Raw genomic sequence first — 56583 nt, forward strand, 5'->3', positions numbered from 1 at the left:
CATTCGCATACGCGAGATTGCAGCGCTTCACCGTGCCGCGAATCCCAGCATGATACAGCAGCGGCCGTCGCGCAGTCAGGCACGCCTCGATGTCGCGCAGGCTCTCGCGGTACGTGAGCTGCGCGAAGACCATCGTCGCAAAATGATCGTAGGCCGACAGTGCCGGCGTGTCGCGATCCAGCGGATACCGACTGGCGCAGCGCGAGAATTCTTTTCCACCCAGTCCAGCGAGCACCTGTGCGAGAACAGTCTTTCCGGAATTCACAAACCCAAATTTCGGAGAAACGCCCGGGAATCATCTCCAAAAAATTCAAATCGATGACATGCCTTCAGCGGCGCTAATTGCTGATGCGACGTAAATTGCGAATCCGCGCACGTTCCTTAATCAGACAGCCGTGGGGTCATCCCTTACCTTTTACCTTGATAAGGAGAAGACAGAGTGGCACGGAGAGCAGGCATGGCGCGCAAATGGCGAGTGGAGTACCCCGGGGCGGTGTACCACGTGATCAATCGCGGGAACTATCGGGCGTGGGTGTTCCGGGAGGAGGGGGCGCGGGACGCGTTCGAGGCGTGCCTGCGGGAAGCGGCGGAGCGGTATGGGTGGGTGCTGCATGCGTGGGTGGTCATGAGCAATCACTTCCATCTGGCGCTCGAAACGCCGGCGGGGAACCTGGTGGCGGGCATGCAGTGGCTGCAAAGCGTGTACGCGAATCGGTTCAACCGATACCGGGGAGAGAACGGGCAGTTGTTCCAGGGACGATACAAGGCGCTGTTGGTGGAGAAGGGGACCGCCCTGGGACAGGTGTGTGACTATATTCACCTGAATCCCGTGCGCGCCCGCATGATCACGGTGGAGGCGCTCGGGAACTACGGCCACGGGAGCTATCGCTTTCTGGCCCGACCGAAGGCTCGTCCGGCCTATCTGGATGTAGCGGATTTCTTGATGCAGGCTGGAGGTTTGGCGGACACGCCGGCCGGTTGGCGATGCTACGCCGACTACATGGCGTGGCAGGCGGCGGAAGGACCGGCTGGACGCAACCAGGCCTACGTGAATCTGACGCGGGGTTGGGCGTTGGGGACCGAGGAGTTCAAGGCAACCGCCCTGCGCGAGCAGTTGGTGCCGAAAGACCATCATGCGTGGACGGCGGCCGACTGCCGGGAGGAGCGGAGCCTGCGCTGGCGGGTCGTGCTGGATCAGTGTCTCAGCTCGCTCGGATGCCAATGTGCGCCCGGCGATTCGAAGTCAGCGGCGTGGAAGGTCGCGATCGCGACGCATCTGCGGCAGACTATGGGCGTGCCGAACGGTTGGCTGGCCGAGCACCTCGAAATGGGGTCGGCGTTCTACGTCAGCAAGCACGTCGGGCTTGCGCGAAACGCCGATCACCCCGCCGCCGAACTCCTGCTCCAGCTCAGAAAGGTAAAAGGTAAGGGATGACCCCTTATGATCCCCGCGCCGCCGAACTCCTGCTCCAGCTCAGAAAGGTAAAAGGTAAGGGATGACCCCTTATGATCCCCGCACAATCTGGGAGATGAAAGGGACTGAGTCGGACATTGAGTATGTTATCAGCGAGATGAAGAAGAACGGCTGTACGCTCGAATGAGGCGGTTTGTGTACATAGTATGCGCGTGGATCGTTATGATTACGACGATTGGCGTTGGTATTTGGGTGATTGCGGTTGCCCGTGGTGAGCGGCTTCAAGTCGCATTGCTCTTCGCGGGGATCGTTGCGATAATGGGCGGTTATCTGAGGCGCATTTTGATTGCCGCAGACGTGATCGGCGGCTTCGCACCCAAAAGAGACAGGAAGATAAAATGAAGGTACTATTGATTGCTTTCGCGATGCTTTCGGCGACGGGTGCGGCGGCGGGAGTTCCCACTACGCATGCCACGCCGGCGGAATGTCCTCCATCTACATTGATCGAGAAGCAATTCGGTTTGCGCCTTGAAGGGCAGCCGCGGGTTATCATCTATGCGGAGCTTGCGGACACGGACTCGTACGCGATCGGAATTGGGGCCGACGGACGCATCAGTGGGTTCCGGCGCAAGCTTTCGGTCGAGGGCGACCATGGTGTCGAGAGGTTTCCGGTTGAGCGACTAAAGAGTTATGACATTCCAACGAGAGCGGCGGCGCGTATCGAACAGGTGTTCACGAGCGCACTGAAGGAAGTGAGGTTCTCTGAAGAGGTGGAAATCACTACCGGTAAGCCTAATATATACATCATCGGCACCGGCCGGTTCTTTGGTGAGGTTCGCGACTCGTATCGAGGCAGTGCCGAGCCCGCGCTGTATCTTTGCGGTCTGCTTGTGACGTCGATGGCGAATGAACGAGAGCGAGATGCTGCAGTGAACGCCCTGCTTGAGCGAGTCTCTCCGTCCAAGTGACCTCCTGTGCTGGGTTCGTGGCATACGGGACAGAAGAACAGATGGGCGCAAATGAAGAGCGGCGACCGAAACGATAAGTCCAACGTAGTCTCTCTCTGGGTTGAACGTACGCTCCTGCTGGTTGCCGCGATTACCGTGACACAATGGGTGGTGCAGTATGCAACAACTGGCCACACCAGTTTCACTGCTGCGACCTATGTCATCATATCCTTGGTGTTGGTGGCTTCATTTCGTAAGGCACGCAAAATCCGGGAGCGACGAGATAAAGGAGATCAGGATTAGCCGCTGGCGATGTGTTTGTCCGGCCGATTCAGTCATCGGTGACACTGCTGTCCAAAACAGCCGATAAACTGGCGGTTCTGGGTCTGAGCTGCCTCGGGCGTCCCGGATTATCGGAAACGAGGTTGGGGTTCATGTGTAAGCGTTCAACTTGGGCGTGGTGACGGGGCGATTCGTACCGGCTAGACTCGGGGGATGGCATCTATCCGGAGGAACCAGCGCTACACGCCGCAGCAGCGGCAGGAGTACGTGGATCGATTCGCGCGCAGCGGGACGACGCAGGCGGAGTTCTGCCGGGAGGCGAAGCTGCACCCGATGACGTTTTCAAATTTCGCAAGGCACGCAGAACCCGGGAGCGGCGAGATAAAGAAGGTCGGGATTAGCCGCTGGCGATGTGTTTGTCCGGCTGATTCATTCAGCGGAGCTGTCTTGAGGTGCCGACTGCGATGGCACGTTCCTGGCAAGATGATACCTCGATTTGCCCGGGCATGGCGTTTTGCCGGCTCTTGCGGCTGGGCACGAATTGGTCGAGGTTTCCGGGGTGGCGGCGACCCATGTGGCGAACATGTCCTTCTCCTTTTGTGGGCTTCCCCGAAATCGATAACCGGCAATGAGGAAGGCGAAGATCATTATAATCTCGGCTGGCTTCGTTGCGGCGATCGCCATTTGGGCGACTTTCGGTCGCCGCGGTGACTCTGGCGCTGACACGCTGCCGCCGGCTACGACTGGGGCGGCATCGACGAACAGGATGCCGACTGGAATGCGACCGGCTGCGGCCGAGGCGAGCACCGGTTCGGCCGTTCTGACCGAGGACGCTTTCGCGAACCGATTCGGACTCGGATCGCTCGAAATGGGGTACGTCCGGAAAGCGAGTGAATTGCTGTGGGCCTATCTGGTCGACCTCCGCGGCCAGCAGGCGCAGATCACAAGTCTCGGAGCCAAGACCGTGACTATCGTGCTTCCCGTGTTGCAGGTCGACGAGCGCGACGTCACGGCTCGACTCACAAAGGAACTCGTATCGTCCCTCGGTGCGGACGCCACGACGCGTATCCTCTCAGACCCAGAGGCGGTCGCCTGGTTGAACCGGCAGATGCGCCTGAGCGGGTTCAGCAGTCCGCTGACAGTTGCGATCGCGCGAGTGAAGGAACCAGCCGCGGTCGACTCGGGCGAGGATCCCACGGCGCTCTTTTCCGTGAAATGCTACTGGAACGGTGAGTTGACGATCGATAGCCCGGCGATGGATCTCACGGACAAATACCTGATTGGCTTGGGAGATGTCGCGGCGTCCAAGGTGTCCGATGATTTCTTTGCCGGCGTCGGCGCTGACCCGCGGATTGTAACGGGAACCGCCACGCGAGTGATCGGTGACCTTGATACCGGCGTGGTGCACGTCACCGACGGCACAGGCAAAACGACGACCATCGTAGTCCCGCCGACGACGAAGTAGGGGGCGACGCGGCTGGCGGTCGCGCCGCCGCGACGGAAGCAGCGGTTCGCTCCGTGAGAGGTCGCTGATCCCGTTCCCGGCCCGCTGCAATTCGAGCGAGCGCGCCGGGTACGACGCGCGTGCGGCGGGCGGCGGCGGCACGTGCGACGGCTGCGGGCTGGGGTTTGCCTAGTCGGCGCGGCTCGTGGCGAACGGGGTGACGCGAGCCAAATCCGGTGAGGAACGCGTGGCGGAGGGGGGCGACGCCGGCGGACTAATCCGAGATAACCAGCCAGATCTGGCGAGTTAGCCTTGGTAACACGCCAAATCTGGCGAGTTATCTCGAAAGGTCGCGGCGCGCGGGGTTCGGGCAGGAACCGGACAGGGGCGGTTTCGGAGCGGGACACGGAGGCCAAGGAGGGGGCACAGAGGTAACCGGGAGACGGACACAGGAATGTCCGTCCCCGGGGGGCGTCTTGACGCGCGGCTTGGACCCGACGTTGGGCAAGCGGCGCCGACCGAAGCGCGACGAGCGCGGGAAAATTCTGGCGGAAGCGCGCTAGCAGCTTCCAATGTCCGAAATCAAGTGGACCAACCAGCGGTCCCCGCGCAGCCTCGCATCTAACATGTCCGTCCCCTTTAGTTCATCCATCGCCGAGGTGAATGCCTCCGACGCGCTGCAACGGACGTATGTTTGGGGGCTGGACCTGGCGAGTTCGCTGAATGCGACGGGTGGGATCGGAGCGCTGGTGCAGATGGTCGATCACACCGGGACCGCGACGGCGTATCTGCCGGCGTATGACGGCGGCGGCAACGTGGCGGCGTTGATGAGCAGCGACGGCAACCCGGCGGCGGTCTATGAATACGGCCCGTTTGGCGAGCGGATGCGCGCGGAGGGGACCTACGCGACGACCAATCCGTTCCGGCACGCGACGAAGTTCACGGACGAGGAGTCGGGCTTGGTGTATTACGGCCGGCGGTATTATTCGCCGAGCCTGGGCCGGTTCATCAGCCGCGACCCCATCGGCGCCGCCGGCGGACCGAATCTGTACGGGTTTGTGGCCAACGATCCGGTCAACCGCTCGGACTATTTGGGTATGGCCCAAGACGATCCGCCGTCGGATCCTGGCCCGAATGTATATAGAAGGCCGCCGTATGATGAGCTAGGGAACACAGACTACGGGGTATACGGCCCGGGTGAGCCTCCGCCTTTGGGGCCGAGTGCTCCGGTAGCTCCAAACAAGGGTGTCCAAAACAAAGCAGACTGTGACAAGCTGCGCGCTCGTCTGCGCCAGGCCCAGCAGATTGGAGCAGTAAACGCCGCGCGAGTACTTCCCGGCGGCATGTACTCTGGTGGCATTGCGCTATCTAGCGATGATGCTACTTCGCTCTCCGCCGGCTTAATCGGTGCGCTTGCTGCTGGTGCGGTTCAGTTCTATGAAACGCGCCCAGTCGTCAACGGACCCAATGGGATGCAATACCTGACGAACGGAGGCCAAGCAGCGGAAATGTTTAGAACGACAGGATACGTCGTCGGCGGTATTTCCCTAGTAGTGGATGGAAAAGCGATGGTCACGGCCAACAATGGCACCGACCGGGCATTTGCGGGCGCAAATCTAGCCACCGATGCTTTTCTACTCGGAGGGAAAGGTGCGATCACTGCCTGGACAGGTTCAGCGCCGTCTTGGCTTGGGCCGTGGGGTATCGCCCTCGCGGGCGCGCAGTTTAGCATCAATGCTGGAACTGCATACAAACTGAGCGCCGATGCGAATGAGATACTGCGTGACAATGCGAAAGCCGCTATGGAAACCGCGAGCCGGGCGAATGCGACAGCGGCAGACATCCAGAAGCAGATGACAGATGGAGGGTGCGCGCCATGAGCAGAAAACTGCTCGCGATTCTGCCGTACATCATCGCAGCACTAGGGTTTGGGGCCGGCGTTGTGTTCGGCATCCGCAGTGCTTATCACAGTGCTCAAGCTGGGGATTGGCGGTGGGCCTGTTTCAGCCTGATTGCAGCATCTGCCGGAACAGTTTTAACAATGCTGATTGTTCGGCGGTGTATCTCGATCCTACAGGCGCGAAGTTGATGGAACGCACCCAAGGCGTCACGAAGGAGAAGATTTCCGACACCGTGAATCAGATGCAAAAACAGGGCTGTAAATGAGTGCGAACGGGCGGCGAATCTTCTTCATCTGCTGTGCGCTAGTATGCGTCATTAACTGCATTGTCGCTTTGCTGGCAGCTTATTGGGCCTTCAAAGCCGAAACACGGTGGTTTGCCACCGTGATCGGGATGATTGGGCTCGCGCAATTAGGGATCGCCAGACTGTGCGTGGAACGGGCGAATGCGTGTCAGAAGCTGGGCTCTTCAAAGTAGGCCGACGCTATTCCGCTGGTTGGCAATCGACCATTTTGGGAAATCGAACGTGTAACCGCGTAGGCTCAATCCGGAGGAACCGAGGAACCAGCGCTACACGCCGCAGCAGCGGCAGGAGTACGTGGATCGATTCGAGCGCAGCGGGACGACGCAGGCGGAGTTCTGCCGGCAGGCGAAGCTGCACCCGATGACGTTTTCAAATCGGCGACGGCAGCGGCAGGTATCCGCGTCGGCGATCTTCGCCGAGGTGCAGATGAATGCGCCGGCGCCGAACGGAGCCGGTCACGTGCCGGTTCTCGGCGGCGGGGCGGTCCTGCACCTGCTCAATGGCAGTCGATTGGAGCTGGCACTCGGGGATCCTGCCGCGTCGACGGGTCTGGGGCTCATGCTCAAAACGCTCCAAGCCTGACCGCCATGATCAGCTTGGACGGAGCAGCGGCGGCCGCGGTGGACGCGTGAACCCAGCGACGGGCGAGGCGTCGGCCGGCGGAGATAACTAGCCAGATCTGGCTAGTTAGCGTCGGTAACACGCCAAATCTGGCGAGTTATCTCGAAAGGTCGCGGCGCGCGGGGTTCGGGCAGGAACCGGACAGGGGAGGTTACGGAGCGGGACACGGAGCCCACCGAGGAGGCACAGAGCCCACCGAGGAGGCACAGAGCCCACGGAGTGGCGGGGCCGGACACAGGCAGGCGGTGGGTGCGACGAGCCGGGACACGGAGTTTCGGACTGGGACACGGAGGCCACGGAGGGGCGCAGAGGTCGCGGAGACGGACGCCGGAGATTCCGTCCCTGGGGGGAGCGGGGAAGCGCTGCTGTGGCGGAGAGACGGGGCCGCCCGTTTAGTTCTGGGGCGGGACGTCGTTGGCCGGGCGGGGCTGGGCTGCGGGTTCCGATTGGTGGTGCGGCGGCGACTCGGGGCGGCGGGGGAGGGCGACCTGGCCGGCGGCGGCGGTCGCCACGGCGATCGCGGTGGCGGCGGGCATCACGCGGCGGAGCGACGAGAACTCGCCGCGGGCGGCGTGCGCGGCCTGCGCGGCGGCGACGGTGCGGTGGTGGTCGGCGTGGGCCGCCTCCTCGAGGATCGACTGCGGCACGGGCTTCAGGCCCCAGATGAACCGCGTCAGCGAGAGCGCCTTCAGGCCGTAGTAGGTGGGATCGAATTCCCACCAGAAGAACCCGTTGCGCGTGGCGGACTGATACCGGTGGTGGTTGTTGTGCCAGCCTTCGCCGAGCGTGATGAACGCCAGGATCCAGCTGTTGCGCGAGTCGTCGTCCGTCTTGAACCGGCGCCGGCCCATCAGGTGCGCCATCGAATTGATGCAGGACGTGCCGTGGAAGAGCACGGTCGTGCTGATGAAGAACGCCCAGACCAGCATCTGCCAGCCGTTGGTGCCCAGGCCCGGCGCGACGCGCTCGAGCAGCACGCCGACGCCGAAGATCGCGATCGCGAAAAGGAACGGCACCACGGTGTCGAAGCGGTTGAGCCAGACGAGCTCGGGGTACTTCGCGAGGTCCTTCACCTTGGAGTAGTCGGTCGGGAAATTGCGCCGGCTGGTGATCCAGCCGATATGCGACCACCAGAACCCGTGCACGTGCGGCGAGTGGGCGTCCTCGGGGTCGTCGGAGTGCTGGTGATGGTGCCGGTGGTGAAACGCCCACCAGAGCGGGCCGCGCTGCACGGTCGTGCCGCCCCAGAGCGCCAGCAGGAACTGGCCAACGCGGGTCGTGCTGTAGGTCTTGTGAGAGAAGTAGCGGTGGTAGATGCCGGTGACGGCGAACATCCGCAGGAAGTAGAGGGCGATCGCGGCCCAGACCGCGACGGGGCTCCAGCCCACCCAGATCACGCCGAGACAGCCGGCGTGAAGGATGATGAAGGGAATGCAGCGCACCCAATCGACCCGGTCGGGCTCGGCGCGCATCTTGTCGGCGCCGTCGGGCGCATAGTCGGCATCAAACCACTGGACGCAGGCCGACGCGGCGCGACGCAGGAACGGGGAACGGACGGAGGACATATGGGAAAGCGGGCACGGAAGGCAGGGCGGCGTCCGCCGCAAGGCTGGCAGAGTGAAAATGGAAGTGAAAGTGAGAGTGAGGAGGGGAGTGAAAGTGAAGGTGAGAGTGAAAGTGGTGGGGCGGAGTGCAGGAGTGGGCTGGGAGGCCGGAGGAAGGATGGGTCACAGAGGCCACCGAGGGGGGGCGGGTGGAGGTCACGGAGGAGGGCGACGCCGTTGGGAGGGCAGAGGAGGGTGGGTCACAGAGGCCGCGGAGGGGGGAGATTGGACACAGAGGTCACGCAGGAGGTGGGAGAGGTCACAGAGTAGCCCTCGGCCGCTGGCGAGGCGCACTCCCGCCATGTCTCCGCAACGACAATCCTCCTCCGTGGCCTCTCCCTCAATCCTCCGTGACCTCAGTGTCCCGCAGTGATTCGGCCTCGGTGACCTGCGTACCCGGCGGCGGCAGACCTCTACCCGTTCTTCCAGCCTTCGAGCCCCTAGGGGAGGCCGTCGGCCGGAACAGCGCCCTGCCGGAGTGTTAAGATCAGGTGGCAACGAAACGTGCGTGTACGCACGTTTCGTTAAGTAAGAAGCTGTTGATTAAGATATTAGGATGCGGATTCCCGTTTTTTCAGTTTTCGCGCCAGCGAAAACTGAGGTGAATCCCTGTTTGACGCGGCGGCATAGGTCCTGCTTTCTCCGCCCTGTTCTTTGACTGCGTCTGCCGGTGCTTTCCGGTGGGGCGCAATGAATCCCGTGCTGGTTACGAGTTCCTGCGCGGCAGAGTCCCCAAGACTGAAGCTTTGGTTGCAGCGCGGACCTCCGCGGTGCGGCCAATCACCGAGGCCGATGGGTTGGCAACAGCCTGACGACCAAGGTGTTCCTCATAACACACAAAGAAACTAAACTCTCCGCGCGAACCGCGGGGTTTATCCGATGAAAGCAATCAGCAAACTCGTTCTGTTCAGCCTTGGCATCTTCAGTGCCGTCGCCGCTTCGGCCTCGGTTCCGGAAGCCGCCTACTTGGCCAACTGCCGCAAGGATCCGGGCGTTCCCGTGCCGATTTCCGTGGTCACTCCCACGGTCGGTCGCGAGTTCTCGGGCCTGAGCGTCGAGGTCGAGTTCACGGTTGATCAGAAAGGCAAGCCGGCCGACTTGGTCATCGCCCCCACTGTGGACGATGAGCTCGCCGAAGCCGTCTCGACCGCCGTCAAGAAGTGGAAGTTCAAGCCTGCCGAGCGCAATGGCCAGCCGGTGGCGACGCGAGTCGTCCTCCCGGTCAAGGTTGTTGACCCGATCTCGGAGCGCGCGACTTTCGCTTCCAACTAAGTAAATCAACCAGGGGCGCCCCCTTCACCGGGGGCGCCCCTGTGTCTTTTCCGGGGCCTTCAGCCCTACCTCTTTCTCGTTCTCGTACTCTTTCTCTTTCTCAAGCGGCCGCTGCGCGGCCGCTTACGTGGGGGGTGGAGGAAGACGCACGAAAAAAGCCGGGCTGCTGAGCCCGGCTTTTTTGTGTTACGGAAATCGAAGCCGCCGTGAAGCGGCGGCTTGAGAGTAAGGGAAAGAGGAAGAGTAACAGAAAGAGGTTGAGGAGCCATGTCCCCAGAGCCACGGGCGAGTGTCAGGGTGTAGTCGGTCCTGAAACTCGCAGGCTGCCCTAGGGAGGAGCGCCCACGGCACTAGCTGCCGTCGCCGCCTCCTCGAGGCGAGGAAGGCTCGGTGGCGACGAGCGCGGTTAACAGCAGAAGGACAATGACAACTGGGATCATTTGCTTGGTGTTGGTCGAAGAATGGGAAACACAACCGATCGGATTGTTTCCCCACAATTCGAATACGGAATTCGCAGGAGAGGAGTTACAGATTTCATCCTGGCTCAGGCGGGGTATAAGGCACCTCGGCCGAGAAGTCGGTTAGGTCACTTACAATCAGTAGGATAGGGATGGCGGGAGGGTATGCCGGAGAGGGCGGGAGGTTTCGTAATGGTCCACCTGACAGCAGCTTCTGAGGAGCCGCGCACGGGTTTGGCGCGGTCCCGTCCTGCAACCGCGTGTCGGGAGGTGCGATGCAAGCAGGGCAAAAACAAGAAAGCCGGCGGTGCGGGACCGCCGGCTCGGAAGGAGGGAATGGCAGGCCGGCTTACTTTTGCTCGAGTTTCCGGACGGTCACGTCGCCGTTCATCGTGGTGACGCTGATCTCGGGGCCGCCGCCGTTCAGCACGCCGGTCACGAGTTTGCCTCCCGTCACCACCGGGATGGGCGGCATCGGCGGCACCGGTGGCACGGGCGGGACCACGGTGGCGTCGTCGTCGACGGCCTCGCCGGTGGCTTCCTTGATGCCATGGCGGGCAGCCTCGGCGGCCTCGCGCACTGCCTCCGCGGCGCGGCGCCCTGCTTCGGCGCTGGCGCGGCCGGCCTGACGGATCGCCTCGCGCGTCTCGTCGTTGAGCGCGCCGTAGCGGCCGCGGCGGCTGGCGGCCGTCGCCTCAACCTTGGTGACGAGGGCCTTTTCGTCGAAATCGGTCAGGATGCTGCCGTTGTGGGTGCGGAGCCGGACGTTGGCCTTGGCATCGGCGGGTACGCGGAGGACGACCGGGCCGTTGGTGGAGACGAAGGAGACGGACTTGCCGGGCTTGATCTCACGGAGGTTGGCCGTGATCTCACCATTCATCGTTTCGACCAGCACGGCGCCGCGGACATCGTCCAGGTTGATCTCACCGTGCATGGTCTTGATCTCGATGTCGCCGGTGACGCCGCGGCAGTCGATGTCGCCGCCGAGGCCACTACTGACGACCACGTTGGTGCCGCGCGGCACTGTGACGTCGAAGTCGGAAGGGCTGCCCATCCAGCCGTCGGAGGCGGCGTCGAGCGTGATGACGTTATTGCTTTCCTTGAGGTTGAAGCCGGCGGCGGCGGTGAGGACGCGGAGCCCGTCCTTGCGGGTCTGCTGCTGGGGGGTGGCGTCGGAGTTGACGACGACCTCGGGCGTATCCGCGCCGCGGATCTTGAGATCGCCGCGGGCGAGCTTGATGCGGAGGGTGCCGGGCTTGGCGGGGTCCGAGAACTTGACGGTGGTGGCGTTGTTGTCGTCGGCACGGGCGCCAACCACGGCAAGCGCGAGGAGTGCGCTGGTGCCGAGGAGGCGGGGAAGGGAGCTGAGTTTCATGCGGGAGGTGAGTTGAGAATTTGGAGGGACGGACGGGTATCGGGTCCGTGGTGCGTAAAGGATCAGAGCTGGGTGAGCGCGCGGCGGGCGGCTTCGCGCACGTCGGTGTGCGTGAGCTCGTTGACGGCGAGTTTTTCGAGGGTGGGCTTGGCCTCGCGATCGCGGGCCGACGCGAGGAAATCGATCATGGAAACCTGGACGACCGGGTTGGGCTCGCGGGTGAGGGAGGCGAGGACGCCGGCGCGGACGACCTCCTGGTTGGCGTAGGGGAAGAGCGCCTCGAGGGCGCGGAGCCGGACGTTGACGCTGGAGTCGAGCGCGAGGGAGGTGATGAGCTCGTCGACGACGCGGTCCTGCGGCTCGCGGGTGCTGGTCGAGGTGAGGACGCCGTGGAAGCGTTCGCTGGCGGGCCGCTGCTGCTGCTGGAAGGAGGCGGCGACGAGCTGGTTCATCGATTCCATGCGGTCGACCTTGGCACGGAGGTCCTGGAGTTCGCGCCGGGTGGCGGCGTCAGCCACGAGCGTGGCCGGAGCCTGGGCCGGGGGGGCGACGCGGGTGCCGGCGATGAACCCGATGGCAAGGAAGGCGGCGGCGCCGAGGGGCGCGAGGACGAGGCGCCAGAGGGCGGCGCGGTGCTGGCGTTTCTCGCGATCGGCGGAGGCGCGGATGCTGGCGGCGGAGTTTTTCTCCTCCTCCAGCAGGGCGTAAAAATCGCGGCGCAACTGGGACGAGGGGGCGGGAGTGGGCAGGGCGTCGAGGGCGGCGAGGGTCTGCGACAGCGAGGCGAACTCGCGCTGGCAGTCGGGGCAGTTGGCCAGGTGGGCGCGGACGGCGTCGATCTCGGCGGCGGACTCCGCATCGCGGGGGGCGGCGGGGCGCGAATCGAGGAGCTCGGCGAAGCTCTGGCGGGCGCGTTGGCAGTTCATGGCGAAAAGGGAGGGAGCGGGATGGCCCGGCGGCTCATTCGAGGGAGGAGGCCCGGGACGGGTTTTGGAGGCGGAAGTAGATGTCGCGGAGCGCGTGGAGGGCGCGGTGGGCGCGGACCTTGGCGGCACCGACGGAACAGCCGAGGATGTCGGCGACTTCGGCAAAGGAGAGCTCCTGGAAGCGTGCGAGCAGGAGAACCTCGCGATCGTCGTGTTCGAGCCGGCTCAAGGCGGTGCGCAGGAGGGCGTGGTCGTCGCGGGAGGCTGCGTGCTGGCCGGCGTGGGGACGGTCGTCGGCGTGCTCGGCGAGGCCGGCGGGGTCGGTGGCGTGCGGGGCCTGGCTGCTGCGGCGGAAGTGGTCGGCGGCGCAGCGGCGCGCGAGGTGGTACATCCAGGCGGTGAAGCTGCCGTCGTCGCGGTACGTGTGCCGGTACTTCAGCATGCGCTGGAAGACGACCTGGGTGATGTCCTCGGCGGCGGAGCGGTCGGACGTGAGTTTGTACAGGAAGCCGAAGAGCGGGCGGTGATGCCGCTCGAAGAGTTCGCCGAGCGCGTCGAGTTCGCCGTCGCGAACCGCGAGCATGAGGGCATGATCTGAGCGTAGTTCTGACGCGGCAGCCACGGTGGGAGGAGTGGCGCGATTAACCATGGCGGCAGGCATGGGGGCGAGGCGATTCACGGACCCGGCGGCGGACTCAGAACGCGCCACGGCGGAGCGCGGCGGAGGAGCGGGATTGGCGAGTTCGGCGAGCACGGCGGGAAGGGAACATGGGACGGTGTTGTCGGGGAGAACCGGCCGCCGGCAGAAAGGTTACCCAGAAAGTGAAAGTGAGGGTGAAAGTGAGAGTGGCCTTCGGAGTGAAAGTGAGAGTGAGGGTGAAAGTGGCCCGGAGTGAACGGAGGGCTAAGGGTGACCTGTGCGGAGTGAGGGTGAAGATGGGCCGCGCGTGGGCCGCGGAGTGTGGGTGACCTGCGGAGTAAAAGGGAAAGTGGGAGGCGGGAGCGATGTGGGTAGGTCGCGAATATAGTCCAAGGCATTTTACAGGAGGAAAGGGAGGCAACGGAGACTGATATTTAGGGGGCTGTTGCTCCCTGTATGAAACCTCCCTTGCCTCTGTTTCCTCCTGTGAGACGGATCGGGGCATTGTGCTCTGCTGATCGGGATCTTTCTTTTGCTCCTACTCTTCCTCTTTCTCCCGATGGGCGCGGCCGCGGCGCAGCGAAAACGGAGGAGGTGCGATTCCTCGGTGGACGCACGGGGTGAATGGGTTACGGTCCGCGGCATGAATCGCCGCGATTTTCTCCGGAACGCTTCGATGCTAGCCGCCGCGGGGCTCGTTGCCCGCTCGAGTCTGTTGGGCCAGTCCAGCAACCCGGCCGCGGCTCCGGCCGCTCCGGCCACGCCGGCGGCTCCCGCCGCGGGGTTCACGGCCTTCCGGCCGTTGCGGCGCAACGTCGGCGTGTTCACCGGGCGCGGCGGCACGATTGCCTGGCTCGCGGGGAAGGATGCGCTCGCGGTGGTGGATACGCAGTTTCCGGATACGGCGGCGCTCTGTATCGCGGGCCTACCCGGGCGGGGCGACCGCCAGATCGATGTCGTGCTCAACACGCATCATCATGCGGACCACACCGGCGGCAACCGGGCCTTCAAGGCCGTCTCGCGCACGATCGTGGCGCACAAGAACGTGCCGAAGCTGCAGTTCGAGGCGGCGCAACGCGCGGAGAAGGACCAGAAGGCCGGCAGCACGAACCGGCTTGAGCAGCAGGTGTACGCCGACACGACCTTCGGCGACTTCTGGCGGCGCGACCTCGGCGACGAGGTCGTCAGCGCGCAGTACCATGGCGCGGCGCATACCAGCGGCGACGCGATCGTGATGTTTGAGAAGGCCAACGTCGTCCACATGGGCGACTTGGTCTTCAACCGCATGTACCCGGTCATCGATCCCGCGGCGGGCGCGAGTGCGCGCCACTGGATCACGGTGCTGGAGGAGGCGGTGCGGACCTATCCGGCGGACGCGATCTACGTCTTCGGTCACGGCAACGCGAAGTTCGACATCGTCGGCAAGCGCGACGACCTGCTCGTCATGCGCGATTACTGGACTGCGGTGCTCGCCCACGTCGAAAAGGAGATCGCGGCCGGCAAGTCGCGCGCCGACATCATCGCGCTGCCGGCGCTCCCCGGTTTCACCGACTTCGACGGCGCGCGGCGCTTCGGCACCAATCTCGCCGCCGCCTACGACGAACTCACCAAGAAGAGCTGAGTTCTGCGACATACTGAGATTCCGCGCTCTTTAATCATTTAATTCCAGCCACTTAGGTTTTCGCGCCAGCGAAAACCTCTGGATTGCATTTGCCGGAGGCGGGGGCGCCGATTACGCCCTCCGCCCTCAACCAGCCACTTTCATGCTCAAGGTCGTACTCAAGACGTTCGCCATTCTCGCGATCCTTTTCGCCATGCTCTACGTGGGCATGAACAACACGCACCTGATCGACTTCAACTTCCCGGTCGCGACGAAGACGAAGCCCGTGCACGCCTCGGCGGCGCTGCTCTTTTTCGGCATGTTCGCCATCGGCCTGCTCGGCGGCGCGATCCTGACCGCGGGCGGCGGCAAGGGCGGCCGGCGCAGCAGCGGTGGCAAGGACAAGTAAGCCGCCGGTCGGCGCCTCCGGCCTCGGCTCGCCGCTCGCGCGCCGTCCCGTCCAGCCGGGCCATCCTTCTTCCCCATGAAATTCGCCCCACTTTCACTCGTCGCGGCCTCCGGGCTCGTGCTCGCGCTCGCGGGTTGCGGCCATCTTGAGCACGCGCGGGAGGGCGATCCAAACCGGGTTGTGACCGGCACCGTGAACGTGCGCATGGACCTCATGCCGCCTGCCGATGCGAAGCTCACCGTGCGCCTCGTGGCGCCGGCCAACGTCACCGCCGCGCCCGCGCAGGCTGCGCCCGATCTCGTGATCGGCGAGCGCGGCAGCCGCGCGCAGCCCGAGCAGATCGTCGCCGAGCAGGACATCCCGGTGCCGACGAGCATGCCGGCGCCGTTCCGCCTCGAGTTTCGCGCGAGCGACGCCGAGCTGCGTCATGGGTTGAACATCGAGGCGCGGCTTTCCTGGGGCGGCCGCATGCGTTTCCGCACTTTCGAATCACAGGTCGTCACGCTGGAGACCGTCGCCCGGCCGCAGACGGTCTGGATCGAAGCCGTGCGCTGAGGGAATTTGAGGGCGGGCGCGTAAGGGCCTGCTTCTTTCTCTTACTCCTACTCTTCCTCTTTCTCCCCCGGAGGCCGGTCGCTGCCGGCGACCGGCCGAGAACGAGAACGAGAACGAGAACGAGAACGAGAACGAGAACGAGAACGAGAACGAGAACGATGCCGGCGGATATGAAAAGGGCGCCATTCCCTCAATCCCTCAACGCGGGGAGAAAGAGTAGGAGTAAGCGAAAGAGGATGACGGCGACACCCCAAGGGGGTGGGTGAAGGGATTCGGTTCGTGGCGGGGTTAAGGGCGGTGAACCGAATTTCACCATGAAAAGCCCAATCCCCACCCTGAGCCTCCTTGCCCTGGCGCTCGCCGTTCTTCCGGTGTCGGCGCAGGTCCCGGCGTCCGCCCCCAACTTTGTTCCCCTGCGCGTCACGAGCACCGAGCTGCCGGTGTTTCCCCACGACCTGATCCAACTGGGCGTGCGGGAGGGCGAGGTTCGCATCGCCTTCAGCGTCGGGACCGATGGCAAACTCGAAGACTGCCTCGCCGTGGCCTACACGCATTCCGAGTTTGCCCGCGTGACGATGGGGGCGCTGCGCCGCTGGAAGTTCGAGGCTGCCCGGTACCGGGGCCAGCCGATTGCCACCGCGACCGAGGTGTCCGTCGTCTTCCAGGTTGAAGGCACCGTGGTCGTCTCGCTGACGCCGTCGGAGACGCTGAACGTCCGCTTGTTCTCCATCCTCGAGGGCAAGGAGCCATACCGGCCGCGCGCGCTGAAGGAGCTCGATCGCATTCCGACGCCGATCGCGGCGCCGTCGCCGGGCATCCCGGAGAACTTCGCGAAGGCGACGCTGGCGCGCAGCGTCACGGTGTCCTTTTACATCGATGAGGACGGCAAGGTCCGGCTGCCGAGCGTGGATTCCACGGAGGATGCGGAACTCGGCGCTGCCGCGATCATGGCGATGCGCGACTGGAAGTTCGAGCCGCCGACCTGCCGCGGCCGCCGGGTGCTGGTGCGGGCGTCGCAGGTGTTCAACTTCCGCCCGCCGACGCCGGCCCCCGCGGCCACGGCCTCCAACGGCTGAGCTCCGTTCGTTTGGGTGTTGCAGCCAGAGCAGCCCGCCCCCGGTCGGGCTGCTCCTTCTTTTGAAGGGCTTTTCGTTTCACCGGGGTTATGTTCCCCGCCGCGCCTTCCCCTGGCGCTTTTCCTATGTCCTCTCGCGATCCCCTCGATGACCTGCTGGACCGCTGGCACCCCCCCGCGCATCTCGTGCCCGACCTGCGGGCGGAGATTCGTCGCGAGATTGCGCGTGCCACGCCTTCGCATCGCGGCTCGTGGCTGACCCGGCTCGACCGGGCGTTCGCGCAGCCGTCGTTTGCGATCACCTTCGTGGCCGCGTGCGTGCTGCTCGGGCTCTTCCTGGCCGAGGCACGCGTGTCGCGGCTGCATGCCGCCTACGGCGCCCAGATCGCCCGCAGTTACGTGCAGCTGATCGACCCGCTGCTCGACGCCCAGCCCACGGCTCCCGCCGCGACGACCAACCCGGCCGCCAAGGCCACGCCATGAGCCGCACGCTCACCATTCTCGTGGCCGGCCTGGTCGCCGGCCTGATCGCGCACCTCTCCTGGTACGCGTCGCACCGCCCGTGCAACCGCGGCGAACTCGACTGCCAGCTCGCGTGGATCCGCACCGAGCTGAAGCTCACCGATGCGCAGTACGCCCGGGTGCGGGCGATTCACGAGGCGTCGAGCCCCCGCCTGCTCGCGCTCGCCGCGCAGGTCACGCAGATGCGCGACGAGTACGCGGCGTTTGAGCGCCAGCGCGTCACGGCGGGCCGCGTGGATTTCCTGGAGTTCGCCCGCTTCGTGGAGCAGCGCCGCGCGATCGACCGCGAGTGCCTCGCGATCACCCGCCAGCTCGTCGCCGCCACGAGCGACACCATGACCAGCACGCAACGCGAGCGGTACCTCGGTCTCCTGGGCCCGGCCTTCAGCGGCACGGGCGCAACCCTGCCGCAATAGCCTTGAACGCGGAATCCTTCACCGTCGCCGGCCGGCTGGAAGCGATCCAGGCAGGCGAAGAAGCGGCTTTCGATGCGCTCGTCGCCGAAGCGCAGCGACCGCTGTTCGCCTTTGCCTGGCGCTACCTGCGGAACAATGCCGACGCGGAGGATCTCGTGGTCGAAACCTTCGTGCGCCTGCACCAGGCGCGCGCGCGGCTGCGGCCGGACACCAACCTCTCGGCCTGGCTGTTCACCACGCTCTCGAACCTTTGCCACAACCGCTACCGCTGGCGGACGCGGCACCGCGAGGTGAGCCTGGACGCGCCGTCGCCGACGCCCACCGGCGAAACGCCGGCGGCCGGGGCCTCCCCCGATCGCGCCCTGGAGCGGGACGAAGCCGGCGCGGTGTTGCGTGCGGCCATCGACCAACTGCCGCACGACCAGCGCACCGTCATTCTCCTGCACCACTACGAGCACCTGAGCTATCGTGAGATCGGCGCGATCGTCGGTTGCTCCGAACGCGGGGTGGAGACGCGCCTCTATCGCGCACGGCAGCAGTTGCGCGAGCGGCTGAATCCCTTTTTCGGCGAGACCGTCGAAGCGAAGGCTGAAGGGCTGAAGGCCGAAGGGCTGAACGCGGAAGGGCTGAAGGGCTGAGGAAGGGGAAGGCTGAAAGAACGAAGGCGGAAGGCTGAAACGGAGCGTTACCCGAACGTAATGGGGAGACGGATGCAGTTGGGGTAACCACGAATGGACACTCATGGACACGAATTTTTCCTGAGCGGCAGCAACGCTGCCACGTCCGGCATGGCTCCACGCGTGCTCTGAGGTTTCAGCGCGCCCGAGCGCTTCAGGGTACGGTTTTAGGAGGGACCTCTGACATCTGGCCCCCAGGCTTCCGGCTTCTGGCCTCCGGCTTCCGGCTACCGATACAGCCAGTACTTCTTGCTGGCCTGCTGGTAGGCGAGGGCCTGCTCGTGCCAGCGGCGGACCCAACTGTCGACGTCGATGCGGGCGCCGTCGCGGCGGATGGCGGCGAGGAATTCCTGCGAACCGAGGTGGCGGAGGAAGCCGCTGAAATCGCGACCGGGCCAGAGCGCGAACGGGTTCCGGGGGTCGAATTTGCAGGCGAGCTTCATGAGATAGAAGTTCAGCTCGGTTGGCCGCCACGCGTCATAGTCGGTGATCTCGACGTATACGCCGGTGCCGGGCCGACCGTTGCGATCCGGCGCGCTCACGCGGCGGAACTGCAGGCCGGGGATCGAGAGCGCCCGCAGTTCGCGCTCGAGCACGTCGCTCTTCACCGACACGTGGGCGATGCCGCGGAAATCGTAGGTCGTGCCCACGCCATGGCGGAAACCGAGGTCGAACTTCACGGCCGGGTGAAAATAGGTGCCCAGCCCCACCATCGGATAGCCCTGGACGGCGGCGAAATCCTGGATGCGGGCGGAGGTTGGGACCCAGGTGAGACCGGTTTCCGGCCAGCGCATCGAGCGCCGCCAGCCACGCATTGGAATCACGGTGAGCTTGCCGCGTGCGCGGGCGGCGTCGGAGATCGCGAGGCCGCCCGGCGGGCGCAGGTCCTTGGCCATGCGCGCCAGTTCCCCAATGGTGAGCCCGTGGACGTACGGCACGCGAAACGCGCCCACGTAGTTGTTCACGGCGAGCTCGGCATCGAGCGGCGGACCGTCGACCTTGAGGCCGCCGAGCGGGTTGGGGCGGTCGAGCACGATGACTTCGACGCCATTCTCGAAGCAGGCCTCCATCGCCCACTTCATGGCGCTGGTGAACGTGTAGCTGCGGGTGCCGATATCCTGCAGGTCGATGACCAGGGCGTTGATGCCCTTGAGCATTTCCTTGGTCGGGCGGCGGAACTGTCCGTAAACCGAATACACCGGCAGGCCGGTGCGCTTGTCGATGCTGTTGGGCACCTTCACCTCGGCGGGGGCGTCGCCGTAGATGCCATGCTCGGGACCGTAGAGGGCGACGAGTTGCACGCCGGGGGCACGGCGGAGGACGTCGACCGTGCTGACGCCGCGCCGGTTGACGCCGGCGGGGTGGGTGAGCAGGCCGATGCGCTTGCCCTTCACGGCGGCAAAGCCGTCGGCCTCCAGCACATCGATGCCGAGCATGATCGCGGGCGCGCGAGCGCCGGCGGGTCGGGGTTCGGGCAACGCGGAGCGAAACAGGGGGGCGGCGGGGGCGGTCGGGGCCGGCCGCGTGGGGGGCTGGCTGGCGCTGCAGCCCGCCAGGGCGAGCAGGGGGGCAAGGAGGGGGAAGAGCTTCTGGAGTGAAAGCGGGAAGATCGCGCCGCGCATTGGAGCGAGAGATGTAGGGCCGCGGACCAAGTTCCAAGGCCCAAGTTGGGCGCCGCGTGGGCGACAGTTTCGGACCGCAAGGAGGACCCCGCCCGCCGCCGCTTCCGGGCCGCATCCCCAGTTCGAGGGAGAGATTCGGGTTTGGCTTGGCTGCAGCCGGCGCGCAACGTGGCGGCATGTTGCCTCGCTACCTCGCAATTTCGCTGCTGCTGGGAGGGTCTGCCATCGCCGCCGTGCCTTCCGCGGAGGACTTCGTCAATCGCACGGCTCCGGCCGCGATCTACCACGACGGTTGGAACGATCTGAACAAGAACGGCGTGAAGGATCCCTACGAGGACGCCGCGCTCCCGGTCGACCGCCGGATCGACGACCTGCTCGCGCGCATGTCGCTCGAGGAGAAGACCGCCCAGATGGTGACGCTCTACGGTTTCCCCCGCGTGGTGCAGGACGAGTTGCCCACGCCCGAGTGGGCAACGTCCTTCTGGAAGGACGGCATCGGCAACATCGACGAGCACATGAACGGGTGCACGGGCTTCAACAACGACCTGAAGCGCCCGAAGCACGACATGCCGTACTCGCTGCACGCGCGCGCCATCAACGAGGTGCAGCGGTTTTTCGTCGAGCGGACCCGCCTCGGTATCCCGGTCGACTTCACCAACGAAGGCATCCGCGGCCTGTTGCACACGCAGGCGACGAGCTTCCCCGCCCAACTCGGCGTGGCGGCGGCGTTCGATCGGGAGCTGGTGCGTGAGATTGGCCGGGCCACGGGCCGCGAGGCGCGGGCGCTCGGTTACACCAACGTGTATTCACCCATCCTCGATCTCGCGCGCGACCCGCGCTGGGGCCGGACGACGGAGACGTACGGCGAGGATCCCTATCTCGTCAGCGAGCTCGGGATCGAACAGGTGCGCGGCATCCAGGAGCAGAACGTGGTCTCCACGCTGAAGCACTTCGCGGTTTACAGCGTGCCGAAGGGCGGCCGCGACGGCGAGGCGCGCACCGATCCGCAGGTCACCTGGCGCGAGGTGCAGATGGTGTTTCTCACGCCGTTCCGTCGCGCGATCCAGGAGGCGGGCGCGCTGGGCGTCATGGCGTCGTACAATGATTACGACGGCGTGCCGATCGAGGGCAGCTCACTTTTTCTGACCGACATCCTGCGCAAGGAGTACGGCTTCAAGGGGTACGTGGTCTCCGACAGCGCGGCGGTGGAGTTCATTCACCAGAAGCACCGCGTCGCCGGCACGCCGATCGAGGCCATCCGGCAGTCGGTCGAGGCCGGGCTCAACATCCGGACGCATTTCACCCCGCCGCAGGCGTACGGCGAACCCTTGCGCGAGCTGGTCCGGAGCGGCCGCCTGGCGCAGGCGACCATCGATTCCCGCGTGCGCGACATCCTGCGCGTGAAGTACTGGCTCGGGCTGTTCGACCGGCCGTATGTCCCGAGCCCCGCGCAGGCCGAGCAACAGGTGCGCGCGCCGGCCCATCTGGCGGCAGCGGAGCGGGCGGCGCATGAGTCGATCGTGCTGCTGAAGAACGCCAACGACGTCCTGCCGTTGCGCAAGGACCTGAAGCGCGTGCTCGTCGCCGGGCCGATGGCGGACAACGGGCATGGCTGGTGGTCCCGCTACGGCCCGCAGCGGATCGAGTTCGTCACCCCGCTTGCGGCGATCCGCGTCAAGCTCGGCGCCGGCGTCGACGTGCGCTTTGCCAAAGGCTGCGAGCTGGTCGACGATCGATTCCCGGAGAGCGATGTGTACCGCGAGCCGCCGACGGCGGCCGAGCGGGCGGACATCGAGGCGGCAGTGAAGGCCGCGGCCGACGTGGATGTGATCGTCGCCGTGCTGGGCGAGAACGAGATTCTCTCCCAGGAGTCGGCCAGCCGGATCAGCCTGGATCTGCCGGGCCACCAGGACGACCTGCTGCGCGCGCTGCACGCGACCGGCAAGCCGGTCGTACTCGTGCTCACCAACGGTCGTCCGCTCTCGGTGAACTGGGCGGCGAAGCACGTGCCCGCCATCGTGGAACTCTGGTTTCCGGGCGAGCGCGGCAGCGTGGCGCTCGCGGACATCCTCTTCGGCGACTACAACCCGAGCGGCCGGCTGCCGATCACGTTCCCGCAGAGCGTCGGCCAGATCCCGTTCAACTTCCCGGCGCATCCCGGCTCGCAGGCGCGCGATCGCGGCCAGGTCTTCGGGCCGCTGTATCCCTTTGGCCATGGCCTCAGCTACACGACCTTCAGCTACGCCAACCTGCAGATCACGCCGGAGCGGATCCTGCCGGGGGCGACGGTCGAGGTGTCGTGCGACATCACCAACACCGGCAAGCTCGCCGGCGACGAAGTCGTGCAGCTGTACCTGCGCGACGACTACACCAGCGTGGCGACGTTCGACTGGCAGTTGCGGGGCTTCACGCGGGTGCACCTGGCGCCCGGCGAGACGAAGCGCGTGACGCTGAAGCTCGGGGCGGCCGACATGGCGCTGTACGACACGAGCCACCGGTGGACGGTGGAGCCGGGCCGTTTCACCGTGATGCTCGGCGCCTCCTCGGCGCAGGCGCACGTGCACGGCACCTTCCTGGTCACCGCGCCGGACGGCTCGGTGCCGGAGGAGCGGCCGGTCAAGGATCCGCGCCTCGATCCGCGCTGAGCGCGCGGTTTCAGGACCCGCCTCGGCCGCTCACGTAGCAACGACCGGAGGCGTGTCGGGCGGAGTACGCCTCAAAGGTAGTAACCGCGAATTACTACATAAGAATAGTATCCTTCCGTGGCGGATTTGCGTGCGTGAGGCCCGGGTGGGCGCTCCCGGGAGGACGCGGGCGCAGGCGCCTTTGCGCGGCCGGCCGGCCCGAGCGCCCGCAACGGCGGTGCGCCTCGGGTCCCGCGTGAGTCCGGCGCCTACGACTTCGTCGAGGCTTCGCGGTCGAAGACGATGGAGATTTCGACGGCGGTAAAGATCGGCTTCCCGTCGCGGATCGTGGGCAGGAATACCATGCGGCGAACGCATTCCTCGGCGGCGGCGGCCGTGGCGGCGTCGGTGAACTGGGCGGACTTGACCATGTCGGGAAGTCCATCCGCCCGGATGATGAAGCGCACGAGCGATTTCCCGCCCGCGCCGGCCAGCCGCAGCTCTTCGGGATACCGCGGGATGGGTTGGTAGAGGATGACCGGGTCACGGCGGTCGGCGGCGCCCGCGGCGGCGTCGATCTTGCGCTGCAACTCCGACTTCAGCGGCGGGAGGCGGTCGGCGGCCAGGGCGGTCTTCTGGCTGCGCAAATACTGAGCCACCATCTCGGGCTCGAGCGTGCTGGGGTCCACGCCGGCCTTGGCCAGGGGATGGCCGCGGTTGAAAGCGGCCTGCAGCCACTCGCGCGCCAGTTTGGGCGACAACTCCGCGCCGTTGCCGCAGGCGTGGGCGACCGCGAGTTCAAACATTGCATCGGTGTCGCCCTGGCCTGCGCGCTGCCGCAGTTCCCGGGCGTGCAGCCAGGCGTTCGCCTCTGTCCGATCGCCCAGGCGGGCGACGATGGGCGGCAGCTGGTGCCACGGCGCGGTGGTCCGCCGCTCGTCGAGAAGCTGTTCCAGGTAACTTTCCGCCGGGCTGACGCGGGCGCTCTGGATCGCCAGGCGCGGCCCATCGGCGGACTTCTCGGCCACGGCGGCCTTGTCTTGGCCGGAGGGCTTATCGGGCGCGGCGGTGCCCTGGGCGACGTTGGTCGCGCCTGCGGGTGCCGGCTCCGGCTCGAGGCGGGTACGCAGCGCGTTGGCCGCGCCGCGGGTGCGCAGGTCGGCGCGCTCCTGGGCGGCAACCAAGTCGAGGATTTTGCGCGCGCTCGGAGAATGGCCGCCGCGCCAGTGAATGATCGCCAACGCCAGCAGCGCCGCGCCGGGATCGCGCAGCTTCACCGTTCGCGGCTGCAGCCGGTTGACGAGCCGCGCGTCGATCTTGGGCGCGAGCGCTTCCACGAGCAGCGCGAGTTCGACGGCCTCGGTGTTGTCGGGACTCAGGGTCACTGCCTGGCGGGTCCACTTGCGCAGCTGCTCGATCCGGTCCTCGGGCAGGCGGACATCGAGCATGGCGGCGCCGCCGAAGGCGTTCAGGGAATCCCGGAGCAGTTGGATGTACACCCAGGCGTTTTCGCTGCCGCGGTCCGCGGCGAGACGCCAATGTTCAAGGGCGGAGGCGCTTTCTCCGGCCTGCGCCGCGATGGCGGCGAGCAACTCGTGCGGACGGGCGAGGCCCGGATCGCGTTCGAGGAGCGCGAGCGCGGCGGCTGCGGCCGCATCGTCGTGGTGAATGCGCCAGCGCAGGCTCAACAGCGCGGCGTCCCGTTCGACGTCGGAGACGGGTCGGAAGGAGACCGTGAAGTTCTGGGCGACGGCAGGCTTGCCGCGCTGGAAGTAGTCGCCGCCGCGGAAGTACTGGCGCAGCGCCAGTTCCTGGGCGGCGAGATCGGCGCCGAACACTTCGCGGAAGCTGGCGGCGGCGGGGGCGCGTTCGGCGAGCCGCTCAAGGAAGACGCCGAGTTTCGCGGCTTTCGTCTGGTCAGCGCCAAACAGCAGAAAGTGGGTGAGGCCCCACGACTCGGCATAGAACATGCCCACGCGTTCGCTCTCGCTGTACTCGGGGGAATCGTGCGTGACGGCGAAGAGCTTCTCCAACGGCAGCAGTCGCTCGTTCTGGAGCAGGGCCACGTGAGGCGGCTTGGGCTGGCCGTAGGCAACCTTGCCGTCCTCGATGGCGAACGTCGAAAACACCTCGGCCAAGCCCTCATCGAGCCAGAGTGGATAGCGCGCGTCGCGCACGTGCAGCAGCAGGTGCACGTACTCGTGGTAGATCACCTCGCGCGGATCGGTGCCGCCCTCGGGAAAGTCCGACGTGAGCGCGATGGTGACTTCGTCCGGGTGGTTCAGAAAGTAGCCGGCGACGTCCTTGGGTTTGCCCTCGTATAACGGCTTGTACGGGCGGAAGTCCCGGTCGCGGCTGAAGAGCACGATGGTGGTCCGCGGCTCGCTCGCGCCGCGGAGCGGGAAGACCTGCAGGAAGTTCGCGCGGAACTGCTCGAGCGCGGTCAAGAGCTCGCGCGACTCCTTCTCGGGTGCGGAGCTGTACATCTGGAAATGCTGGCTCTGACCCACGATCCACGTCTCCGCGGCGCGGGCGGCGAAGGACGCGGCGACGACGGCGAACAGGACAAGGCCGCGGCGAAGGAGACCAACGGGCGGAAAGGGGCGCGCAGGAGGTGGCATGCTGGAAGCCGCGACTGAACGCCCGTTGCGGGGCGGTTTTCAACCGCGTTTTTCCCGCGGGGATCGCGAAATCATGCGAGGTGCCAGGCTTGGCCGAAGGCCAATCACACAGATCGACGAAGCTCGCCGCGGATTTTGGGCTCGCCCGACGGGAGGCGCGGGGCTGACGTGACGGCCATGATGCGTCTGCTGCTCGTGCTCCTCGCCTGCATGCCCGGTCTCGCCTATGCCGCGGATCCGGTGGCCGCCGAGCCGCCCACGAAGATGTCCCCGATCGAGGTGCGGGCGAACTCGATGGAGTTCACCCGGTGGATCAAGGTCGGCTCGCCGAACTTCATCCTCTACACCGACGCGAAGGCGAGCGAGGCGACGACGATCTTGCGCGAGTTCGAGATGCTGCACTTTGCCGGGCAGGTGGCGTTCAATCGGCGGGCCGCGCGCTTCGGCCCGATCATTCTCGTGCTGCCGACGGCGCGCTCCGACTGGCGCAAGCTGGAGACGATGGGCGCGGACGTGGAATGGAAGTCGGCAGCGACGGCCCCGGCGGGACAGGTGCTGGACGTGGTGCTCGCGCAGTATGACTGGCAGGATGAAGGCCTTTCCATCGTGCGGGCGGTGTACGCCGCGCTTCACGCCCGCCGGATGGACGTCCACGGCCCGTTCTGGTTCGGGCGCGGCTTCGGCATGTTTTACCAGACCGCGGAATTTGACCGCGACCGCGTGGCGCTGGGGCGGGCGCATCCGCAGATGTGGCACCTGCAGGACGGGGGGTGGCTGCCGTGGGGCCGCTTCTTTGCGGTGAATCCGCGTTCGCCCGAGTTCACGAAGGAGTCGAAGATCGTCTTGTACGAGGCGCAGGTGGCGATCTTCACGCAATATCTCCTCGCCCATCAGGACCGCGCCTGGATGGGCCGGCTGGCGACGTGGATGGAGTACCTCGAGGCCGGCGGGGAGCCGACCGAGGCCAAGTTCCAGGAGATCTTTGGCGAAAACTGGAAAAGCTGGCAGGCCACGATGCAGACCTATCTGCGGAACGGGAGCTACAGCATCTTCCAGGTTCGGGTGCCGCCGGACGTCATGAAGTTCACCGAGATCAAATACAAACTGCCCGTCCGGGAAATCCGGGAGCTGTTTGTGCTCATGCAGACCTTGGTCCAGCGCACGCCCGAGAGTAAGGCCGCGCTGGAGTCGCTGCTCGAGAAGGGACTGCAGTCTGAGGCATTGCAGGAGCTGCTGGTGGACGCGTGCCTCGAGTGGGATCACGACGATGACGCGCTGAAACTGATGCGGAAACTCATTGCGGACGGATCGAAGAACCCGCGCGTTTACCGGATGGGCGACGCCCTGCTGACCCGGCATGCCGGGGCGTTCACGTTTGCGACGCGCTATGGCGCGGAGATTGCGGAGGTCCGCGAATGGGACCGCCGGGGCCTGGCGCTCGAGCCGGCTTTCTCCGAATTGAATGAGTCGCTCGCGGTCAATGAGGCCGGCGCGCCGGTCGTCGACCAGCAGAGCATCCTGACGATCGAGGAGTGCTATTCGCGCATTAAGGGGCGGGCACCCACCGACCGGGTGCTCGCGGCGCTCGCGATGGCGCTATGGCGCAGTGGCGACAAGGTCACGGCGACGGAGCTGGCCACCCGCCTGCGCGATGATCCGCTGTGCGCCAAGTCGGCCCGGAAAGTCGTGGAGGAAATGCTCGCGTCGGAATCGAAGGGCACCCTGCCTGCGGGCGCGACGCTGCTGCCGAAGTCCTGAACTGCGCGCGCCGTCGCGCGAGCGCAGGGGCGCGGCGCCGCGGGGGCACAAAAAAGACGCCCGTCGGGGGACGGGCGCCGGGGAGAGGCGGGGAGGTCGGAGCGCGGCTCGCTCAGAACGCGGAGCCGTCGGCCTTGGTGCCGCAGAGGTTGACCTCGAGACCGAGTTCGGCGGCGAGCGCGGCCTTGGCGTAGAGCGCGAGGTCGGCCTCCTTGGCGGAGTTGGCGTAGGCGACCTGGATGTGGTTGGCCTTGTGGCGGGCCATCATCTGGTCGCGCGACACGCCGTAAGTGACGGCGTGCATGATGGGCCAGACCTCGGTGGTCTCCTTCCAGCGGCGCTGCGTCTCGGCCTCGGGCAGGCTGATGGCCTTGGCGCGGCCGAGATCCATCTTGAGCTTGCCGCCCTCGACGAAGACGCGGCTCCAGACGATCTCGCCGGGCTTGGCGACGCCGCGGAGCGTGCCGCCGCCGAGGCGGAAATACATGGGCGACTGCCGCATCGAGTCGGAGCCCTTGAAGCCGCCGACGTGGTGCGCGGGCGGCGTGGCGCCGGAGATCAGGAACACCCAGACGTACTCGTCCGTGCTGCCGCTCTTGTCCCAATCACCCCAGCGCAGGTCGTGCAGCGTGTTCTCGACCGGCTGGCCGAGCGCGGTGTGCACGCGGTTGGTGAGGATGCCGTCGAGGCCGGCGCACTCGTCGACCTCGTTGAAATGCGTGAGCGGCTGGCCGGCGCGGATGACCTTGCCGGCGGCGTTCTTCACCGGCGGGCGCTCGCTGTTGTTGAGCAGGCCCTCGACGAGGTCGCTGGCGGGCAGGAGGTCCTTCATGCCCTGCTGGTACTGGATGCCGATCGCCTCGCAGCCGAACTCGTCGGCGATGCGGAGGGCGGCGACGTACATCTTGCACTGTGCGAGCACCTGGGCCTCGGTGAGCTCGGTCTCCTCGTTCTGGCCGAAGTGGAACGTGAGTCCCTTCTGCACGAGCCAGTCGTACACGGCGCGCGCTTCGGCGTCGGGCACCTGCGTGGTGGCGTAGTAGAGGGCCGACTGCGACAGGCGCTCCTTGTACACGCCGGTCGGGAAGAGCAGGTCGTCCGGGATGATGGCGTTGAACATGCCCATGCAGCCCTCGTCGAAGACGCCCATGATCGACTTGCGCGTGCGGAGTTCGGTGGCGATCCGCTTGGCGGCCGCCTTGGCCTTGGCCGGCACGGTGGCGCGGGCGAGGGGTTTCACGTGCGCGGTGCGGTGTTTGACGACGCCGGTCTTGAGCCAGGTCGAAAGCCCGTCGACGAAGGCGTCGTCGGTGAAGTCCTCGCTCCACAACGTAGAGTACTTCACGCCGGCCTTCGTGAGGGAGCCGTTGAGGTTCAGCATGCCGACGAGGCCCGGCCACATGCCGCTCCAGTTGGCGACGGTGAGGATCGGGGCCTGGTGCGAGATCAGGCCGGCGAGCACGTGGTGGGAGTACTGCCAGACTGATTCGGCGACGATGAGGGGAGTGCGGGGATCGAGTTGGGCGAACACCTCCATGCCCTCCTTTTGCGAGGCGATGAAGCCGTGCTTCACGGCGGGCTTGTAGGGATGGGCGCGGACGAGGGTGTAGCCGAGGCGGGCAACGGCGGCGGTGAGCGCCTTTTCCATCGCCTGCTGGGCGGGCCAGCACGTTTCGTTGGCCGACTGGCGGAGGTCGCCACTGGCGACGAGAAGGATTTTTTTCGCGGAAGCCATGATGGGGAGGATAGAGAAAGTTGTCCGGGTAACAACGTTGAGAATGCACTCGAAAATCCCGGCGGGGAATGGATAGATCCAGCTTTCGCATGGCAAAAATTGTCCGTCCCGACCCCTCCCGGCTCTTGTCGCAGCAGGTCACCGGCGGCCGCTATTTCGTGCTGAACCTCGCGCCGGAGCCGGCAGGCGCGCTGACGCTCGTACTGGGCGGGCGCGAGCGCTGCAACCCGGACTATCAGATGCGGCGGACGACGTTTCCATTTCACGTGCTGGAGTATGTGGAGTCCGGCCGCGGGAGCGTGCAGCTCGGCGACCGCACCTTTCCGCTCGGTCCGGGGACGGTGTTCGCCTACGCGCCCACCACGGCCTGCGAGATCCGGACGGAGCCGAACGATCCCATGGTGAAGTACTTCCTGGCGCTGGCGGGGCGCGACGTGCGTGCGCGATTGCGGCAATGCGGCTTGGCCCTTGACGAGGCGCGACCGCTGCCGGCGCACGCGGAGGTGACCAGCGTGTTCGAGGACATGGTGCGTGAGGGCAACCGGTCGGGAGCGCTGGCGCAGCGGATCTGCGGGACGTTGCTCGAGCTGCTGCTGCTGAAGATCGAGGACACCACGCGGCTCGCGCCCCAGGTGCAGGAGCCGGCGCGGGAGGCGTTCCTGCGGTGCAAGGCGCTGATCGACGCGGAGGCGGAGCGGCTCGGCACGTTGAACGAGATCGCCGCGGCGGCGGGAGTCGAGGCCTCGAGCGTCTGCCGCTGGTTCCGCCGCTACCAAGGCACCAGCCCGTACCAGTACCTCATGCGCCGAAAAATGAACCTCGCGGCCGAGCACCTGATCGAGAACGGCGGCCTGGTGAAGGAGGCGGCGCAACGCGTCGGCTTTGACGATCCGTACCACTTCTCCCGCGCCTTCAAGGCCGTGCACGGCATCGCCCCGCGGAATCTGCTCCGGTATCGGCCGGCGGGGTGACCGAGAGCCCGCCCCTCGCGGGCGGGCTCGAGCTCTTTCTCTTCCTCTTCCTCTTTCTCTTACTCTCAATCCGTGGCCCGTCGCCGGCCGCCGGTCGCCAGCTCTGATCGGCCGAGCCGCTGCCAGCGATGAGAGAAAGAGAAAGAGGAAGAGTAGGAGGAAGAGGAAGAGAAAGAGCGGGGCGCCCGCACGCTGCCGCCTTCTCACCTTTGCGAGCCCCGCCCAAAACCCGCTGTTCAATTGGCCCGATTCGTGGTTCCTGTCGCACCTGACGATGACGCTCGCATCCCAGATCACCTCCGCCGCGGTCTCGCCGCTGAACCTGCCGCTCTTCATGCCCTTTGGCATTTCGGGCGGGGCGCACGCGACGGCGGACAATGTCCTGTTTCGGGTGACGCTGGCCGACGGGACAGTCGGCTACGGCGAAGGCGCACCCCTGCCGCCCTACAATGGCGAGACGCAGCAGGACGCGCTGACGGCGCTCGCGACCGCGCCGGAACTCCTGGCGGGCCGCGACGCGCGCGACTGGCACGGGCTCGCGGCCGAGTTTCGCGCCAGCGGCGGGCACAAGTCCGGCAGCGCCCAGGCGGCGCTCGAGATGGCGTTGCTCGACGCGGTGGCCCAGCAGCAGGGCCGCTCGCTCACGACCTTGTTTGGCGGTGCGACAACCGAGCTCGAAACGGACATGACTGTGACCACGGGCACGGCGGCCGACGCGCGCGTGGCGGCGGAGGATATCCGCCGGCGCGGGATCCGCTGGATCAAGGTCAAGGTCGGCGGGGCGCACGACACGGCCCACGACCTGGCGCGGATCGATGCGATCCGCGAGGTCGCCCCGGAAGCGCCGTTGATTCTCGACGCCAACGCCGGGCTCGATCGCGGGCGTGCGGGCGAACTCGTGCGCGGGCTTAAGGGGCGGGGCGTGACGCCCGCGCTGCTCGAACAATGGCTGCCGAAGGCGGACCTCGACGGCATGCGCGCGCTGCACCTCGAATCCGGCTGGCTCGTGGCCGCGGACGAAAGCGTGAGTACGGCGGCCGACGTGGCGAAGATCGCCACGGCTGGGGCGGCGCAGGTGGTGAACATCAAGCTGATGAAGGCGGGGATCGTCGCGGCGCTCGACGTGGTGCGGGCCGCACGGCAGTACGGCCTCGAGCTGATGATCGGCGGCAACGTCGAATCGATCCTGGCGATGACGACTGCCGCGTGTTTTGCCGCCGGGCACGGAGGGTTCCGCTTCGCGGATCTCGATACCCCCCTCTTTCTCGCCGAGAACCCGTTCACGGGCGGCTACCGGCTGACCGGCGGCACGATCTCGGTGGCACATCTGCACGCGGGCCACGGCGTTCGCCCGGCCTGAGCGGCGGGGCTGTGCCAAACAAAAACCCTGCCGCGAGGGCGGCAGGGTCTTTGATGACCTAATCCTGTCGGGCGCGCTCAGGCGCGCGCGACCTTTACTGGGCCTGGGCCCCGACCTTGATGTCGGAGCTGACCTTGGTGACGCCCTCCGTGTCGAGCGCGAGGGCGATCGCGCGACCGATCTGGGCGGCGGACTGGGCGTTGCCCTTCAGGGTCACTTCGCCGTGCTGGGCCTGCACATCGAGATTGAGTGACGAGAGCTCGGTGTCGGCCTGGAGCTTGTTTTTCACCATCGTGATGATCACGGAGTCATCCATGGAACCCGTCGGCGCGCCGGCGCCGAGCTGGCGGGTGCGGACGATCGTGGCGCTGCGATCGAGGTCGGCCTGGATGTCAGCCGGCGCGAGGCGCCACTGGGTGATGTTCTGGCTGACGTTGGTGCTGCTGCTGCTGGTCGACGCAAAACCCGAGGTGGAGCTGGTCGAGGTCCCCGCCGTGCCGCTCATGCTGGCGGAATCCGTGCTGCTGCCGGAGCCGGTGCCCGTGCTCGCGTAGGTCGAGGCGGTGCCGGACGTGGTGCCGGTGGAGCCGCTCGTGCTGCCAGTCTGCGACGTGCCGGTGCTGGCGTAGGTGGAGCCGGTGGTCGTGGTGTTGCCGGCGCTGCTGCTCGCGAAGGCGTCGGTGCTGCCGGTCGGGCTCATCGAGCTGGTCGAGCCGGTGGCCGAACCCGCGGTGCTTCCCGAACTCGCGACCGAGCTACCGTTCGAATCGGTCGAAGACGTCGCCCCCGTCATACCGCTGCCGGTCGAGCCGGTGGAACTGGCGAAGCCGCCCGTGCTGCTGGTGCCCGTCGTGTTGCCGGTCGCCCCGTACAGGCTGCCGGAGCTCGTGGCGTTACCTGTGCTGCCCGTGCTGCCGTACACGCCCGAGGCGCCGGTGCCGGTCGTGCTGCCCGTCGGGCTCAGCGAGTCAGTCGCGCTGCTGCTCGAAGGCGAGGTCGAGGCCATCCCGGACGAGGACTGGCCGTAGGTGCTGTTGCCGAACGTTGTGTTGCCGCTGGCCGAGGAGGTGGCGCCGAAGCCACTGGTGCCGCCGGTCGCGCCGGTTGCGCCGGTTGCATTGTTGTTGCTCGCGTAACCACTGCCCGAGGTTGAGCCGGTGCCCGAGGAGGAACCCATCGCCGAGGTGGAGCCCGTGCCGGACGTGGACCCGTAGGTGGAGCCGGAACCCGACCCCGTCGCGCCGTAATTGCCCGAGGCGCCGTACGTGCCGGAGCTGGTGGTGTTGCCGCTGGCCGTGGCGTTCCCGCTCCACGAGGAGCCTGTCGAGCCGGTGGTCCCCGTGGCGCCGTAGTTGTTCTGCGTGTTCTGCGTCGAGCTCGAGGCGTAGTTGTTATTCTGATTCGAGCTCGACTGGTTCGAGCCCGCCGTGCTGTTCGCGGCGATCGTGTTCGAGTCGGTGCCTGCGTTCGCGCCGTATGCGCCGCTCGCGGAGGCCGCGCCGCCGGTGCTGGTCATAGAGGTGTCGTTGTAGACGCCCGTGCTGGTGGTCGTGCCGGACGTGGAGGCCGTCGTGTCCGTGCTGGACGAACGCGTGGAGGAGCTGCAGCCGCTGAGGACGAACCCGAGCGCGAGGGGGATCAGAATGGTTTTGTTCATAGGCGAATTGGGTTGCGCGGCGACTGACCCACGGCCCCCGGATCGGTTCGCGGCGCGAGGGGCGGAGTTTTGCGCGGGGTGAATCCTGCCGGCCGGGCGTCGCGCTTGCTCCGGCGCCGGAGTGAGTTGCCCGTGCGCGGGTGCCGGCATGTCGACCCGCGTGGGCGCGGGCCGGACTCCTCGTCGCGCCGGCGGGCGGAAGGGGATCTTGCACAACGCGCGGTTTTCGCCGCCGTGCCGTGCAAACCGCAAGGCCCTCCGCCCGGCCGCCGCCGCGTGAAAACGAGGAGACCGCGGGCGCCTGGGCACCCGCGGTCTCGAATCACCGGTCGAAGTCCGGCGAAGCAGGTCGAGCTGATCGCTTACTTGTCGGCGTCGAGCTTGATCTTGGAGGTCACCTTCGTGACGCCCTCGGTGTCGAGCGCCAGCGCGATGGCGCGGCCCACATCCTCCGGCGTCTTGGCCTTGCCGGAGAGTTTGACCTCGCCCGTCTTGTTGGCGTCGACGTCGAGCTTCAGGGGCGCGATGGCACTGTCGGCGTTGAGCCGCCCCTTCACGAGGTTCTCGAGCACGTCAGCGTCGGCCTTGCCGGTCGGCGCGCCGGCCCCGGCATCCTTGGTGCGGATGATTTCGCGGTCCGCGGCCAGGTCGGCGGCGATGTCGCTCGGCTTGAGGTTCCACTCGGCAATACGGGCCGTCGTGGCAATGCCGCTGACCGCATCGCCGATGGCGCCCGAGGCCGAGTTGGCGGCGCTGCGCATGTCGTCCGCGGCGTTGTGCGTCGAGGCGGTGGCGTTGCCCGTCACGGCATGAGTGCTGTTGCCGGTGGCGGTGTAGTCCGAGGACGGCGCGGCGGCGGTATCGGCAGCGGCGGTGTCGTTGCTGTGAGTGGAGCGATTGCAGCCGGTGAGAGCGGCCGCGAGGGCAAGGGCAAACAGGAGTGAGGTTTTCATCGTGTGGTTGGGTTGAACGGGCCGACTGACCACGGGTTCGGCGATCGGTTCACGGGGGCGTCCGCCCCAGGCCGAGGGCGGCGGCGCGCAGGTCGGCGACAAAGGCGGCGCGCGCGCGTTCGCGGTCGGCGCCGGCGAGCCGCAGGATGGATGCCGGGTGAACAGTCGCGACGAACCCGCCTGCCCAGGAGACCTCGAAGCGCTGGCCATGCGATTGCGTGACGCGGAAGGCGCGGCCCATGAGCGTCTGCGCCGCGGTGGCGCCGAGCGCGATGACGAGCTCGGGTTGCAGCACACGCAGCTCGGCGTCGAGCCATGGGCGGCACGCGGCGATTTCGCGCGCGTCGGGTTTCTGGTGCAGCCGCCGTTTGCCGGCGGGCACCCATTTGAAGTGCTTCACCGCGTTGGTGGCGTACACCGCGGCGCGGTCGATGCCGGCCTCCGCCAGTGCGGCGTCGAGCAGGCGCCCGGCGGGGCCGACAAAGGGATGTCCGGTCTTGTCCTCCTGATCGCCGGGTTGTTCACCCACCATCACCACCCGCGCGCGGCGCGGCCCTTCGCCGAAGACGGTCTGCGTGCCGGTTTTCCAGAGCGGGCAGGCGCGGCAACCCGCGGCGGCGGCGCGCAGCGAGGGGAGGGTCGGGCGCGGGGGTACGAGCGGCGCGGCGGTTGTGATGGCGGTCACCCGTTTCATGCGGCTCCGGACCCGGGCGAAGGGGGGAGGTTCGGACCTTCCGCACGCTTGGGGGGGCCTGCGCGGCCAAGCTGGAACCCCCGCGGATTTTTCCAGTACTGCCGGATTTCGTTTACGATGCCGCCGGCGACGGCAGGATGCCGGGCTTCCTGTTTCGCCTATGCAATCACTTCCCCTGATTCTCTCGCGTCCCGCGTTTGCCGCCTGGCTGCCCGGGATCGGCGGTTCGCTCCTGAGCATGGCGGTGTTCGCCCTGGTCGGCGTGCTCCTGGCGGTCGTTGGCTACAAGATCTTCGACTACTGCACGCCCGGCGACCTGCACCAGGAGATCGTCAAGAATCGCAACGTCGCCGCCGCCATCGTCGGCGCGGCCATCATCCTGGGCGTCTGCCTCATCGTTGCCGCCGCCATCGTGGGATGAGTACCCCGGGTTCGCCTGAACCGGCCGGCGGGATGCGACGCAGCCACCAGGTCGCGCTCGTGCTGCTCGGCACCGCCGGCGTGGTCGGCGTGGCGATGGTGTGGGACGCGGCCCGCCGGCAGCGGACGGAAAGCACCGCCACGGCGTCGTTGCCTCCGGGGGAGCCCGTCTCCGCCGACCGTACGTACAGCAACAACGAGTTCGTGCCGGGCGTCGGTTATTATCACGCGCCGTATCACGCGTGGTTCCCCTATCCATACAACCACCACGACCCGGCGCGCGGCTATTTCGCCGGCGGCGCCTGGCAGGCGGTGCCCTGGATCGCGGCGTTGACGCAATCGCGACCGGCGGCGCCGGCGGTGAGTTCCGCCCTCGCGGCGCAGCAGGCGTACGCGCAGAAGCGGCGGGACGACCCGCCGCGCGCGCAGGCCGGCGGTGGGAGCAGTGGATTCACCTCGCGTCCGGCGGGTACCCGCGCACCCACGTCGCGCCCGATCTTTCGCGGCGGGTTCGGCTCCTCGGCTCACCCGAGCGGCAGCTGAGCGCGGCGCCAACGCGCCGCCCCATTGGCATGAAACGGATTTCCATCCCGGAGCGCCCCGACTGGCGCGCGAAGGTCGAGACGCTCGGTTTCACCTATCACACCCATGACACCGGCCCGTACTGGGACGAGACGGCGTACTACGCGTTCAGCGCCCGCGAGGTTGATGCGCTCGAGGCCGCGGCGAATGCGCTGCACCAACTCTGCATCGATGCGGCGCAGGTGGTAATCGACCGAGGCTGGTGGAGTCGCCTCGGCATCCCGACGGCGGCGGTCCCGGCCATCCTGGCATCGTGGGAACGAGATGACCCCAGTCTGTACGGCCGTTTTGACCTGGCCTACGACGGGGTGAACGCGCCGAAGCTGCTCGAGTACAACGCCGACACGCCCACCTCCCTGATCGAGGCGTCGGTCGTGCAGTGGTACTGGCTGCAGGAACGATTTCCGGCGGAGGATCAGTTCAACTCGATCCATGAGCACCTGATCGAAGCCTGGCGCAATGTCGCCGCCCAGCGGGTGCACTTTGCCGCCGTGCAGGACCTGCCGGAGGACACGCAGACCGTCACCTACCTCATGGACACCTGCCAGCAGGCTGGCTTTCAGACGCAGGCGATCGCGATGGACGATATTGGGTGGGACGAGGCTCGCGGCCTGTTCGTGGATGTCGACGCCGACGAGATCAACGCGCTGTTCAAGCTTTATCCCTGGGAGTGGATGTGGCACGAGCCGTTCGCCCGTTACCTCGGCGACGCAAAGAACCTGTTCATCGAGCCACCCTGGAAACTGCTGCTCAGCAACAAGGGGCTGCTGCCCGTGCTTTGGGAACTATATCCGGATCATCCGAATCTTCTCCCGGCCTACGAGATGCAGGACGCCAGGCTCGCCGGCAGCTACGCGAAGAAACCCCGCTTCAGCCGCGAAGGCGCGAACGTCACGCTCGTGCACCAGGGGAAATTGGTGGAGTCCACCGGCGGCGAATACGGCGAAGAGGGTTTCGTGTATCAGGCGCTCGCGCCGATCCCTGACTTTGCGGGGCACCATCCGGTGTGCGGCGTCTGGGTGGTGAACCACGAGGCCTGCGGGCTCGGTCTGCGTGAGGACACCCGCTGGATCACCGGCAACGTGAGCCGCTTTGTGCCGCACCTCATGACGAAGTGATCCGGCGCCGCGGGAACTCCGGTGGCGGCAAGCCGGGGGCCGGGCGCCGCCGCCGGGGTGGGAGCGGAAGACGAGGGCGGTGAGGCCCCAAGCGGCTTGGCTGGCGGGCTACAAGCGCCGCGGAAGTTTCCAAAACCGCCGGTTTCTATTTACGGCGTGGTCACTGGAAACATGCTACCGGCAACTTTCCCTCACCGATGACGGCGCTGCTTCCACTTCTCTCCCAGCTTCCGGGCACGGGCGGGCACGCGTGGCTCGGGCAGTCGGTGCTCGCGGCGCTCGTGCTCGCGCTCGCCGGGATGCTGCTCGTGATCGCGGCCGTGGCGTTGGTGGACGCGGATCCAACCACGCCGAACAGCCCGGCGAGTGGCGCGGGCGAGGAACCCAGAGTGGCAAGTTGAACGTGGAAAAGTTGCAGATTGAAGGGGCCAAGAACTCGGGTGGCAGGTTGGAAGGTTCGAACGTTCCAGATTCCGGACCGGGGAGGCCCTGAGTTCCGAACCACGAATGATCCGCGTTCGCGATGGACCGCGGACGGAGAAAAAGGGAAACCGCGAAAGGCGCGAAGAGGCGCGAAAACGTTGGGTGGACGGGCGGGGGGAAGGAATGCGTGAGCGGGGGCGCGCGACCGCGGATTTTCGCGGCTGGGTTCGCGGCGTTCGCGGTAAACCCATTTCCGGCAGTTCGCGCTTTTCGCGGTTACCCGGATTGAAGACCGGTTCGCGGTTGAGAAAGTACGGCGGGTGCGGAAAGTGGCGCCGCATGAAACGCTTCCCCATCCCCAGCTGGCGCGTCGTGTTGCTCCTGGCGGCCCTGGTGCCCGGGACGACCCGCGCGGCCTCCGCCGCCGACACCACCTTCGAGCAGTTGGCGCGCACCTGCATCGAGGACTACCTCACCACGTCACCCGAGGCCGCGACGGCGCTCGGCGACCATCGCTTCGACGACCGGCTCACCGACTACAGCCCTGAGGCGCGGGAGCGCCAGGTGGCCTCGCTCCAGCAGCATCTCGCCGCGCTGGCGCAGATCGACGCCGCGGGCCTGAACGCCGCCAACCGCATCGACGCGCAGATCCTGCGCGTGAACCTGGAGGCGCAGCTCTTCGATCTGACCGAGGAGCAGTCCTTCGCGTGGAATCCACTCTCGTACAACGGCAGCCTGGGCGACGCCCTTTTCGCGCTCGTGGCGCGGGAGTTTGCCCCGCCGGAGCAGAGGCTCCGCGCCGCAGCCCGCCGGCTCGAGGCCATCCCGCGCGTGCTCGAGCAGATGCGCGCCAACCTGAAGCACCCGCCGCGGATCCACACCGAGACGGCGATCCGTCAGACCGCCGGGGCGATTGAACTCGTGCGCACCGGGCTCGACCCGCTGCTGGAGCGCGCGCCGGCCCTGCGTGCCGAGCTCGCGCCCGCGCAGGCGAAGGCGATCGCCGCGCTGGAGCAGCACCGCAAGTGGCTCGAGCAGGACGTGCTACCGAAGGCCGATGGAGACTTCCGCCTCGGCGAGGCCCGGTTCCGCCGCAAGCTGCGGCTGGCGCTCGATTCCGAGCTCTCGCTCGAGGAACTGCTCGCGCGCGCCGAACGCGAACTCGCGACCACGACCGAGGCGATGTACGCGACGGCCCGGCCGCTTTACGAGCGTGCGTTTCCGCAGGCCACCGCGGCGGAGCTCGCGGACCGTCCCCGCGTGATCAAAGCCGTGCTCGACCGGCTGGCGGAGCGCCGCGCCAATGACGACACGGTGGTCGCGCGCGTGAAGGAGATCACCGCCGACGCCACGACGTTCGTCCGCCAGCGCGGCCTCGTCACCGTCCCAGATGCGCCGCTGCAGGTGATTGTGCTCCCGGAGTTCCAGCGCGGCGTGGCGATCGCGTACTGTGATCCGCCCGGCGCGCTCGAGCCCAACGGCGAGACCTTCTACAAGGTGTCGCCCACGCCGGCCGATTGGACGCCGCAGCGCAAGGACTCCTTCTTCCGCGAGTACAACGACTACATGCTGCACGACCTCACCGTGCACGAGGCGATGCCCGGGCATTACCTGCAGCTTGCGCATTCGAACCGGTTTCGCGCCCCCACGCTCGTGCGTGCGATCTGGTGGAGCGGCACCTTCGTCGAAGGTTGGGCGGTGTACGCGGAGCGGATCATGGCTGATGCCGGCTACGGCGGGCCCGAGGTGAAGCTCCAGCAGCTCAAGATGCGGCTGCGCGCGATCATCAACGCCATCCTCGACCAGAAGATCCACGTCGCGGGCATGACCGAGCGTGAGGCGCTGGCGCTGATGATGGAGCGCGGCTTCCAGGAGGAGGGCGAAGCCGTGGGCAAATGGCGGCGCGCCTGCCAGAGCTCGACCCAGCTCTCGACCTACTTCGTCGGAGCCGTCGAGCACGACGACATGCGCGCGGCGGCGGAGAAGAAGGCGGGCGCCGCCTTCGACCTGCGCAAGTACCACGACACCGCGCTCTCGATCGGCAGCCCGCCGGTGAAATACGTCCGCCAGACCTTCGGCTGGTAAGTGATTCCCGTCATCCGGCCCGCATGACACGTTTCGGGGTTTGAAACCCCCGCGGGCCCGCGTAACTCGGCTATCTCCCATCCCATGAGCTCACTCGGATTCGGCACCAAAGCCCTCCACGCCGGCCAGCAGCCGGACCCCACCACCGGCTCGCGCGCCGTGCCGCTGTATCAGACCTCCAGCTACGTGTTCCGGGACACCGAGCACGCCGCGAATCTCTTCGCGCTGAAGGAACTCGGCAACATCTACACCCGGATCATGAATCCGACGACGGACGTCTTCGAGCAGCGGATCGCCGCGCTCGAGGGCGGCACCGCCGCGCTGGCGTTCGCCTCCGGCCAGGCCGCGATCACCAACTGCATCCTGAACCTCGCGGGCGCGGGAGATCACGTCGTGTCGGTCGCGCAGCTCTATGGCGGCACGTACAACCTGTTCCACCACACCTTCCCGAAGCTTGGGATCGAGGTGTCGTTCGTGGACGCCGGGGATCCGGCGGCGTTCCGGCGGGCGCTGCGGCCGAACACGAAGGCGTTTTACGGCGAAGGCCTGGGCAACCCGGCGCTGAATATCTTCCCCTTTGCGGAAGTGGCGGCGATCGCACGCGACGCCGGCGTGCCGCTGATCATCGACAACACCTGCCTCTCGCCGTACCTGAACCGCCCCTTCGAGTGGGGTGCGAACCTCGTGGTCCACTCCACGACGAAGTACATCGGCGGCCACGGCACCTCGATCGGCGGCATCGTCGTCGACGGCGGCAACTTCGACTGGGGCAACGGCCGGTTCCCCGGCTTCACGCAACCCGACGCGAGTTACCACGGGCTGGTGCACTGGGACGCGTTTCGCGCTTTCGCTCCGGCGGGCGGCGCGAACATCGCGTTCGCGATGAAGATGCGCTTGCAGCTTCTGCGCGACATGGGCGCGTGCATTTCGCCCTTCAACGCTTGGACCGGGCTGCAGGGCCTCGAGACCCTGCACCTGCGCATGGAGCGGACCTGCACGAATGCGCTGCAGCTCGCGGAGTTCCTGGCGACGCACCCGAAGGTCGCGTGGGTCAACTATCCCGGCCTGCCGAGTTCGGCGAGCCACGCCGCGGCGAAGAAGTACCTGCGCGGCGGCTACGGCGGCCTGCTCGGCTTCGGGCTCAAGAGCGGGTATGAAGGCGGCAGCCGCTTCATCGAAGCGCTGAAGCTCTTCTCGCACCTGGCGAACATCGGCGACGCGAAGTCGCTGGCGATCCATCCCGCGAGCACGACGCACAGCCAGCTCAACGCCGAGGAGCAGGTGGCCTCCGGCGTGTCGCCGGACTTCGTCCGTCTCTCGATCGGCATCGAAGATTTCGCCGACCTGCGCGCCGACCTTGAGCAGGCGCTCGCCAAAGCCTGAGTGTGCTTTGCGAACGGCGCGGCGCTGAGTGGCGACGCGCCGTTTGGCCGGTGGCCTGCGGGGAAGGACGTTGCAGGTGGCAGGTGATGTTGCAGGTCGCAGGTGGGCAAGTTGCCGGTTCGGCAATAGATCACGGCACACGCCGCCATCGCGCCGAACGAGGCGCACCGGCGTGCTCAGCGCGATGATCCCGCCGAGCGGCGGAGGCTCGTGACGATCCGCGCCAGTTCGAGCGCGAGGAGAGGGACGAAGATCCAGAGCACCTGCACGGGGAAAACCTTCCGGGCGGAGATCTGGTGGTAGGCGACGAGGGCCGCGGCGAGATAGACGAAACGGTGGATGAATTTCCAGCGGCGGGCGCCGAGCCGGCGGAGGATGGCGTGCGGGCTGGTCACGGCGAGGACCAGCAGGATGACGAACGCGATCAGGCCGGTGAGCTGGAACGGTTTTTCCACGGCGGTGGCGAGAATCGCGGGCAGGAAGGCGACGTCGGTACCGCCTTCGTAGAGGAGGTGCGTCGCGAAATGCAGGGCGGCGTACGCCGCCGCGGCCACGCCGACCAGGCGCCGGTGCCGGTTCAGCGCCTGCACGAGCGGCGCGTGGGGAAATAGGACGCGCAGGGGCGTGAACGTGAGCACCGTGACGAGGACGACGCAGGCCACGAAGCCAAGGTGGTGCAGGATGAACTTGAGCGGATCGGCGAGGACGCTCGGGTTGCGCGTCACGAAAATCGGCCACGCCGGCCAGAGCCCGGGCAGCACGAGGAGCGTCCAGACGACGGGTTTCCGCTGGAGCAGGCGGGCGAGGGCAGATGGCGTGGCGGGAGTGGGAGGCAAGGGGTGGCGGCGAAAGACGTCCGCGAAGGGTGGCGATGCAGGGTGAGAACGACGAACGGTGGCGCGAGGTGTGGAGCGGCGGGCGGATGTCGGTGGAGGCGCGGCGACGCGTGGGTGGCGCGGCGGGGCCAGCGCACGCCGGGCTAGTAGAACTTGGCGAGGTCCATGCCCTGGTAGAGGGCGGCGACCTCCTTTTCGTAGCCGTTGAACATGAGGGTGCGCTGGCGGCGGCCGAGCGCGCCGCCGGCGCCGATCACGCGCTCGCTCGCCTGCGACCAGCGCGGGTGGTCGACCTTGGGGTTTACGTTGGCGAAGAAGCCGTATTCGCGGGCGGCCATCACGTTCCACGTGTTGCGCGGCTGCTTCGCGACGAACTCCACCTTCACGATCGATTTGATGCCCTTGAACCCGTACTTCCACGGCACGACCAGCCGCAGCGGCGCGCCGTTCTGGTTCGGGATCGCGCGCCCGTAGATGCCGGTCGCGATGAACGCGAGATCGTGCCGGGCCTCGTCGAGCCGCAGCCCCTCGACATACGGCCAGTCGAGCGTGCCGGTGCGCTGGCCGGGGATGTTCTTCGGGTCCAGCACCGTGGTGAACTTCACGTACTTCGCGTCCTCGGTGGGGTCGGCGAGCGCGACCAGTTTCGCCAGCGGAAAGCCGTCCCACGGGATCACCATCGACCATGCCTCGACGCAGCGGAACCGATACACCCGCTGCTCGAGGCCGCCGACCTTCGCGATGAGGTCGTTGACGTCGATCTTGGCGGGGTTGCGGCAGAGGCCGGCGAGCTCGACGGTCCACGGCTCGGTCTTCCAGCCCTTGTTGGCGGCCTCGACCGGGTCGGACTTGTCGGTGCCGAACTCGTAGAAGTTGTTGTAACTCGTGATGAGCTCGTAGGGCGTGGGCTTCAGCTCGGGGTCGCGGTAAGCGCGGTTGACCTTGGCGGGAAACCCGGCGGTGGCGGCGCGGAGGGCTGGCGGCAGGAGCGAGGTGGCGGCCAGCCCGAGGCCGAGCGTTTTGAGAAAGTCGCGCCGGGCCGGGCCGGCGTCGCTGCGGGGACGTTGCGCGTAGTCGGCCTCGGGCGTGGCGGCGGACTCGGGCAATTCCCAGGATTTGGGGGAGCGGATGAGCATGGGAACAGCCAACCGCCGGGACACGCCCGGCGGTTGGCTGAGGAAATCGCTACGCGATTTCTGGGAAAGGGGAAGGCGGGGGATCAGTTTTTGGGTCTGGGGAGGCGGGGAGCGGTGCCCGCCGGCGGAGGGAGGGGCGCGGGGCGTGGGGGGCTGATTCCCGCAAATGCGCGGGGCGAGGGTCCGACTGCAGCGAAAGAAAGGCGGGCGGGCGAGGCGGGCGGCGAGGCCGCCGCCGGCGGCGGGCGTCACCACTTGCCGCGGAGGCCGGCGTAGGCGAACCACCTGAATATTAGGCGGATTCGCGGTATCGAAACCGTATTTCGTGCTGGGCATCCGCCCCACCTTCTGTGATGGGTGGCGTCCCGCGCATCGGCCCGGGGTTATATATGTCACTTTGGGAATACAAAGTCATCACGAGCGGCAAGGGCGGCTTTGCGACGCCGGCCTTGCTGGAGAAGTTCCTCAACGACCTCGGACGCGAGGAGTGGGAGATCATTCAATTTCACACGCAGCCGGACAACTTCCTGGCCTTCACCGGCCTGGCCCGTCGGCCGACGCAGCGTGACTGGACCCTGGAGGATGCGGCGGCGGCGGCGGCGAAAGCCGAAGCCGACAAGCTGCGCGCCGAGTTCGAGGCCAAGTTCAAGGCGGCCACGACCACGGCGGCGGCCGGCACCGAAGAGGCCCCTGCCAGCTTCCTCGAGGAGAAGGTCGCGCCCGACGACGGCCTGCGGAAGCTCGTCGACACGTCGCGCGATGCGGATGCCGATGCCGACGAGGACGAGAAGGACGAGGACGATTGGGACAAGCTCACCGCCGCCGAGGAGGACGAGCTGCCGACGTTCTTTGACGCGATCAAGCCGCACATGCGCCGCAACCAGCGCGGCCCGGGCATGTCGGTCGGCGTCGATTACCTCGCGAAGAAGTGGGACCAGTCCGAGGAGGACCTGAAGGGTGCGCTTGTCGAGTGCGGCTTCACCATCCCCGAGGACGAGGATGCGAAGGCCGAGTACCTGGAATTCGAAGGCGACCTTTACTGGATCAACGTCAACCGCCGCGGCGAACTCTGGATCAACACCAAGGAGAAGCCGCGTCCGGTCTTCCGCGCCGTGAAGGCGCAGAAGATCGCCGTCGAGGAGCCCGCCGAGGCGCCGAAGCAGGAAGGTCGCGGACGGCGCCACGAGGAGCGTGCCCAGAAAACGGAGACGGTGCCGAAGCCCGAGGGCGAGGCGTCGGCACCCGCCGCCACCGAGGCAGGCGCAGCCCCGGCTGGGACCGAGGCTCCGGCGGCTGCGGAAGCGGCGCCCGAGGCGGCGACGCCCGGCCAGCCGCTGCCGGAAGGCCCGGCGTTGCTCGAGAAGATTCGTCCACTCATGCGCCGCAATCGCCGGGGACCCGGTGGTTCGGGCAGTGCGAGTTTCCTGTCCCGCGCGCTCAAGTGCCGCGAAGCCGACCTGGTGGCCGGGTTCAAGGCGCTCGGCCTGGTCGTGCCGGCCTCGGCCAACGAGAAGCCGGTGAACGTCGAGATCGGCGGCAGCATCTGGTGGGTGAACGTCGATTCGCGGGGCAACGTGTGGATCAACGGTCGCGACAAGAAGCCGGGTGAAACGATCGAGTCCGGTGTGGCGTCCGCCGATGCGAGCGCGACGCCGACGACGGAAGGCGCTGCCGCCCCTGCGGCGACGGAACCGGCCACCGATTCTGCTGCGCCCGTGGTGCCGGCTGAGTCCGTGCCCGCATCCGCCACGCCTGTTGCGGTGCCCGCGCCCGAGGTTGCGCCGGCCGCGACCGTCGAAGCGGCGGCTACGACCGTCGCTCCGACCGAGCCCGCTCCCGTGTCCGCTGCCGAGCCTGCAGTCGCCGCGGCATCGTCGCCTTCCGCCGAAGCGTCGGCTCCGGCGCCGGTCGAAGCGCCCGTCAATCCCACGCTCGCCTCGGTGCGTGGCCTCCTGAAGGAGACCCGTTCCGGTGCGCTCGCCGGGAAGTTGGAGCGTCTCGCCGCCGACGTCGGCAAGTCCCCGGAGGAATTCGCGGCGCTGATGGTTTCCACGGGACTCATCGTGCCGGACAAGCCGCGCGAGAAGCCGGTGTACGTGGCGAGCGGCGCCGAGCAGTTCTGGCTGAGCCGCAACGCCCGCGGTGAGCTCTGGCTCAACGCCAAGCCCGCGCGCAAGGCCGACACCGACGAATCTGAGACCGACGGCGAAGCCGAAGCCGACGCCGGCGACCGCAAGACCCGCCGCCCGCGCAGCCGCCGCAGCAAGAGCGACGAAGGCTCGACCGAGTCCTGAGTCGTTGCCCCGCCTGCCCCCTCCGTCACATTCCCATGACGGAGCCGGATCTGTGATTTCCTACCTAAGATCCTAATCATCAGTGGCATTGCCCCATTCTGACGCCGTGCCAAAGGCGCGGCGTCAGAGGAAACCAATTGGCGGCGGTCGCGTCTAACCGCGCCATGAGCCCGAACCTGTTGCGTGGTTCCCTGCGGTCGCTGCGGGGTGGACTTCGGCTAGCCGGCGTCGCTTCGGCGCTGGCTTTGGCGCTGCCGCTGTGGGCGGAAGACGCCGCGACGGCCCCCGTCCCGCCGGGCGCCTTGGTGGAGCGGCCCTTGACGCCGGCCACGAACGACACGCCGGACGAGCAGCCTTCGATGCAGCACGTCTGGGTGCCCGGGCACTGGCGCTGGAGCCAGGGCTCGTACGTCTGGGTCGCGGGCGACTGGCAACTGCCCCCGGTGCCGCAGGCGTCCTGGATCCAACCGAGTTGGGAGCAGCGTCCGGGTGGCTACGTCCTGCGCGAAGGCTTCTGGCAGCAGAATCCGCCGCCGACGCCGAGCGCCTCCGCCCCGGCGAGCGTGACCGAGATTGCCACGACGCAGCCGCCACCTCCGCCGCGGGCCGAGGCGATTCCGGAGCGGCCCTCGCCGGCGCACATTTGGATGCCGGGCTTTTGGGACTGGAAGGACAACCAGTTCGTGTGGGTCGTGGGGCGCTGGGAGAACGCGCCGCGCGCGAACCTCGTGTGGATCGCACCGCGCTGGGAGTCGCGCGGGGATCGCTTCGTCCTGGTGTCGGGTTATTGGCGCGAAACCGTGACCGTCGCGACGCCGGTTCCGGCTCCGGTCCCGGCCGCGCCCGCTCCCGTGGTCGTCACCCAGCCCACCCCGGCGCCGCAGGTGGTCGTGGTCTCGGCCCCGCCGCCGCCGCGCCATGAGATCGTGTACGCGCGACCCTCCCCGCACCACGTCTGGGTGGGCGGCTACTGGGCGTGGCGCGGCGATCGCTACGTGTGGGTATCCGGACACTGGACACGTCCGCCCCGCGGCCATGGCGTGTGGGTCGAGCCGCGCTGGGAGCACCGCGGCGGCAGCTACATCTTCATCAGCGGCCACTGGCGGTGAGGGCACGGCCAAGGGCGGTAAGCTTTAGGCGGTAAGCGGTAAGCTGTAGGCTATAAGCGTCCGTCCCTCTCTCACCCCGCACTTTCACTCTCACTTCGCCGGCGCGATCGCGCCGGCGAGCGGCACGCGCTGGGAGGTCCGCGCGGCGGCGTAGATGGCCTCGATGATGGCGAGGTCGCGGCGGCCCATCTCGCCGGAAACGCGGGAAGCGCGGTGCTCCTGCACGCAGAGCGCGAAGTCGTCCATCTGGCGCGCCTGCTGGTTGACGGACTCGAAGTGGAGCGGTCCACGGCTCGTGCGGGCGCGCAGGCCGCCGTACGAGTACGCGGGGGCCATCTCGATCCAGCCGTGCGCGGCGTCGGCGCGCAGCTTGTTGGCCTGCTCCTGGTAACTCGTCCGCCCCTCGGCGTGGGCGCCGTCGGCAAACTCGAGCGTCCAGGCGATCGTCTCCTCGACGTCGGCGAACAGGTCGGGCCGCTGCTTCTCGATCTCGCGCGCGGTGACGGCGACGGGCATGACGAGGGGCTGGCCGGCCACGGCCGGGCCGCCGACGGCCATGCACGCGCCCTGGATCACGTAGATGCCGAGGTCCATGAGCGGGCCGCCGCCGGCGAGCGCCTTCTGCGCGCGCCAGACGCGTCGGTTCAGGTTGAAGGAGAAGGCGCCGTCGACGCGCTGGAACGGCCCGAACTCCCGCGCCTGCGCGAGCCGCATGAGTTCGCCGGCGTAGGGGTCGAAATGCATCCGGTAGCCGATCGAGAGCTGCACGCCAGCCTGGCGGCAGGCGGCGATCATGGCGTCGCACTCCGCCACGCTGATCGCCATCGGCTTTTCGCAGATCACGTGTTTGCCGGCGCGGGCCGCGGCGATCGTGTGCTCGGCGTGGAGGGCATTGGGCGTGACGACGTACACGATGTCGATGTCGGGGTTGTCGGCCAACCGGGTCATCGTGTCGTAGCCGTACACGTTCTTCTCGGGGAAGCCGTGCTGGCGGGCCCAGGCGAGGCCCTTGGCGCGGTCGCCGGTGACGACGCCGGCGAGGCGGCAATGCCGGGTCTCACGCAGCGCCGGCGCCAACTGGCCGGTGCTGTAGCCACCGAGGCCGACGAGGGCGACGCCGAGTTTCCGGGCGGCGGGGTCGGCGGCAAAGGAGCGGGAGGAGGGAAGCATGGCGACAGCCGCACCGGCGGCGACGTGGCCGACGAATTGCCGGCGCGAGAGCGAAGGTGAAAAGGACACGGGGGACGGGGAGTGAGGGTGTGAGGGAAAGTGAAGGTGGAAGTGAGCGAAAGGAAAGTGGCGCGGCCACTGGCGGGTGGAAAACAGGCGGCGGCGGGGCTGGCCGGAAAACTGGCGCGGGCGAAAAGCGGCCGCTTGTGCGGCGGATGGCGGACCGTTTAGCGTGTGGGCCTCATGTTCACCGGCATCGTCACTGGCGTATTTCCCATTGCCTCGCTCACCCGGAAGCCCGGCCTGGCGTCCTTTGCGGTGGAGCTCGACGCGCGGCATCTCGAAGGCCTCGCGATTGGCGCGAGCGTAAGCCTCAACGGCGTCTGCATGACGGTGACGAAGCTCGAGGGCACGCGCGCGCACTTCGACGCGGCGGCGGAGACTCTCAAGCGCACCACGCTCGGTCAGCTCGAGGTCGGCAGCCGGATCAATGTCGAGCGCTCGGCGAAGACCGGGGTGGAGATTGGCGGCCACCCGACCAGCGGCCACGTCGACGGGATGCTGGAGATCGTCGCGCTGGAGCGGCCGGAGAACAACTGCGTGCTGACGTTCCAGATTCCGCCCGACTACACGCGCTACGTCTTCAACAAGGGCTTCATTTCGCTCAACGGCTGCAGCCTTACGGTCTGCGACCTCGACAAGGCGACGGGCCGGTTCCGGGTGTACCTGATTCCCGAGACCCTGCGCCTCACGACGTTCGGCGAGGCCAAGGTCGGAGACCGCGTGAACTTCGAGATCGACCGTCAGACCCAGGTGATCGTCGACACCATCTTCGCCGCCATGGCGGCGGTGAAGGGGGCGTGAGGGAATGAGGGAGTAGGGGAATGAGGGACTGAGGGGCCGAGCTGGGGCGGCTGAAATAGTGGGCGGGGGGCCCGGCGAATCACTTTTTGCGCACGGGCGGTTCGTTGCTACACTGCGACGTGAATCCGCCCGTTTGTGATCCAGCGATCGGCGCGGCTCCGGCTCGCCGTCCACCCCACCGGCTTCGCCCGGCGTTTTCTACGATCTGGCGCGTGCTTCTCGTGACGGGCTGCCTCGGCGGCCTGACGTCTCTCGCGCGCGCCGGAGGCGAAATCTTCTGGTATCCGTTTGCCCGCGCCTGGGGCAGTCCTTCGGAGGCGGAACTGGCGAAGTGTCGCCAGGCGTACCGCCAGCTCAAGGGGGAGGCGGCGACGGAACCGTTGCTCGCGCTGCCGGTGCTGGTCGTGAAGCAGAGCGCGCCGCCGCGGTGGCGTGCCGACCTGGCCCGGCCCTGTGCCCGCGGGGTGGCGACCGCGCTGCACCGGCGCGTGACCTGCTTGGCGGAAGCGCCGGACGTCGCGCCGGCCGAGCTGGGCCACAACCAATTGCGCTATGCGTGGGCGCGGGCCCGCGAATATGCCGCGTTTGTAGCCCGCCAGCCGGCTGAGCCCGGCCACCGGGTGTTTGCTGAAGTCTGGGTGAACCGCGGCAACGTTGCGGCGCTGCACGTGTTCGTTATCTCCCCCGCCGGACAGATCGCGTACTGCCGGTGGTGGAATTCCCACCAATTCGGGCCGCGGCTGTCGTTTGGCGACGGCGACTGGATCCCGTTCTTGGTGGACCAAATCCACCGGGATTTCGCCCGCTCCGCCGAGGAGCTGTTTCCGCCGTACGGCGTGGGATAGGGCGCCACGGCGCACGACGCGACTGAGTGCCAGCGCCGGAGGCGCCAGCCGCATTGGCTTCGAAAAGCGGGGCATACCCGTCGCCGCCGGACTCCTTCGGCAGCCGAGATAACACGCCAAATCTGGCGCATTATCCCCGATAACACGCCAAATTTGGCGTGTTATCTCGGTTTCGGCTGTCAGCGGTCGGGGCGCCTACCTGGGCCATTCGGGTGCCTTGACCCCTGACGCCGGGGCGAACGCGACGGCCCTGCCGCCGGCTGGAGGTGCGAACGGGGCCGCCGACGCGGCGCGCGTTTTTGCCCTAGACCCGTCTATGGCTTCACGGGGCAGGGTCGCGGGATGCGTTGCCTGTCCTGCCCCAATTTCTCCCGCGGTCGGTCGATCGCGGCCCGGCCATGAAGAAGCTCCTGGCCGGGTTACTGCTCGTCGGCCTCGCCGGCGGCGTCTGCCTCCTGCACTTCGGTGCGCGGCCGGTCGAGCCGGCTGCGTCCTCCGGCGTGGAGACGGTGATCGTGGCGCGCCGTGACCTCGGGCTGACGGTGAAGGCGACCGGCGTGATCAAGCCGCGCGTGGGCGCCGAGGTGCGCGTCGGCTCGCGGCTGTCCGGCGTCGTCAACCGCTTGTACGTCCAGGTCGGTGACGCGGTGACCGCGGGCCAGTTGCTGGCGGAGCTCGATGTGCGGGACCTGGTGGCGCGCCGCCATGAGGCCGAGGCGACGCTCGAGCGGGCGCTGGCCGAGCTGCGCTATGCGGACGCGACGCTGCAGCGCCACCGGACGCTGCGGGCGGCGCAGGCGGTTTCGGCCGACGACCTGGAGGTGGCGGAGCGCGCGGGTGCGGTGGCCCGCCAGCAGGTGGCGGTGGCGCGCGCGTCGCTGGCCTACGCGGCGACGCAGGTCGATTACGCCCGGATCGTCGCGCCGATCAGCGGGGTGGTGGCGTCGGTGGCGACGCAGGAGGGCGAAACGGTGTCCGCGAGCCTCGCGGCGCCGACGTTCGTGACGCTGATCGATCTCTCGCGCCTCGAAGTGTGGGCCTATGTCGACGAGACCGACATCGGGCGTATCCAGCTCGGCCAGACGGCACGGTTCACGGTCGATACGTACGGCGAGGAGGAGTTCGCCGGGGTGGTGACGGCGATCTACCCCAAGGCGGAGATCCGGGACAACGTCGTGAACTACATCACGGTGGTGCGCTTCGAGCCGCCGGCGGGGCGCGTGCTCCGGCCCGAGATGACCGCGACCGTGCGCGTGACCATCACCGGACGGGCGAACGCCCTCGCCCTGCCGGCGCGAGCCGTCGGCTGGAATGGCGAGCAGGCATTCGTCCAGGTCGTGCGCGCCGATGGCACCACGGAGCCGCGGACAATCGGCGTGGGCGCCCGGGATGCGGAGTACGTGGAGATCACGACCGGGTTGCAGGAGGGCGAGCGCGTGCTCGCGAGCACTTTGGAGAAACCGAACCATGATTGACCTACACGAGATCAGAAAAACGTATCGCCGACCTGACGGCGGGACCGTCCAGGCGCTCGACGGCGTGTCGTTGCGCATCGCGCGCGGCGAATTTGTCGCGATCACCGGCGCGTCCGGCTGCGGCAAGTCCACGCTGATGAATATCCTCGGCTCGCTCGATCGACCGACGAGCGGCCGCTATCGCTTCGACGGCGAGGAGCTGGCGCAGCTGGGAGTCGCCGAACAGGCGCGGTTTCGCAACCGGCACCTCGGCTTCGTCTTCCAGGCGTTTCACCTGCTGCCGCGGACGAGCGCGCTGGAGAACGTGGAGCTGCCGCTGCTGTACGCGGACGGCGAGCCGCGCGCCGGCGCGGGCCGCCGGGCGCTCGAGGCCGTCGGGCTCGGCGACCGGACCCAACATGCGCCCGCCGAGCTATCGGGCGGGCAACAGCAACGCGTGGCGATCGCGCGGGCGCTGGTGAACGAGCCGGAGCTGCTCCTGGCGGACGAACCGACCGGCAATCTCGACCCGCAGGCCGCACAGGGGATTCTCGACCTGTTCGCGACGCTCAACGCCGCCGGCCGCACGATCGTGCTGGTGACGCATGACGCGACGGTGGCGGCGCGCGCGCAGCGGGTGATCCGCCTCGGCGCGGGTAAGGTGATGTCGGATACGGCGCGCGCGGCGGCGCCGGCGGTGACGGGAGGTGCGCGATGAGACCCGCCTCCTTCCTGCACCATGTCTTCGGCTCGCTGCGGCGGCACCGCCTGCGCAGCGGGTTCGTCATGCTCGCCAGCTTGGTCGGCGTGGCGGCGCTCACCTTCGTGCTCACGGCGGGGCAGGGCGCGCGCCGCAAGATGCTGACGACCGTGCGCCAGATCTTTGGCGACTCCTCGATCGTGGTGGTCACCGGCGGCATGCAGCTGATCAGCGGGCCGCGGGCCGACGCGGCGCGGCTGACGATCGACGACCTCGGCGCCGTGGCGAACGGCCTGCCGGGCGTCGTGGCGTGGGATCCGCAGCAGGTGGTGGTCGGCGCGGTGCGGCGCGGGAGCGCGTCCGCCACCGTGCGGGTGCTGGGTCAGTCTGAGCGCTCGCCCGAGGTGTGGTCGCGGCGGGCGGCGCGCGGCCGCTTCTTTGACGCCGCCGAAGTGAAGCGGTTGGAGCGCGTGGCGGTGATCGGCGAGACGGCGGCGCGCGAGCTCTTTGGCGCGACCGATCCGCTGCAGGGCGAGGTGATGATCGGCAGCGTGCCGTTCACGGTGATCGGCGTGCTGGAACGTTTCGGCACCGACCTGCACGGGATGGATCGGGACAACGAGATCGTGGTCCCGATCTCCACGCTGCAGCGCCGGGTCGCGAACGTGGACACGATCAGCGTGGCCAAGCTGCGGTTGCGCGACGGCGTGGCGCCGGAAGGCGTCACGGCCGAGGTGCGTTCGCGGCTGCGCGCGCGCCATGCGCTCACCGCCGGGCAGCCGGATGATTTCACGCTGCTCACGCCGCTCGAGATCCGGCAGCTCCTCGGAAAAATGGAGAAGCTGGTGACGCTCTACCTGCCGCTCGCGGCGCTCGTGATCCTGTTGGTGGGCGGCGTGGTGGCCGCGGCGCTGATGCTCGGGGCGGTGAACGCGCGCGTGGGCGAGATCGGACTGCGCCGGGCGGTCGGAGCGCAGCCGCGCGACATCGCGCGCCAGTTCCTGGCGGAATGCGCGATCACCATGGTCGGCGGCGGCGTGCTCGGGACGATCGTCGGCGCGGGCGCGGCGCAGTTGCTCGCGGCGCACCTGAAGTTCGGCCCGGTGTTCACCTGGTGGGCGGTGCTCGCGGGGCTCGCGCTGGCGCTGCTCACGGGTCTCCTGGCGGGCGTGCTCCCGGCGCGGCGCGCGGCCCGGCTGCTGCCCGTGGACGCGTTGCGATGAGATTCCGCCGGCGCATCACCTCCGCGCTGCGGCCGCTCCTGACCCACCCGCTGCGCACCACGCTGGCGGCGGCGGGAGTGGCCGTTGGCGTGGCTGCGTTCGTGGTCTCGCGGGCGATCGGCGGCGGCGCGGAGGCTGAAGTCGCGCGCACTGTCGAGGCGATGGGCACGGATCTCCTGCTGGTGAAACCGCTGCCCATGCCCCGGCGGGTGGCGCGGCGGGAGATCACGGGCCTGGCGCAGACGTTGCGCCCGGAGGATGCGGCCGCGCTGGCGCAGTTGCGGCTCGTGCGCGCGGTCGCGCCCGCGATCGAGGACACGCTGCGGGTGAAAGTGGGCGGGAGCGCGAGCCGGGTGAAGGTGCGCGGCACGACGCCCGAGTATCTGGAGCTCCGGCGGTACGAACTCGCCGCGGGGCGGGGCCTGACGGCGGACGACGAGCAACGCGCGGCGCGCGTGGCGGTGCTGGGTGCGGCGCTCGCGCAGCAGTTCTTTCCCCGCGGCGGAGCGCTGGGCGGGGAACTGCGCGTGCGCGGAGTGCCCTTTGAGATTGTCGGCGTATTGCGGGCGAAAGGGACGACTGCGGACGGCGCGGACCAGGATCAACTCGTGTTGGTGCCGCTGCGGACCGCGCTGCGCCGCGTGTTCAATGCGCGCGGGCTGACGTCCACCTATGTCGGCGTCACTGAGCCGGCGCGGTTGGCGGAGGCGGAGGAAAAGGTCGGCGCGCTGCTGCGCCGCCGGCACGGGCGGGCGGACGCGAAGCAGCCCGACGATTTTGCGGTGCAGAACACGGCGCGCACGCGGGCGTTTCAGCAGGAGATGACCGCGGCGTTGAGCAAGTACGGCGCGGGCCTGGCGGCGCTGGCGCTGGCGGTGGGCGGGGTGGGCGTGCTCGCGTTGATGTTCGTGGCGGTGCGGGAACGCACGAGCGAGATCGGGCTGCGGATCGCGATCGGGGCGGAGCCGAAGGACATCCTGTGGCAGTTTCTGATCGAGGCGGCACTGCTGGCGGTGGCCGGGTGGCTGGCCGGCGCTATCCTCGGCGGCGGCGCGTGCGCGCTGATCGCGTTGACGGCTTCGTGGCCGATGAGCGTGCCGACCGGCGCGGTGATCGGGGCGCTGCTGATGGCGCTTGGGATCGGACTCGGGTGCGGCGTACTCCCGGCGCGGGCGGCGGCGCGCATCCCGCCGATCGAGGCACTGACAAAGCGGTAAGCGGGAGGCTCCCGGAGAGAGCTTCCAACTTACCGCTGCGCATCGCCTATGGCTGGGCGGGGGAGGCGGGAATTATTCCCAGTAGCCCTCGTAGAAGCGCCACGCGCCGCTTTCCGGCTGCCACCGCGGCGGGACCCACACGGCGCCCGAGCGCGGCGGGATTTCCCAGTGGCCGGCGGTCCACTCATAGTGGTCGACGCGCCAGGACCAGTAGCCGGGGACCCATACGTGGTCGGACGACGGCCGGGCGGTGGGGATTTCCTGCTGGGCGACGGGCGGTTGTTGCATCACCACGATGGAGCTGCCGCCGGTGGGATTGGGCACGGTGGCGACGGCGGCGGCGGGATAGGTTGGAGTCGTCGTGTAGACGGTGGCCGGAGCCGCGGCGGGTGGGGGCGGCGGGGGCGCGGACACCAGCGTGGAGTCGGGTTCGGTCGCACAGCCGGCCAACAGCAGGCCGGCGGCGCCGCAGGCAATCAGCGCACCGATCGAGCCGGCGCGCGGCACAGCGTGGGGGAGGGATATGCGTTTCATGGCAGCCCGCAGACTCCCGAAATCGGCCGGGGTTCGCGTCCAGCTGTTTAGCCAACATGGGTTGTGCGCCCTAGAGCCGCCTGCGAGCCGCCTGCGGACCTGGGTCCGCAGGCGGCTTAGCAAAATGGCTGCGCCATTTTGGGGGAGGGGACGCGCGCCGGGGCGGGCACGAAGAGCGTTGCCTAAGGGCGCGCCGATGGCTTCGTTCAGCCCCCAAAAACTCCATGCAACGCACTCTCGTCAAAGACGCCCTGAATGCGACCGCGCCGAGCGACGCCATCGTGCTCGAAGGCTGGGTCCGCACGCGGCGCGACGCCAAGGCCTTCTCCTTCATCGAGCTGAACGACGGCTCATCGTTCAAAGGCATCCAGGTCATCGCCAATGCCTCGCTGCCCGACTACGCGCACATCGACAAGGTGACCACCGGCGCGTCGATTCGCATCCAAGGCAAACTCGTCGCCTCCCAAGGCCAGGGGCAGAAGTGGGAAGTGGTGGCGGACAGCTTCACGGTGGTGGGCGAGGCCGATGCCACGTATCCGCTGCAAAAGAAGGGGCACACGTTGGAGTTCCTGCGCGAGATCGCGCACCTGCGTCCGCGGTCGAACCTGTTCGGCGCGGTGTTCCGGGTGCGGAGCCGGCTGGCGTACGCGGTGCACCAGTTTTTCCAGTCGCGCAGCTTCTTCTACGTGCACACGCCGATCGTGACGGCGAGCGACTGCGAAGGCGCCGGCGAGATGTTCCGGGTGTCCACGCTCGATCCGAAGAATCCGCCGAAGACGCCGGAGGGCGCGATCGACTACAAACAAGACTTCTTTGCGCGCCCGACGTACCTGACCGTGAGCGGTCAGCTCGAGGCGGAGGTCTTCGCCTGTGCGCTGTCGAACGTGTACACGTTTGGCCCGACCTTCCGCGCGGAGAACTCCAACACCTCGCGGCATGCGGCCGAGTTCTGGATGATCGAGCCCGAGATGGCGTTCTGCGACCTGCAGGGCGACATGGCGCTGGCGGAGGACTTCGTGAAGTACCTCATCCGCGATGCGAAGGAGCACTGCGCGGCGGACCTGGAGTTCTTCTCCAAGTTCGTGGACAAGGAGCTCCTGAGCCGGCTCGACTTCGTGCTCGAGCGGCCCTTCCAGCGCTGCTCGTACACCGAGGCGATCGACATTCTCAACAAGAGCGGCCGCAAGTGGGACCACCCGGTGATCTGGGGCGACAACATGCAGAGCGAGCACGAGCGCTACCTCGCCGAGGAGCACTTCAAGTGCCCGGTGACGGTCTACAACTACCCGCGCACGCTAAAGCCGTTCTACATGCGCGTGAATGAGGACGGGAAGACGGTGGCCGCGATGGATCTGCTGGTGCCCGGCATCGGCGAGATCATCGGTGGCAGCCAGCGCGAGGAGCGGCTCGACGTGCTGCGCGAGAACATGGCCCACCATAAACTCAGCGAGAAGGACTACTGGTGGTACCTGGACCTGCGGAAGTACGGCAGCGTCCCGCACGCCGGCTTCGGCATGGGCTTCGAGCGCATGCTGATGTTCGTGACCGGCGTGGGTAACATCCGCGACGTCCTCCCCTTTGCCCGCACCCCGGGAACGGCGGAGTTCTGAGGCCGGAGGCCGGGGGCCAGATGTCGGATGTCAGACGTCAGAGGTCAGAACCCTGACGGCCACTGATGACGGCTGGGACTGGCTGGCTGGCGCGTTCTCGTTCTCGTTCTCGTTCTCGTTCTCGTTCTCGTTCTCGACGCTCGGCGGCTAGCCGGGAATCGACGACGGGGCAATGGACGAGAACAGGGACGAAGCGCGCTGCGCGGCCTAAGCACGCGGCGGCGGGCGCGTGACGCTTCCGGACAGTATCCGGACATTATTCCGAGTATCTGGACATTATCCCGTAAGTGTCCCGACTCGGGGTGATTATAATTGTTACGCTCGGCCCCTGGGCTCCTGGCGGACGCCGTTTCCGGGGGGCGGCCGGCCGGTCTGAGAGAACGAGAACGATTTCGAGAACGAGTGAGGCCCCGCACCGGGCTTCTATTCTGACATCTGACGTCTGATTTCTGACATCTGGCTCAGGCAGTCAGCCGCTTGGCGAAGGCGTCGACGGGGAGGGACTCTAGTGTTTTCCGGTCGGCGAAGAGGGCGGTGAGTTCGGCGGCGCGGGCGGGGCCGAAATGGGCGGCGAAGGCGGACTTCGCTTTCTGGATGAGGAGCGGGATGCCTTCGGCGCGGCGGCGACGGTGGCCGATCGGATATTCGACGACGACCTTCTCGGTGGCGGTGCCGTCGCGGAAGAACACCTGCACGGCGTTGGCGATCGAGCGCTTGGCGGGGTCGAGGTAGTCGCGGGTGTACGCGGGATCCTCGGTGACCACCATGGCGTTGCGGAGCGCGTCGATGCGCGGGTCGCGCGCGCAGGCGTCCTCGTAATGTGCCGCGGTGAGCTGGCCGAAGATCAGGCCGATGGCGGTCATGTATTGGAGGCAGTGGTCGCGGTCGGCGGGATTATGCAGCGGGCCGGACTTGTCGATGATGCGGACGGCGGACTCCTGCGTAGTGATATCGACGCGCTGAATCTGGTCGAGCCGGTGGTGGACGAGCGGGTGCAGCTGCAGGGCGGCCTCGACGGCGGTCTGGGCGTGGAACTCGGCGGGGAAAGAGATTTTGAAGAGCACGTGCTCCATGACGTAGCTGCCGAGCGGACGGCCGAGCTTCACCGGCTGGCCGCGGAAGGAGGCGTCCTCGAAGCCCCAA

At 67.5% G+C, this 56583-nt stretch carries 49 protein-coding genes (1 of these 49 only partly in view); 33 read left to right on the plus strand and 16 right to left on the minus strand.

Annotated elements, in window-relative coordinates; translation table 11 throughout:
* Positions 1 to 265: DUF4372 domain-containing protein (locus DB354_RS08520; RefSeq protein ID WP_146180159.1), on the minus strand; the 265-nt coding region annotated here is incomplete at its 3' end.
* Between the two features lie 192 nt (positions 266 to 457).
* On the opposite strand from DB354_RS08520, the gene DB354_RS08525 reads away from it, so the two are divergent.
* From DB354_RS08525 to DB354_RS08550, 6 genes are all read left to right on the plus strand, one after another.
* Positions 458 to 1435, plus strand: coding sequence for a transposase (locus DB354_RS08525; protein ID WP_107835035.1), 978 nt, complete (start codon positions 458 to 460; stop codon positions 1433 to 1435).
* Between the two features lie 201 nt (positions 1436 to 1636).
* On the plus strand, positions 1637 to 1816 hold the full coding sequence (locus DB354_RS08530; protein WP_146180160.1) for a hypothetical protein: 180 nt from the start codon (positions 1637 to 1639) through the stop codon (positions 1814 to 1816).
* Positions 1813 to 2382, plus strand: coding sequence for a hypothetical protein (locus DB354_RS08535; RefSeq protein WP_107835037.1), 570 nt, complete (start codon positions 1813 to 1815; stop codon positions 2380 to 2382). The genes DB354_RS08530 and DB354_RS08535 overlap by 4 nt, the downstream gene beginning before the upstream one ends.
* A gap of 889 nt (positions 2383 to 3271) precedes the next feature.
* Positions 3272 to 4108, plus strand: a complete 837-nt coding sequence (locus tag DB354_RS08540; RefSeq protein ID WP_107835038.1) for a hypothetical protein — start codon at positions 3272 to 3274, stop codon at positions 4106 to 4108.
* Positions 4109 to 4713: 605 nt separating this feature from the next.
* Positions 4714 to 5967, plus strand: coding sequence for an RHS repeat-associated core domain-containing protein (locus DB354_RS08545; protein ID WP_233256592.1), 1254 nt, complete (start codon positions 4714 to 4716; stop codon positions 5965 to 5967).
* A gap of 619 nt (positions 5968 to 6586) precedes the next feature.
* Positions 6587 to 6874, plus strand: a complete 288-nt coding sequence (locus DB354_RS08550; RefSeq protein WP_146180161.1) for a hypothetical protein — start codon at positions 6587 to 6589, stop codon at positions 6872 to 6874.
* A 431-nt stretch (positions 6875 to 7305) separates the two neighbouring features.
* Here DB354_RS08550 and DB354_RS08555 read toward each other — a convergent pair whose 3' ends face one another.
* Positions 7306 to 8478 (minus strand): fatty acid desaturase, encoded by a 1173-nt coding sequence (locus tag DB354_RS08555; protein WP_199226814.1) that lies wholly within the window; start codon positions 8476 to 8478, stop codon positions 7306 to 7308.
* A gap of 918 nt (positions 8479 to 9396) precedes the next feature.
* Between DB354_RS08555 and DB354_RS08560 the strand changes: the two genes are divergently transcribed.
* On the plus strand, positions 9397 to 9789 hold the full coding sequence (locus DB354_RS08560) for a TonB family protein (RefSeq protein ID WP_107835041.1): 393 nt from the start codon (positions 9397 to 9399) through the stop codon (positions 9787 to 9789).
* An 807-nt stretch (positions 9790 to 10596) separates the two neighbouring features.
* On the opposite strand, the gene DB354_RS08565 is transcribed toward DB354_RS08560, so the two are convergent.
* From DB354_RS08565 to DB354_RS08575, 3 genes are all read right to left on the minus strand, one after another.
* Positions 10597 to 11622, minus strand: a complete 1026-nt coding sequence (locus DB354_RS08565) for a DUF4097 family beta strand repeat-containing protein (RefSeq protein WP_107835042.1) — start codon at positions 11620 to 11622, stop codon at positions 10597 to 10599.
* 62 nt (positions 11623 to 11684) lie between these two features.
* Positions 11685 to 12548, minus strand: a complete 864-nt coding sequence (locus tag DB354_RS08570) for a HEAT repeat domain-containing protein (protein ID WP_107835043.1) — start codon at positions 12546 to 12548, stop codon at positions 11685 to 11687.
* 34 nt (positions 12549 to 12582) lie between these two features.
* A complete protein-coding gene (locus DB354_RS08575) occupies positions 12583 to 13170 on the minus strand; it encodes a sigma-70 family RNA polymerase sigma factor (RefSeq protein ID WP_158277442.1) in 588 nt (195 codons plus the stop codon).
* 694 nt (positions 13171 to 13864) lie between these two features.
* Between DB354_RS08575 and DB354_RS08580 the strand changes: the two genes are divergently transcribed.
* The 7 genes from DB354_RS08580 to DB354_RS08605 all read left to right on the plus strand — a co-directional run bounded on the left by DB354_RS08580 (position 13865) and on the right by DB354_RS08605 (position 18403).
* Entirely contained in the window at positions 13865 to 14809 is a 945-nt protein-coding gene (locus DB354_RS08580) for an MBL fold metallo-hydrolase (protein ID WP_233256593.1), read from the plus strand.
* Positions 14810 to 14951: 142 nt separating this feature from the next.
* Positions 14952 to 15197: a hypothetical protein gene (locus tag DB354_RS08585; protein WP_107835046.1), complete on the plus strand. Its 246-nt coding sequence runs from the start codon at positions 14952 to 14954 to the stop codon at positions 15195 to 15197.
* Between the two features lie 75 nt (positions 15198 to 15272).
* On the plus strand, positions 15273 to 15752 hold the full coding sequence (locus DB354_RS08590) for a YbaY family lipoprotein (RefSeq protein ID WP_107835047.1): 480 nt from the start codon (positions 15273 to 15275) through the stop codon (positions 15750 to 15752).
* 314 nt (positions 15753 to 16066) lie between these two features.
* The gene (locus tag DB354_RS08595; protein ID WP_107835048.1) at positions 16067 to 16828 is read left to right on the plus strand and encodes a TonB family protein; all 762 of its coding nucleotides are present in this window, start codon (positions 16067 to 16069) and stop codon (positions 16826 to 16828) included.
* A gap of 125 nt (positions 16829 to 16953) precedes the next feature.
* Entirely contained in the window at positions 16954 to 17310 is a 357-nt protein-coding gene (locus DB354_RS08600) for a hypothetical protein (protein WP_107835049.1), read from the plus strand.
* Positions 17307 to 17765: a hypothetical protein gene (locus tag DB354_RS22275; RefSeq protein ID WP_158277443.1), complete on the plus strand. Its 459-nt coding sequence runs from the start codon at positions 17307 to 17309 to the stop codon at positions 17763 to 17765. Before DB354_RS08600 ends, DB354_RS22275 begins: the two co-directional genes overlap by 4 nt.
* A 2-nt stretch (positions 17766 to 17767) precedes the next feature.
* Positions 17768 to 18403 carry a sigma-70 family RNA polymerase sigma factor gene (locus DB354_RS08605; RefSeq protein WP_158277444.1) on the plus strand — a complete coding sequence of 212 codons (636 nt, stop codon included), beginning with the start codon at positions 17768 to 17770 and terminating at the stop codon, positions 18401 to 18403.
* A 266-nt stretch (positions 18404 to 18669) separates the two neighbouring features.
* On the opposite strand, the gene DB354_RS08610 is transcribed toward DB354_RS08605, so the two are convergent.
* Entirely contained in the window at positions 18670 to 20064 is a 1395-nt protein-coding gene (locus DB354_RS08610; RefSeq protein ID WP_107835051.1) for a DUF1343 domain-containing protein, read from the minus strand.
* Between the two features lie 176 nt (positions 20065 to 20240).
* On the opposite strand from DB354_RS08610, the gene DB354_RS08615 reads away from it, so the two are divergent.
* Positions 20241 to 22709 carry a glycoside hydrolase family 3 N-terminal domain-containing protein gene (locus DB354_RS08615; protein WP_107835052.1) on the plus strand — a complete coding sequence of 823 codons (2469 nt, stop codon included), beginning with the start codon at positions 20241 to 20243 and terminating at the stop codon, positions 22707 to 22709.
* 248 nt (positions 22710 to 22957) lie between these two features.
* Here the strand turns inward: DB354_RS08615 and DB354_RS08620 are convergent, their stop codons facing one another.
* Complete coding sequence (locus tag DB354_RS08620) at positions 22958 to 25309, minus strand: energy transducer TonB (protein WP_107835053.1); 2352 nt, start codon at positions 25307 to 25309, stop codon at positions 22958 to 22960.
* A 177-nt stretch (positions 25310 to 25486) separates the two neighbouring features.
* Between DB354_RS08620 and DB354_RS08625 the strand changes: the two genes are divergently transcribed.
* The gene (locus DB354_RS08625) at positions 25487 to 27067 is read left to right on the plus strand and encodes a hypothetical protein (protein WP_146180162.1); all 1581 of its coding nucleotides are present in this window, start codon (positions 25487 to 25489) and stop codon (positions 27065 to 27067) included.
* Between the two features lie 112 nt (positions 27068 to 27179).
* Here DB354_RS08625 and DB354_RS08630 read toward each other — a convergent pair whose 3' ends face one another.
* Entirely contained in the window at positions 27180 to 28802 is a 1623-nt protein-coding gene (locus DB354_RS08630; protein ID WP_107835055.1) for a fucose isomerase, read from the minus strand.
* An 89-nt stretch (positions 28803 to 28891) separates the two neighbouring features.
* Between DB354_RS08630 and DB354_RS08635 the strand changes: the two genes are divergently transcribed.
* Positions 28892 to 29773, plus strand: coding sequence for an AraC family transcriptional regulator (locus DB354_RS08635; RefSeq protein WP_233256594.1), 882 nt, complete (start codon positions 28892 to 28894; stop codon positions 29771 to 29773).
* 274 nt (positions 29774 to 30047) lie between these two features.
* A complete protein-coding gene (locus DB354_RS08640) occupies positions 30048 to 31133 on the plus strand; it encodes a dipeptide epimerase (RefSeq protein ID WP_107835057.1) in 1086 nt (361 codons plus the stop codon).
* Positions 31134 to 31227: 94 nt separating this feature from the next.
* On the opposite strand, the gene DB354_RS22890 is transcribed toward DB354_RS08640, so the two are convergent.
* The 3 genes from DB354_RS22890 to DB354_RS08655 all read right to left on the minus strand — a co-directional run bounded on the left by DB354_RS22890 (position 31228) and on the right by DB354_RS08655 (position 34437).
* The gene (locus DB354_RS22890) at positions 31228 to 32790 is read right to left on the minus strand and encodes a BON domain-containing protein (RefSeq protein ID WP_107835058.1); all 1563 of its coding nucleotides are present in this window, start codon (positions 32788 to 32790) and stop codon (positions 31228 to 31230) included.
* Positions 32791 to 33152: 362 nt separating this feature from the next.
* Positions 33153 to 33743, minus strand: coding sequence for a BON domain-containing protein (locus DB354_RS08650; protein ID WP_107835059.1), 591 nt, complete (start codon positions 33741 to 33743; stop codon positions 33153 to 33155).
* 49 nt (positions 33744 to 33792) lie between these two features.
* Entirely contained in the window at positions 33793 to 34437 is a 645-nt protein-coding gene (locus DB354_RS08655) for a UdgX family uracil-DNA binding protein (protein ID WP_107835060.1), read from the minus strand.
* A 160-nt stretch (positions 34438 to 34597) separates the two neighbouring features.
* On the opposite strand from DB354_RS08655, the gene DB354_RS08660 reads away from it, so the two are divergent.
* The 6 genes from DB354_RS08660 (at position 34598) to DB354_RS08685 (ending at position 40448) form a co-directional block, all read left to right on the plus strand.
* Entirely contained in the window at positions 34598 to 34858 is a 261-nt protein-coding gene (locus tag DB354_RS08660) for a DUF350 domain-containing protein (RefSeq protein ID WP_107835061.1), read from the plus strand.
* A 32-nt stretch (positions 34859 to 34890) separates the two neighbouring features.
* Positions 34891 to 35400 (plus strand): hypothetical protein, encoded by a 510-nt coding sequence (locus DB354_RS08665; RefSeq protein WP_107835062.1) that lies wholly within the window; start codon positions 34891 to 34893, stop codon positions 35398 to 35400.
* A gap of 29 nt (positions 35401 to 35429) precedes the next feature.
* Positions 35430 to 36557 (plus strand): glutathionylspermidine synthase family protein, encoded by a 1128-nt coding sequence (locus tag DB354_RS08670; protein ID WP_107835063.1) that lies wholly within the window; start codon positions 35430 to 35432, stop codon positions 36555 to 36557.
* Positions 36558 to 36754: 197 nt separating this feature from the next.
* Positions 36755 to 36958, plus strand: coding sequence for a hypothetical protein (locus DB354_RS08675; protein ID WP_107835064.1), 204 nt, complete (start codon positions 36755 to 36757; stop codon positions 36956 to 36958).
* A 361-nt stretch (positions 36959 to 37319) separates the two neighbouring features.
* Entirely contained in the window at positions 37320 to 39065 is a 1746-nt protein-coding gene (locus DB354_RS08680; protein WP_158277445.1) for a DUF885 domain-containing protein, read from the plus strand.
* 84 nt (positions 39066 to 39149) lie between these two features.
* Positions 39150 to 40448 (plus strand): O-acetylhomoserine aminocarboxypropyltransferase/cysteine synthase family protein, encoded by a 1299-nt coding sequence (locus DB354_RS08685; protein WP_107835066.1) that lies wholly within the window; start codon positions 39150 to 39152, stop codon positions 40446 to 40448.
* Positions 40449 to 40624: 176 nt separating this feature from the next.
* Here DB354_RS08685 and DB354_RS08690 read toward each other — a convergent pair whose 3' ends face one another.
* A complete protein-coding gene (locus DB354_RS08690; RefSeq protein ID WP_158277446.1) occupies positions 40625 to 41284 on the minus strand; it encodes a ferric reductase-like transmembrane domain-containing protein in 660 nt (219 codons plus the stop codon).
* Positions 41285 to 41427: 143 nt separating this feature from the next.
* Complete coding sequence (gene msrP, locus DB354_RS08695) at positions 41428 to 42420, minus strand: protein-methionine-sulfoxide reductase catalytic subunit MsrP (RefSeq protein WP_107835068.1); 993 nt, start codon at positions 42418 to 42420, stop codon at positions 41428 to 41430.
* Between the two features lie 389 nt (positions 42421 to 42809).
* Here msrP and DB354_RS08700 point away from each other — a divergent pair, with 389 nt between their 5' ends.
* Both DB354_RS08700 and DB354_RS08705 read left to right on the plus strand, forming a co-directional pair.
* Positions 42810 to 44714 carry a DUF4177 domain-containing protein gene (locus DB354_RS08700; protein ID WP_107835565.1) on the plus strand — a complete coding sequence of 635 codons (1905 nt, stop codon included), beginning with the start codon at positions 42810 to 42812 and terminating at the stop codon, positions 44712 to 44714.
* A gap of 164 nt (positions 44715 to 44878) precedes the next feature.
* The gene (locus DB354_RS08705; protein WP_107835069.1) at positions 44879 to 45823 is read left to right on the plus strand and encodes a YXWGXW repeat-containing protein; all 945 of its coding nucleotides are present in this window, start codon (positions 44879 to 44881) and stop codon (positions 45821 to 45823) included.
* Positions 45824 to 45913: 90 nt separating this feature from the next.
* On the opposite strand, the gene DB354_RS08710 is transcribed toward DB354_RS08705, so the two are convergent.
* On the minus strand, positions 45914 to 47062 hold the full coding sequence (locus DB354_RS08710; RefSeq protein ID WP_199226815.1) for a Gfo/Idh/MocA family oxidoreductase: 1149 nt from the start codon (positions 47060 to 47062) through the stop codon (positions 45914 to 45916).
* A gap of 174 nt (positions 47063 to 47236) precedes the next feature.
* Between DB354_RS08710 and DB354_RS08715 the strand changes: the two genes are divergently transcribed.
* The 6 genes from DB354_RS08715 to DB354_RS08740 all read left to right on the plus strand — a co-directional run bounded on the left by DB354_RS08715 (position 47237) and on the right by DB354_RS08740 (position 53296).
* Positions 47237 to 47857: a riboflavin synthase subunit alpha gene (locus DB354_RS08715; protein ID WP_107835070.1), complete on the plus strand. Its 621-nt coding sequence runs from the start codon at positions 47237 to 47239 to the stop codon at positions 47855 to 47857.
* 212 nt (positions 47858 to 48069) lie between these two features.
* Entirely contained in the window at positions 48070 to 48702 is a 633-nt protein-coding gene (locus DB354_RS08720; protein ID WP_107835071.1) for a hypothetical protein, read from the plus strand.
* A gap of 398 nt (positions 48703 to 49100) precedes the next feature.
* Positions 49101 to 50177 carry an efflux RND transporter periplasmic adaptor subunit gene (locus DB354_RS08725; RefSeq protein WP_107835072.1) on the plus strand — a complete coding sequence of 359 codons (1077 nt, stop codon included), beginning with the start codon at positions 49101 to 49103 and terminating at the stop codon, positions 50175 to 50177.
* Positions 50170 to 50874, plus strand: a complete 705-nt coding sequence (locus DB354_RS08730; protein ID WP_107835073.1) for an ABC transporter ATP-binding protein — start codon at positions 50170 to 50172, stop codon at positions 50872 to 50874. Before DB354_RS08725 ends, DB354_RS08730 begins: the two co-directional genes overlap by 8 nt.
* Positions 50871 to 52079: an ABC transporter permease gene (locus DB354_RS08735; RefSeq protein ID WP_107835074.1), complete on the plus strand. Its 1209-nt coding sequence runs from the start codon at positions 50871 to 50873 to the stop codon at positions 52077 to 52079. Before DB354_RS08730 ends, DB354_RS08735 begins: the two co-directional genes overlap by 4 nt.
* Positions 52076 to 53296 carry an ABC transporter permease gene (locus tag DB354_RS08740; RefSeq protein WP_107835075.1) on the plus strand — a complete coding sequence of 407 codons (1221 nt, stop codon included), beginning with the start codon at positions 52076 to 52078 and terminating at the stop codon, positions 53294 to 53296. The genes DB354_RS08735 and DB354_RS08740 overlap by 4 nt, the downstream gene beginning before the upstream one ends.
* 72 nt (positions 53297 to 53368) lie before the next feature.
* Here DB354_RS08740 and DB354_RS22895 read toward each other — a convergent pair whose 3' ends face one another.
* On the minus strand, positions 53369 to 53830 hold the full coding sequence (locus DB354_RS22895) for a YXWGXW repeat-containing protein (RefSeq protein ID WP_107835076.1): 462 nt from the start codon (positions 53828 to 53830) through the stop codon (positions 53369 to 53371).
* 224 nt (positions 53831 to 54054) lie between these two features.
* On the opposite strand from DB354_RS22895, the gene asnS reads away from it, so the two are divergent.
* On the plus strand, positions 54055 to 55440 hold the full coding sequence (gene asnS / locus DB354_RS08750) for an asparagine--tRNA ligase (protein ID WP_107835077.1): 1386 nt from the start codon (positions 54055 to 54057) through the stop codon (positions 55438 to 55440).
* Between the two features lie 461 nt (positions 55441 to 55901).
* Here the strand turns inward: asnS and DB354_RS08755 are convergent, their stop codons facing one another.
* Positions 55902 to 56583, minus strand: the final stretch of a protein-coding gene (locus DB354_RS08755) for a bifunctional 2-methylcitrate dehydratase/aconitate hydratase (protein WP_107835078.1). The gene runs 794 nt beyond the window's last position; only the last 682 of its 1476 coding nucleotides appear in the window; its start codon lies beyond the right edge, outside the window; the stop codon is at positions 55902 to 55904.

It is taken from the genome of Opitutus sp. ER46 (assembly GCF_003054705.1).
Lineage (GTDB): Bacteria > Verrucomicrobiota > Verrucomicrobiia > Opitutales > Opitutaceae > ER46.

Bases quoted from the DNA above. Each gene is read 5' to 3' on its own strand.
- DB354_RS08525 (WP_107835035.1), top strand. From the start codon at position 458: ATGGCGCGCAAATGGCGAGTGGAGTACCCCGGGGCGGTGTACCACGTG.
- DB354_RS08530 (WP_146180160.1), top strand. From the start codon at position 1,637: ATGATTACGACGATTGGCGTTGGTATTTGGGTGATTGCGGTTGCCCGT.
- DB354_RS08535 (WP_107835037.1), top strand. From the start codon at position 1,813: ATGAAGGTACTATTGATTGCTTTCGCGATGCTTTCGGCGACGGGTGCG.
- DB354_RS08540 (WP_107835038.1), top strand. From the start codon at position 3,272: ATGAGGAAGGCGAAGATCATTATAATCTCGGCTGGCTTCGTTGCGGCG.
- DB354_RS08545 (WP_233256592.1), top strand. From the start codon at position 4,714: ATGTCCGTCCCCTTTAGTTCATCCATCGCCGAGGTGAATGCCTCCGAC.
- DB354_RS08555 (WP_199226814.1), bottom strand. From the start codon at position 8,478: ATGTCCTCCGTCCGTTCCCCGTTCCTGCGTCGCGCCGCGTCGGCCTGC.
- DB354_RS08560 (WP_107835041.1), top strand. From the start codon at position 9,397: ATGAAAGCAATCAGCAAACTCGTTCTGTTCAGCCTTGGCATCTTCAGT.
- DB354_RS08565 (WP_107835042.1), bottom strand. From the start codon at position 11,622: ATGAAACTCAGCTCCCTTCCCCGCCTCCTCGGCACCAGCGCACTCCTC.
- DB354_RS08570 (WP_107835043.1), bottom strand. From the start codon at position 12,548: ATGAACTGCCAACGCGCCCGCCAGAGCTTCGCCGAGCTCCTCGATTCG.
- DB354_RS08580 (WP_233256593.1), top strand. From the start codon at position 13,865: ATGCTAGCCGCCGCGGGGCTCGTTGCCCGCTCGAGTCTGTTGGGCCAG.
- DB354_RS08585 (WP_107835046.1), top strand. From the start codon at position 14,952: ATGCTCAAGGTCGTACTCAAGACGTTCGCCATTCTCGCGATCCTTTTC.
- DB354_RS08590 (WP_107835047.1), top strand. From the start codon at position 15,273: ATGAAATTCGCCCCACTTTCACTCGTCGCGGCCTCCGGGCTCGTGCTC.
- DB354_RS08595 (WP_107835048.1), top strand. From the start codon at position 16,067: ATGAAAAGCCCAATCCCCACCCTGAGCCTCCTTGCCCTGGCGCTCGCC.
- DB354_RS08600 (WP_107835049.1), top strand. From the start codon at position 16,954: ATGTCCTCTCGCGATCCCCTCGATGACCTGCTGGACCGCTGGCACCCC.
- DB354_RS22275 (WP_158277443.1), top strand. From the start codon at position 17,307: ATGAGCCGCACGCTCACCATTCTCGTGGCCGGCCTGGTCGCCGGCCTG.
- DB354_RS08610 (WP_107835051.1), bottom strand. From the start codon at position 20,064: ATGCGCGGCGCGATCTTCCCGCTTTCACTCCAGAAGCTCTTCCCCCTC.
- DB354_RS08615 (WP_107835052.1), top strand. From the start codon at position 20,241: ATGTTGCCTCGCTACCTCGCAATTTCGCTGCTGCTGGGAGGGTCTGCC.
- DB354_RS08620 (WP_107835053.1), bottom strand. From the start codon at position 25,309: ATGCCACCTCCTGCGCGCCCCTTTCCGCCCGTTGGTCTCCTTCGCCGC.
- DB354_RS08625 (WP_146180162.1), top strand. From the start codon at position 25,487: ATGATGCGTCTGCTGCTCGTGCTCCTCGCCTGCATGCCCGGTCTCGCC.
- DB354_RS08630 (WP_107835055.1), bottom strand. From the start codon at position 28,802: ATGGCTTCCGCGAAAAAAATCCTTCTCGTCGCCAGTGGCGACCTCCGC.
- DB354_RS08635 (WP_233256594.1), top strand. From the start codon at position 28,892: ATGGCAAAAATTGTCCGTCCCGACCCCTCCCGGCTCTTGTCGCAGCAG.
- DB354_RS08640 (WP_107835057.1), top strand. From the start codon at position 30,048: ATGACGCTCGCATCCCAGATCACCTCCGCCGCGGTCTCGCCGCTGAAC.
- DB354_RS22890 (WP_107835058.1), bottom strand. From the start codon at position 32,790: ATGAACAAAACCATTCTGATCCCCCTCGCGCTCGGGTTCGTCCTCAGC.
- DB354_RS08650 (WP_107835059.1), bottom strand. From the start codon at position 33,743: ATGAAAACCTCACTCCTGTTTGCCCTTGCCCTCGCGGCCGCTCTCACC.
- DB354_RS08655 (WP_107835060.1), bottom strand. From the start codon at position 34,437: ATGAAACGGGTGACCGCCATCACAACCGCCGCGCCGCTCGTACCCCCG.
- DB354_RS08660 (WP_107835061.1), top strand. From the start codon at position 34,598: ATGCAATCACTTCCCCTGATTCTCTCGCGTCCCGCGTTTGCCGCCTGG.
- DB354_RS08665 (WP_107835062.1), top strand. From the start codon at position 34,891: ATGCGACGCAGCCACCAGGTCGCGCTCGTGCTGCTCGGCACCGCCGGC.
- DB354_RS08670 (WP_107835063.1), top strand. From the start codon at position 35,430: ATGAAACGGATTTCCATCCCGGAGCGCCCCGACTGGCGCGCGAAGGTC.
- DB354_RS08675 (WP_107835064.1), top strand. From the start codon at position 36,755: ATGACGGCGCTGCTTCCACTTCTCTCCCAGCTTCCGGGCACGGGCGGG.
- DB354_RS08680 (WP_158277445.1), top strand. From the start codon at position 37,320: ATGAAACGCTTCCCCATCCCCAGCTGGCGCGTCGTGTTGCTCCTGGCG.
- DB354_RS08685 (WP_107835066.1), top strand. From the start codon at position 39,150: ATGAGCTCACTCGGATTCGGCACCAAAGCCCTCCACGCCGGCCAGCAG.
- msrP (WP_107835068.1), bottom strand. From the start codon at position 42,420: ATGCTCATCCGCTCCCCCAAATCCTGGGAATTGCCCGAGTCCGCCGCC.
- DB354_RS08700 (WP_107835565.1), top strand. From the start codon at position 42,810: ATGTCACTTTGGGAATACAAAGTCATCACGAGCGGCAAGGGCGGCTTT.
- DB354_RS08705 (WP_107835069.1), top strand. From the start codon at position 44,879: ATGAGCCCGAACCTGTTGCGTGGTTCCCTGCGGTCGCTGCGGGGTGGA.
- DB354_RS08715 (WP_107835070.1), top strand. From the start codon at position 47,237: ATGTTCACCGGCATCGTCACTGGCGTATTTCCCATTGCCTCGCTCACC.
- DB354_RS08725 (WP_107835072.1), top strand. From the start codon at position 49,101: ATGAAGAAGCTCCTGGCCGGGTTACTGCTCGTCGGCCTCGCCGGCGGC.
- DB354_RS08730 (WP_107835073.1), top strand. From the start codon at position 50,170: ATGATTGACCTACACGAGATCAGAAAAACGTATCGCCGACCTGACGGC.
- DB354_RS08735 (WP_107835074.1), top strand. From the start codon at position 50,871: ATGAGACCCGCCTCCTTCCTGCACCATGTCTTCGGCTCGCTGCGGCGG.
- DB354_RS08740 (WP_107835075.1), top strand. From the start codon at position 52,076: ATGAGATTCCGCCGGCGCATCACCTCCGCGCTGCGGCCGCTCCTGACC.
- DB354_RS22895 (WP_107835076.1), bottom strand. From the start codon at position 53,830: ATGAAACGCATATCCCTCCCCCACGCTGTGCCGCGCGCCGGCTCGATC.
- asnS (WP_107835077.1), top strand. From the start codon at position 54,055: ATGCAACGCACTCTCGTCAAAGACGCCCTGAATGCGACCGCGCCGAGC.